This is a genomic window from Streptomyces sp. NPDC050121, from assembly GCF_044460385.1.
Lineage (GTDB): Bacteria > Actinomycetota > Actinomycetes > Streptomycetales > Streptomycetaceae > Streptomyces > Streptomyces soliscabiei.
Genome location: NZ_JBITJV010000011.1, coordinates 114,341 through 170,642 on the forward strand (window position 1 = coordinate 114,341; position 56,302 = coordinate 170,642).

Below are 56,302 nucleotides of genomic sequence, written 5' to 3' on the forward strand. Positions count from 1 at the left end.
GTCGAAGGTCCCCACCCCCGCCACGATCGACGCCCGCTCGCCCACCGCCTCCCGCACCGCCGCCACCAGGTCCGCCTTCTCGGCGTCGGAGGTGGTCGGCGACTCGCCCGTCGTCCCGGAGAGCACCAGGCCGTCGCAGCCGGCCGACACCAGCCGGTCGGCGAGCCCCTGCGCACCGTCGAGGTCGAGCGCGCCGGAGCCGGTGAAGGGCGTGATCATCGCGCAGAGTGCGCGGCCGAAGGGAGGGGGAGCGGAGGAGATGGTCGCCATGGGGGTAGTGTCGGCCGGACAACGGCGAAGCTCCACTTAAATTTCTTACGAGGTACCGATAAGAGTTTCTACGAAGTTGTGGTCACGTCGCGGTCGCGGTCGCCGTTGCTGCTGTCGCATCTGTTTCGCGCGCGGTTTCCGGACCGCGCCCGAACTCGCCGCGGAGACAGCCCTGTTGCCGGACTGCCGCGACTGATTGCGGAGCCGGCCGGCCGGCCCGGCCGAGCACGGTCCCGGAGGCGCCCCGCACGGGTAACGGAGTCCGGCCGGGGTACCCGGATGTTTCCGGGACCGACAGGAGCAGAACCCACGGGACCGGAGATCCATAGGACCGGAACCGAGAGGAGGCGGAACCCCGTGACCGGGACCACGGACATCCGGCCCGTCCGCGACGACGTCCGCGACGACGTCCGCGACGACGGGCACCACAGCGTCGGCGAACTCGTCGGCCGGGCCACCGAGCAGCTCTCCCGGCTGGCACGACAGGAACTGGCCCTCGCCAAGGAGGAGTTCGCCGAGAAGGGGCGGCGCGCCGGGCGTGGCGGCGGTCTGCTCGGCGCCGCGGGCGCGTTCGCCTACGCCGGCCTGCTCGCCCTCGCCGGCGCGGCCGTCGCCGCCCTCTCGCTGACGCTGCCCGTCTGGGCGGCGGCGCTCATCGTGACGGCAGTGCTGTTCGCGATCGCCGGCCTGCTGGGTGCGGCCGGCCGCACCCAACTGCGCCGGGCCGCGCCGCCCACTCCCGAGGAGACCCTCGGCAGCGTCCGGGCCGACGTCGAGGAGATCAGGGAAAGGGCGCACCGATGACAGACAGGACAGCTGCGGACCTGCGTCGGCAGATCGAGCAGACCAGGCACCAACTGGGGGCCACGGTCGAGGAGTTGGCGGCCAAGGCGGACGTACGCGGGCGCACCCGGGCGCGCGCCGCCGACCTGATGGACCGCGCCGGCGCGATGACCGTGCAACTGCGCAGCACGGCCTCCCAGGCGGGGCACCAGGTACAGGAGCGCGCAAGCCACGCGACCGACACCGTCCACGCCGTCCAGCACAGGGCGGCGCACGCCGGTCACGCTGTGGAGGACCGGGTTCCCGCCCCGGTCCGGGTGCGGGTGCGGTTCGCGATGGGGCACCCGTGGCCGATCGTGATCGTGGGCGCGGCGGGAGTGGCCCTCGTGGCGGCGGGGTGGCTCGGGAGGCGCCGGGCCAGGCGCTGACCACCGGCCCAAGTCACACGGCGCACCGCGCACGGCGCACCGCGCACGGCGCACCGCGCACGGCGCACCGCGCACGGCGCACCGCGCGCCGCGCACCGCGCGCACCGCGCACGGCGCAAGAAGAACGGGTTCGGCCCGGCACCCCGCAGGGGGTGCCGGGCCGAACCCGTTGCGGCTGCCGGCTGCCGGCTGCCGGCTGCCGGCAGGCGACAGTCGGCTGTCCCGTCTCCGCCGAACAATTGAATCGCCTGGACAAAAAAAGTGTTCGGTGAGACGGTGGACGCATGCTGGATGTCACCGTGATCGAGGACCCCGAGGCCGCAGCCGTCTCCCTGGACCCCATACGGGCCAGGCTGCTCGCCGAGCTCGCGGCCGGCCCCGCGTCGGCCGCGATGCTGGCCGGCAAGGTCGGACTGCCCCGGCAGAAGGTGAACTACCACCTCAAGGCGCTGGAGCGGCACGGCCTGGTCGAGCTGGCCGGCGAGCGCCGCAAGGGCAATGTCACCGAGCGGCTGATGCGGGCCACCGCCGCGTCGTATGTGATCTCGCCGCTCGCGCTCGCCGCCGTGCAGCCGGATCCCGACCGCTTCCGGGACCAGCTGTCCGCGCGCTGGCTGCTCGCGCTCGGCGCCCGGCTGGTGCGGGACGTCGGCTCTCTGATCACCGGTGCCGCGAAGGCCCGCAAGCGGCTCGCCACCTACGCGCTGGACGGCGAGGTGCGCTTCGCCTCGGCGGCCGAACGTGCCGCGTTCATCGAGGAGTTGACGGCCGGGGTGAGCGCGCTGATCCGCAGGTACGACGCGCCCGACGCGGAGGGCGGCCGGGACCACCGGATCGTCGTCGCCGTGCATCCCACGCTCAAGGACCAGCAGCCCACCCAGGAAATCGACCAGTAGGACTCAGGAGCACGCCATGACCAAGGAAACGTCCAAGGAATTCGAGATCGCCCGCGAGTTTGAGGTCGACGCCACGCCCGAGGAGGTGTGGGCGGCGATCACCACGGGGACCGGAGGGTATCTGTGGCCGATGGAGCCGCCCGAGCCGCGGGTCGGCGGCACGGGGCCCTTCGGGTCCAAGGTCACCGCCTGGGACCCGCCGCACCGCTACACCAACCGCGTCGAGGACGTCGACGGCATCGCCGAGCAGACGCTCAACCAGCTCGACTACACCATCGAGCCGCGGGACGAGGGCCGGCGCGCCTGGGTGCGGTACGTGCACAGCGGCATCTTCGTCGACGACTGGGACAACCAGTACGACGGCGCCGCCAAGCACACCGACTTCTATCTGCACACCCTGCGGGAGTACCTGGTGCACTTCGCGCCCCGGCCCGCCGCCTTCGCCACCTTCGACGGGCCCGAGGCGTCCAAGGCCCCCGACGCCCTCGCCGCCGTCGGACGGGCGCTCGGCGTCGAGGAGGACGTGGCGGCAGGCACCCGAATGACGGTCCGGGGACCCGACGAGTTCGACGCCGTGGTCGACTTCCGCGACCCGTACTTCATCGGGCTGCGCACGGAGCGGGGTCTCACCCGCGTCTTCGGACGCAACCACTGGGGCCACCCGGTCGGCGTCTCCCTGCACGACTTCACGCCGGGCGCCGACATCAAGGAGTGCGAAGCCGCCTGGCAGGGCTGGCTGAACGGGGTGTTCAGCCGGCCCTGACCGAGCCGGGGTTACGGCTCGAAGCGCAGCACCTGCGGGTCGTGGTCGCTGATCTGGTCGTGGAACTCCGAGTTGATGTGCACGCTGTCGTACGCGAAGTCGCAGCCGCGCCGGATCGAGGGGCTCACCAGGATCTGGTCCAGGACCTGCTGGTTGCCCTGGTAGTCGTAGGTGTAACGCTCGCTCTTCGGCAGCGACTTGATCGCCGACCACAGCTCGCCCTCGCCCTCGAGGATCTTCGCGGTGTCGGAGAACTCGAAGTCGTTCATGTCGCCGAGCGCGATGACGTCCGCGTTCTTCTGGACGTCGAGGATGCTCTTGGCGAACGCGTTGACCAGCGTCGCCTGCGCGTGGCGCTGGGTCTCCGAACTGCGCACCACGGGCTGGTACTGCGAGGTCAGACCCTGGTCGCCGCCCTTGGAGTTGAGGTGGTTGGCGATCACGAAGACCGTCTTCCCGCGGAAGACGAACTCGCCGGCCAGCGGCTTGCGGCTGGACTTCCAGGCCTCGTTCCCGGGGTCGATCCGGCCCGGGGAGGCCGTCAGCTGCGCCTTGCCGTGCACCTTCGTGACGCCCACCGCGGTGGTGGAGTCGCCGCCCGCGCGGTCGGTGAAGGAGACCCGCTCCGGATTGAACAGGAACACCTGACGGATGTTGCCGCCCGGCTCGCCGCCGTCCTGGTCGTTGACCGGGTCGATCGAGCGCCAGTCGTACGTCGGGCCGCCGGCCGCCACGATCGCGTCGATCAGCTTGTTCACCGTCACGTCGGCGGCGACCGTGCCGTCGTCCTTCGCACCGTTGTTGTCCTGGATCTCCTCCAGGGACACGATGTCGGGCGACTTCAGGTTGTTCACGATCGCGGAGGCGTGCGCCGCGAACGTGGCGTCGGACGGGTCGAGGTTCTCGACGTTGTACGTCGCGACCGCCAGCTCGCCCCTCTTCTGCTTCTGCGTCGTCTCCCGCTGCAGACCGCCGCTCTTCAGCGTGCCGAGCTGGCCCGCCACGACCGTGTAGCCGCCGAACTGGTTGTAGTCCAGCGGGCCGGCCGTGACGCCCGTGAGGGTGTCGCCGACGTTCGCGACGGGGAAGTCGGCCGTCGCGCCCAGCGACTGGATCTGCAGCCGGCCGGTGTTCTGCGAGGTGTAGGAGCCGTACAGCGTGCCCCCGCGGCGGGTGGTGTTCTCCCGCGGCTTCACCGTGACCCACAGCTCGGTGTGGGGGTCGGTGGCGGTGACCACGCGCGCGTCGGCGACCTGGACGTTCATGCCCTCCAGGGACTCGTAGTAGTCCAGGGCGTATGTGGCGGGCCGCAGGGTCAGGCCGTTGATCGAGTTGCTCGCCGCGGTGTCGCCGGCCGGGGCGTACGCGGCCGGGACCGACTTCGCGTTCACGACGGTCGCGGCCGGAACGGCGTTGCCGCTGGAGAGGACCGTCACCGTCGGCTTGGTGATCTCGGTGATCGACTGGTTGCCGGTGGAGACGCCGCCCGGGACGAACTCCGAGACCGTGCCGGTGACCGTGACGGAGTCGCCGACGGCGACCTTCGGGGTGGAGCCGGTGAAGACGAAGACGCCCTCACTGGTGGCCGGGTCGGCGTCCGGGTTCGGATCCTGGATCCAGAAACCTCTGGACGAGCCGTAGGTGCGTACGCCGGTGACGATTCCGGCCACACCCGTGACCGCCTTGCCGGCGTACGGCGATATCCGGGTCGTGCCCTGGATGTCGTGAATGGCCACCGTGTCCGCGTGCGCGGGCAGGGTGAGGGCGACGGTGGAGGCCGCGGAACAGACGGCGGCGACGGTGAGCGCGGCGAGACGCGCGGACTTCTTGCTCGGCAACGGAATCCCTCCGGGGACGTACGTGAGCGCCGGAACGAGGTGGAACGAGGGTGGCGACAAGCGTGAAAGCGAGCGTGGAGCGCGGAAACGAGGGGCCACGACCGGTGGGGCGGAACGCGACGCGCGTAGAAATCCAGTGCACAGGTGTCCAGTGGATTTCTACGCGCGTCAATCTCCTGCCTGGTCACGCCAGTTGTCAAGGTTTCAGCCATGTACGCAGGCCGACGGGGAGATGAACCGGGCGGCATGGGGCCATATCCGTCTAGGCTGAGTGGCCCAGTGCCCCCAGCGGGCCGGTGGCACGACGCGCCCGAGGAGAACCAGCCGATGTCAGACAGCTCCCCCCTGCCGCCGGTGCGGCTGCACACCGAAGCGGAGCTGGCGCGCGACGCCCTGTCCACGCCGTTGCTCTCCCGGGCCGCCCTGCTCGCCCGGTGGGCCGGTCCCGACACCCGCGTCGACGCGGGCGGCCAGCTCGTCGAGGAGCAACTGCCGGCCGCCGCGCAGGCGCTCGGACTGACCGGGGACGACGCCGCCGCCGAGGCGAGCGAGGCCTGGCGGGTCGCCATGGACACCGGACTCGTGGAGGTCGTCGACGAGCAGGCCGACACCGTCACGACCGGCGAGGACCTGGCCCTGCTCACCGGCGGCTCCCCGCACGACATCCTCGCCGTCTGGCTCGGCGCCCTGGAGTCCGTGATCGCCGACGCCGCCGTCCCCGACCTCGACGCACTGATCGACGTCATGGACGAGGGCGGCGCGGTCGACTTCTCCAAGCTGGACTGGGACCCCGAGGCCGAGGCCGAGTTCCTCGACGGTGTGCTCGGCAACCTCTACCTGCTGACCGCCGGCGAGGACGGCCCCGGCGACACCCCCGTCCCGCTTCCCGCGCTCGCCGCCTCGATGATCATCCCCGGCGACATGAACGAGCCCACCAACGACGTCCTGGAGCAGGTCTCCGACGCGATGATGCGGCTCGACGACCAGTTCCGGCTGCTGGAGCCGATCGGCCTGGTCGCCTACCAGCCCGTCGACGACGCCCTGATGGGGGACACGGACGCGGAGGCCGACGAGCCCGCCTCCCCGGTCGACGAGACCGACGTCACCCGCTACGGCATGGTCCGCCTCACCCCGCTCGGCCTGTACGGGCTGCGCGCCCGGCTGCTGGAGGCCGGCTTCACGGCCCCCGCCGTCGGCGACCTCGCCGACAAGGGCGCCGACGCCCTCCTCGACGGCAGCGCCGGCTACAGCTCGCACGCCGCCCTCGCCGAGACCGAACAGTGGCTCGCCCGCCGCGAACCCCTCACCGCCGCACGGGAGTTGCTGGCCGCGGCTCGCGGCGCGGACCCCGGCGCCCCGCTGCGCCGGCTGCGCTGTCAGCAGGCCCTCTCACTCGTCGGCGCGCACGCCGAGCCCGCCGTGCGCGAGGTCCTCGACGACGCCGAACTCGGCGGCCTCGCCCGCGTCTGGCTGAGCGAGCTCGGCGCGACGGACGTCCCCGCGCCGTCCGAGGACCTGGTCTTCTGGCTCACCATCGACACCCTCGCCGCGCAGCTCGCCGCCGAGGGCAACTCCGACGAACTCCAGGCCCTCGTCGAGGGGCTGGCCCAGCAGCACAGCGGCTTCTTCGCCGCGGCCTGGCGCGTCGACCACCCGGCGACCCCGGAGGTCCTGGAGGCGATGGGACGCCTGCATCCGGACAAGCGCATCGCGAAGGAAGCACGCAAGGCGGCGTTCAAGGCACGCTCCCAGCAGGGCGGCTGACTCTTCCCGGGGCTTCCTTGGGGCTCCCGTGGGGTGATCCGTACGGGTTCATGGAACCGGGTCCTTCGACGTCGCTCCCCGTTCAACTCCCGTTCAGACATGGGCGGGACGGTGGCGCCGAACCCAGGTCCGCCACCCTCCACGGCACTTTTCGAGTCTCAGGAGACACCATGTCGCTCACCCGCAGGGACTTCGCCAGAAAATCCGCGGTCACCGGTGCCGGGGTCGCGCTGGCGGGCAGCGTCAGCGCCCTCGCCACCGCACCGAACGCCCTCGCGTCCTCGGACGTCGACTCCGCGGCAGACACGGCGGACGCGGGGCAGGAGTCGGCGGCCGGACACCGCGGGGTCGGCTACGGGCCTCTGCTCCCCGACCCCGACGGCCTCCTCGCGCTGCCCGCCGGGTTCACATACCGCGTCATCACCTACAGCGGCAGGACCACGCTGGAGTCGGGCGAGAGCACCCCGTCCAACCACGACGGCACCGCCGCCTTCTGCGGCCCGCGCGGCGCGACCCTCCTCGTCAACAACCACGAGCTCAAGGGCCCGCGGGCGAGCTGGAAGTACCCGGTCCCGCTCACCGAGGGCCTCGTCTACGACCCGGCGGCCTCCGGCGGCTGCACGGTCGTCGAGGTGCGCCCCGGCGGCCACGTTGCCGAGTGGGTCGGCATCGCCGGCACCTCCACCAACTGCGCGGGCGGCAGCACCCCTTGGGACACCTGGCTCACCTGCGAGGAGACCGAGGACAAGGCCGGCCAGAACGGCATGACCAAGGACCACGGCTACGTCTTCGAGGTCGACCCCGAGGACCGCCGCGCCAACCGCGGCCCGAAGCCCATCAAGGCACTCGGCCGGTACGCCCACGAGGCCGTCGTCATCGACCCGGGGCGCGGCCACGCCTACCTGACCGAGGACGCCTCCGGCCCCAACGGCCTGCTCTACCGCTGGACCCCGCCGGCCGGCTTCCACCACGGCCGCGGCAAGCTGCGCACCCTCGCCGACGACGCCGGCGTCCTCGAGGCCTTCAAGTGCTTCGACTCCGGCGGCAAGTTCATCGACGACCTCTCCCGCGCCACGAAGATCGGCACGGTGTACGGCGTCGACTGGGTCGTCGTCCCCGACCGCGACGCGAGGACGACACCCGTCCGCAAGCAGTTCACCGAAGGACAGGTGACCCGCGCCCGCAAGCTGGAGGGCATGTGGTGGGGCGACGGCGGCGCCTACATCGTCTCCTCGTACGCCCGTGACGAGAGCCCCGTGCAGCACGACGGCGCCGTCTGGTTCTACGACCCCAAGCGTCGCACGCTGACCCTGAAGGTCCTGCTCGGCGTGAACCCCGACCCGTCCGTCGACGGCGCCTTCGACGGCCCCGACAACATCACCGTCTCCCCGTACGGCGGGCTCGTCATCGCCGAGGACGGCGAGGGCGTCCAGCACCTGTTCGGCGCCACCGACAGCGGCCGCACCTACCCCATCGCCCGCAACGAGCTCAACATCGGCACCGCGCAGAAGCCGGAGTACAGCGAGTTCACCGGCGTCACCTTCTCCCCCGACGGCCACACCCTGTACGCCAACATCCAGACGCCGGGCATCATGCTGGCGATCACGGGGCCTTGGAAGCGGCAGCAGCGGTAAGGATTCGATTCCCTCGAACGAGTGACCTTTGCTCGATTTGTCCAGCCCTTCCTTGTTTCGGCTTATTGTTTCTGTCTCGCACTGGTTATCGGTCGAGACGGGGAGGGGCTGTGGAAGCGGAATCATGGGGAGGGTTTGCTGAAGGCTCCAAGGTGTGGCTTCCTGATGGCTCGGTATGTCCGGTCGAGGAGGTCGTCGAAAGGTGCCTTCCGTGCTTTCGTTCAGCAAGGAATGGGACACCAGACCGGTTCGATATGGTGCCAACCAGGGTGCCCGGGACCACTCGGTCGGTGACCTCGTTCCGGCGGTTCCGGATGCATGGTCTGCTGGCCTTCCTCAAGAGGTGAGGAGCATCAAGTTTGTTTCCGGGCGAACCATCGAGGCTGCGTTGGACCAGCGTTGGGTGACGCAGCGGCGGGTGGGGCGGCAGGCGTGGGAATGGAAGCGAACCCATGCCTTGGTGCCCGGCGACCGGGTCCCCTTTTCGTTGGCCGCCGCTCGATTCGGATCGGAGGGTCAAGCCCGCGACGGATACTTCGTCGGTGCCATGCTCGGTGACGGTGGGATGACGTCCTGCACGCCGGAGTTCCACGGCGATCCACTGGATGGTGCCGTGGATTTCATGCGGGAGTTTTCCGCAGAGCACGGGTGCGGGGTGCGTGAGATTCCACAGGGGACCATCGTGCGTCTGCGGTTCCCGTTCAGGGCGGGATATCGCAACCCGCTCACCGAGGTTCTTCGACGCTTCGGTGTGTGGGGTCAGCGATGTGACGAGAAGCAGATCCCCGATATGCGGCTGAGTCGCGACTTCTGGATCGGATGCCTTTCGGGACTGATTGACACCGATGGCCATGTCCGCGAACGGATTAACCCCCGAGGTACAGTCCACGGCTCGGTCGAGTTTGCTTCGGTATCATCCTTGTTGGCTGCGCAAGTGTCCGATGCTCTGTTACGCCTTGGGGTTGCCAACAGGGTTCGGACGGTCCAGCGACCGCCAGGGCGGGGGCATTCAATCAATGGCCATCCCGTGGTGAGCCGACGGCCGATTCACATCGTGGAGGTTTCACGAGCAACCGCACTCGTCCGCCTGGCTGGGCTTCTGAACCTTCGCATTGGATACAAGGCGTCCACGCTGAAGCGGCTGGTGCAAGTGGTCGGACACGTGACCCCGGCGCGGAGTGAGATGCATGGTTATGACGAGTCTGTGGCGCTGGATCGAGTAAAGAGCATTGAACCAGGTGGAATGCGCCGCGTGTATGGCGTCACGGTGAGTCCCTCGGGTCTGTTCCTGGTCAATGGCTTCGTGGTGGGCGCTGAGCTGCAGGTGGCCGATGCAGGTCGTTGATCAGCAGCTGAATGCTGCGATCAGCCCGGAGGCGGGCACCGCTCGTCTCCAGGCGCGATGGGCCTCACACCTGCCGACTCGGCACGAAGGGGTGCCGGCCACATCCTTGTCCGCGTGGGTCAGTGACATCTAACATTTCAGTTCATGGAGGCCGTGCCACGCACTCTGCTCAGGGACCGCGCTTACGAATCGATCCGGGACGCCATCGTCGCTGGGGACATCGCACCCGGCGCGGTGGTGCGCGACGCCGAACTCGCGGAGCGGCTGGGCCTGTCCCGGGCGCCGGTGCGGGAGGCGTTCGCGCGGCTGGTGGACGAGGGGCTGCTGGAGAGCAAGCCGCAGAGCTACACGCGAGTGACCCCGGTCGTGGCCGCCGACGTACGGGACGCGGCGGCCGTGGTCGGGGCGATGCACGAGCTGGCCACCTGGGTCGCGGTGCCCCGGCTGTTCGCGGCGGACGTCGAGGCGATGCGCGCGGCCAACGAACGCTTCACGGCCGCCGTCGGCACCGGTGACGTCGACGCCGCCCTGCGCGCCGACGACGAACTTCACGACATCCTCGTCCGGGCCGCCGGCAACCGGGCGGCCGCCGCCACCATCGCCCGCTACACCCCCCTCATCCGGCGGCTGGAGCGACGGCGCTTCGGTGAGGGCGGCACCTGCCGTTCGGCCGGACTGCACGGCCGGCTGATCGAGGCCTGCGTCGACGGTGACGCGGCCGAGGCGGTCCGCGTCACGGCGGAGATCTGGCGAACCCTGGCCGACCTCGTCGACGCCGACGACTGACCCACCGACCGCCCACTGCTCCAGGAGGCCCCATGTCCCTCTCCTCGTACGAGCGTTACCCGCTCCTCTTCGGCCCCTCGCCCATCCACCCGATGGAACGGCTCACCGCCCACCTCGGCGGAGCCGCCCTCTGGGCAAAGCGGGAGGACTGCAACTCCGGGATCGCGTACGGCGGGAACAAGACCCGCAAGCTGGAGTACCTGGTCGCCGACGCGATAGCGCAGGGCTGCGACACGCTCGTGTCGATCGGCGGGGTGCAGTCCAACCACACCCGCCAGGTCGCGGCCTGCGCCGCCCGCGCCGGGCTGAAGTGCGTGCTGGTGCAGGAGAGTTGGGTGGAGTGGCCCGACGCCGTGTACGACAAGGTCGGCAACATCCTGATCAGCCGGCTCGCCGGAGCCGACGTACGGCTGGTCCGGGCCGGGTTCGGGATCGGCTTCAAGGAGAGCTGGGAGCAGGCGCTCAGGGAGGTCGAGGAGTCGGGCGGGAAGCCGTACGCCATCCCGGCCGGGGCCTCCGACCATCCGCTCGGCGGGCTTGGGTTCGCCGGGTGGGCGTACGAAGTCACCGAGCAGGAGCGGCAGTCGGGCGTCTTCTTCGACACCGTGATCGTCTGTTCGGTGACCGGGTCGACCCAGGCCGGCATGGTCGCGGGGTTCGCCGCGCTGGAGGAGGCGGGCGGGCGGCCCCGGCGCGTCCTCGGGATCGACGCCTCGGCCAAGCCCGCCCAGACGCGCGAGCAGATCGCCCGCATCGCCCACAACACAGGTCAACTGATAGGAGTGGAGCGGGAGTTGACCGTCGGGGACGTCGAACTCGACGAGCGGTACCACGCCGGTGTCTACGGCGTCCCGGACGAGACGACGCTGGAGGCGATGCGGCTCGCCGCGCGGACCGAGGGCATGGTCACCGACCCCGTGTACGAGGGGAAGTCGATGGCCGGGCTCGTCGACCTGGTCGCGCGCGGCGAGATCGGCCGCGACTCCACCGTGCTGTACGCGCACCTGGGCGGGCAGCCGGCACTGAACGCGTACAGCGCGCTGTTCTGAGCCGTCCACGGTCTATACGGCGGTCCTCGGCCGCCCCCTGATCACGAAGGCCGCCGTCAGCAGTGCCGTCAGCGCGATCAGGGCGGCCGCGCCGAACGCGTGGGCCGCGCCGTGGGTGAGGATCTCGGCCGGGGTGCCCGACGCGCGCCGGGTGGCCGTGCCGTACACCGTGACCAGGACCGACAGACCGAGCGTGCCGCCGAGCCACTGCAGGGTCTGCAGCAGGCCGGAGGCGGCGCCCGCCTCCTGAGGACGGATCTTCGCCAGGATCGTGGCGTTCAGCGGCATCAGGGCCAGGCCGACGCCGACGCCCAACAGCAGCAGCGGGCCGAGAAGTCCGGCCGCATAGCCGTCGTCGGGGCCGAGCCGCCACAGCCAGGCGGCTGCGCCGGCGAGCAGGGTCACGCCGGTCAGGATCAGCGGTTTGGGGCCGAAGCGGGCCAGCAGGCGCGGCACGAACCGTACGGTCGAGAACATCACGACCGTCATCGGCAGGAAGGCGAAGCCCGCGCGCAACGGGCTGTAGCGCAGGACCTGTTGGCTGATGAGGGTGAGGAAGTAGAAGGCGCCGAACATGCCCGCGGGCAGCAGCAGGACGCCGACGTAGGCGCCCGCCCGGTCGCGGTCGGCGAAGAGCCTGAGCGGCATGATCGGCTGCTCGGCGCGGGCCTCGATCAGGGCGAAGCCGGCCAGCAGCGCGGCGGCGCCGGTGAAGCCGAGCAGTGCCAGGGTGTCGCTCCACCCCTCTTCCGAGACCCGGATGAACGCGTACACCAGTGAGGTCGTCCCGGCGGTCCCGGTCAGGGCGCCGGCCGCGTCGAACCGGCCTGCGTGGCGAGGGGTCTCGGTGACGACGCGGGGCAGAGCGAGGGCGACCGCGAGGCCGATGGGCACGTTGATCAGCAGAGCCCAGCGCCAGGACGCCCAGGCGGTGAGCATCCCGCCCAAAACCAGGCCGACGGAGGCGCCGATGCCGGCCATGGAGGAGTAGACGCCGAGAGCGTGGTGGCGGCGGGGGCCCTCGGGGAAGTTGGTGGTGATCAGGGCGAGGGTGCTGGGGGCGGTGAGGGCGGCGCCGACGCCCTGGAGGGCGCGGGCGGCGAGCAGCCAGCCGCTGTCACCGGCCAGCCCGCCGAGCAGCGAGGAACCGGCGAACAGCAGGACGCCGAGGGTGAGTGTGCGGCGGCGGCCGAGCAGGTCGCCGACGCGCCCGCCGAGCAGCAGCAGTCCGCCGAAGGCGAGGGTGTAGGCGTTCAGCACCCAGGACAGTCCGGTGGGGGAGAAGCCGAGGTCGCGCTGCATGGCGGGCAGGGCGACGTTGACGACGGTGGAGTCGACTCCGACCATCAGATAGGCGGTGACGACGACCAGCAGGACGGCGCGCAGCCGGACGTCGGAGCCGGGTGGCCCGGGCGGACCGGACGGCCCGGAGGGGGACGTGCCCGTCGTGGACGAAGGCCCGGGCGAAGGTGTGGACGAAGGCCTGGGCGAAGGCGTGGGCGAATGTGTCGACGAAGGTAAGGGGGACGGCGTGGACATGGAGTACTCCCTGTCTGGTGTCCCCGCGTGATGTGGTGGAACATGCGGGCAGCACGGCAGGGCCCGGCCGTGGGCTCGCAGAGACCCGAACGCAGTAAGCGGGGACTGTCTCCGTTTAGTCCTCGCTAAAATACGGAGAGAGTCCCCGGTTCGCAAGGAGTAACTGGATGACGCAAGGAAGACCCATGCGCGCGGACGCTCGCCGCAACTACGAGCGCCTGCTGAAGGTGGCGGCGGAGGCCTTCGCCGAGCATGGGGAGGGCGCCTCCCTCGACGACATCGCCAAGCGGGCGGGCGTCGGATCCGGCACGCTGTACCGGCACTTCCCGACCCGCCAGGCGCTGTTGGAGGCGGCCTACATCGACCGGATCGAGGCGCTGGCCGTGCGGGCCGACGAACTCGCCGGGGAACTCCCGCCGGGCGAGGCGCTGGTGGAGTGGATCAACGAGCTGTGCGTCGGCACGATCCAGGTACGCGGCATGAAGGCCCTGCTGGGTTCCGCCGTCACGGACGGCAGCGCGGCCGCGGTCACCGCCTGCGGCACGCACATGAAGGACGCGGCGGCCCGGCTGGTGGAGGCGGCGCAGCGGGAGGGGACGCTGCGGGCGGACATCGAGCCGATCGACGTACTGCGCCTCGCGCACGGGGTGGCGACGGCGTCGGAGCTGGCGAAGGGGGACAGCAGCGCCATCCGCCGCTATGTGTCGCTGCTGACGGAGGGTCTGCGACCCGCGCGGTGACGGCGGCGGGCGCCCCCGTGCAGGCGGGCGCCCTTGGCCGAGCGAGTACGGGCGAGGCGATACGGGCGCGTGGACCGCGGCCGCCACGCGAACGCGGCCGGACAGGTCCTACAGTGCCTGGGCGCCCGGCTTCACCATGTTCCGTACCGTGCGGGCCTTGACGAAGTCGCCCATGGCCGTCATCTCCCACTCGCCGGAGAACTGCCGGATCAGCTTGGCCATCAGCACGCCCGTCTGCGGTTCGGCGCCGGTGAGGTCGAAGCGGACGAGCTCCTCGCCGGTCGAGGCGTCCAGCAGGCGGCAGTACGCCTTGGCGACCTCCGTGAACTTCTGGCCGGAGAAGGAGTTCACCGTGAAGACCAGACCGGACACCTCCTGGGGGAGGCGCCCGAGGTCGACGACGATCACCTCGTCGTCACCGCCGCCCTCGCCGGTGAGGTTGTCGCCGGAGTGCTTGATCGCGCCGTTCAGGATGGAGAGCTTGCCGAAGTAGCAGCTGTCGATGTGGTTGCGCTGGGGGCCGTAGGCGATGACCGAGGCGTCCAGGTCGATGTCCTTGCCGCGGAACGCGGGCTCCCAGCCCAGACCCATCTTGACCTGCGAGAGCAGCGGACGGCCGCCCTTCATGAGGGACACGGTCTGGTTCTTCTGCAGGCTGACGCGGCCCTTGTCGAGGTTGATCTTCCCGGTGCCCGGGGCCGCGGCGGGCGGGGCCGGGGGAGCGGCCGGCGGTGCGGGAGCGGTGAGCCGCGGGTCCATGGGCGGGGCCGGCGGCGCGACCGGGGCCTGCATCGGCGGCGAGGGCGGGGTGACCGGCCGGGCCGGGGCGGCGGCCGGCGCCGGCTCCTCCACCGTGACACCGAAGTCGGTGGCGATGCCGGCCAGACCGTCGGCGTACCCCTGGCCGACCGCGCGGGCCTTCCAGGCGCCGCCTCGCAGATAGATCTCCACGACGACCAGCGCCGTCTCGCTGCCGAGCTGCGGGGGCGTGAAGGTGGCCAGCACATGGTCGTCGTCCGCGCTGCGGATCGTCGCCGTCGGCTCGACGCCCTGGAACGTCTGGCCCGCGGCGTCCGGGCTCGCGGTGACGACGATCTTCTCGATGCCGGGCGGGAGCGCGGCCGTGTCGACGACGATCGCGTCGGGCGCCGCGCCCCCGCCGGAGCGGTACGTCACGCCCGGGCCGTGGGGCTGGTTGTAGAAGATGAAGTCGTCGTCCGAGCGCACCTTGCCGTCTGCGGTGAGCAGCAGGCCCGAAACGTCGAGTCGCACCGGGGCGGCGACGTCCACCGTCACGCGGGCGACGGAGAGAGGGATGTTCGAGCCGGGGGTCATAGCTGTCATGCCCCGTGAACGACTGAGACCACTTTGCCGTTCCCTTACCCGCGCCCGAAGCCGCTGCCCGGGTGAGGGAACCTGAGAACGCCCGGTCAGGGCACCACCACGATCTTGCGCCCGATCCCCGCCGCGAACTGCTCCAGCGCCTGCGGGTACCGCTCCAGCGGGATGCGGTCGCTGATGAAGGCCTCCGGGTCCAGCACCCTGTTCGCGAACAGCTCGGCCGCCCGCTCGAAGCTGTGCAGGACCGCCATGGACCCCGTGACGGTGATCTCCTGGTTGTAGATCCGGTACGGGTCGATCGTGACCCTGGTCGCGTAGTCGGCGACGCCGAACTGCAGGAACGTCCCCGCCTTCGCCACCCGGTCCAGGCCGTCCTGGATCGCCGCCGCGTTGCCCGTCGCTCGGCCGGTGTCCGGTACGGCGATGGGTCAGTAGGGCCAGATCGGCGGGTCGCTGACGAAGTGGCCGCCCAGGTTGGCGTGGGCGATGTTCTCCGAGTCCAGCTCGCCCTGCTCGGCGATCAGTTTCTCGGCGTACGGCTCGGAGTCGTCCTGCGGCTCGTAACCGAGCGCCCGCGCGGAGCTCAGGTCCCACCACAGGCGGGTGTTCGCGGAGGAGCCGTACACGATCGTGTGGCCGACGTCGTCGGCGGTCAGGGCCGCGTGGAAGAGGCGGGCGCCGTCGGCGGGGCTCATCCACACCGACAGCATCCGCACGCCGGTCGGCTCGGCGAAGCAGGAGCCGATGCGCACGGACACGCTCTCCAGGCCGTGCTTGTCCCAGTAGAGCTGGGCGAGGTCCTCGCCGAAGGACTTGGACAGGCCGTAGAAGGTGTCCGGGCGGTGCGGGGTGTCGACGGGGATCAGGGGGTCGTCGCCCTGGGGGCGGGGGGTGAAGCCGACCGCGTGGTTGGAGGAGGCGAAGACGATCCGGCCGACGCCCTCTTCGCGGGCCGCCTCGTACAGGTGGTAGGTGCCCTCGATGTTCGCCTTGAGGATCTTCTCGAAGGGGGCTTCCAGGGAGATGCCGGCGAGGTGGAGGATCGCGTCGACGCCCCGCACGGCCTCCCGGACCGCCTCCCGGTCGGCCAGGTCCGCGACGATCGCGTCCGGCTCGCCGTCGATCGGGCGCAGGTCGAACAGGCGCAGCTCGTAGCCGTAGGCCGGCAGCAGGTCCCGCATCAGGGTGCCGAGGCCGCCTGCGGCGCCGGTGAGCAGGACGGTGCGCGGAGCGGGCATCCTCGGGTCTCCTTGGATCGGTCGCGGGACGGTTCGCAGCGGCGGACGCATGCGTGGCCATAGTTCACATTCATGGACACGCTAAGGAGCCGCGGCGGCACCCGTCAAGTGTCCTGCATGACTGGCAAAACTGCTGGTGCCTCGGGGGTTGGTCGGCTTGACCGGGCTCGATCGGGCACCTTAGCGTGAGCTTGTTCAGGAATATGGACACTGCTCAAGAATATGGACTCGGGAGAGCCTGTGACGTCAGCCCCGCTCGCCGCCCGCCTCCGCGTCCCCAGCGGACCGCTGTTCTTCCCCGTCACCGCCTACGGCCCCGACGGCTCCCTCGACCTCGACGTCTACCGCGCCCACGTCCGCCGTGGAGTCGAGGCCGGCGCCGCGGCCGTCTTCGCCTGCTGCGGTACCGGAGAGTTCCACGCGCTCACCCCGGAGGAGTTCGAGCGGTGCGTACGGGCGGCCGTCGAGGAGACCGACGGGCGGGTGCCGGTGATCGCCGGCGTCGGCTACGGGACCGCGCTCGCCGTGCGCTACGCCGGGCTGGCGGAGGCGGCCGGAGCGGACGGCCTGCTCGCCCTGCCGCCCTACCTCGTCGTCGCCGCCCAGGAGGGCCTGCTGCGCCACTACCGGGAGGTGACGGCGGCGACCCGGCTCCCCGTGATCGTCTACCAGCGCGACAACGCCGTCTTCACCCCGCAGACCGTCGTCGCACTCGCCCGCACCGAGGGGATCATCGGCCTCAAGGACGGCCTCGGCGACCTCGACCTGATGCAGCGGATCGTCAGCGCCGTCCGCACCGAGGTCCCCGGCGACTTCCTCTACTTCAACGGCCTGCCGACCGCCGAACAGACCCAGCTCGCCTACCGGGCCCTCGGCGTCACCCTCTACTCCTCGGCCGTGTTCTGCTTCGCCCCCGAGATCGCCCTCGCCTTCCACCGGGCCCTGAACACCGGCGACGACACCACCGCCCACCGCCTCCTCGACGGCTTCTACCGGCCGTTCGTCGAACTGCGCGCCCAGGGCCGCGGTTACGCCGTCTCCCTCGTCAAGGCCGGCGTCCGGCTGCGCGGCCTCGACGTCGGGGAAGTCCGCCCGCCGCTGCACGAACCGAGCGAGGATCATGTCAAGCAACTCGCCCAGGTGATCGAACGCGGCCACGCGCTGCTGGAGGAGGACAAGTCGTGAAGGCGTCGACATTCGTCTACCCCTGGGACGTCATCGGCGATCCCGCGGCCCCGGCCCGTATCGCCGCGCTCGGCGTGGAACAGGTGACCCTCGCCGCCGCCTACCACTCCACCCGCGCCCTCACCCCCCGCCACCCGCGCCACCGCATCGTCACGGCCGAGCACGCCGCCGTGCTGTACCCGCCGGACGCCCGCTGGGAGGGCCGTGCCCTGCGCCCGTACGCGGCCGGCGACTGGGCCCTGGGCGACGCCTACGGGGAGGCCGCCGAGGCGCTCGCGGGAGCCGGGCTCGACGTGCACACCTGGGTGGTCCTCGCGCACAACTCCCGGCTGGGCGCCGACCATCCGGACACCTCCGTCGTCAACGCCTACGGCGACCGCTACCCGTGGGCCCCCTGCATCGCACAGCCCGCCACGCGCGCGTACCTCGTCGACCTCGCCGCCGAGGCCGCCGTACGCCCCGGCGCGGGCGGCGCCGAACTGGAGTCCCTCGGCTGGTACGGGCTGCAGCATCTGCACGCCCACGACAAGACCGCAGGCGTCGGCCTCGGGGACGCCGGCCAGTACCTGATGGCGCTCTGCTTCTGCCCCGCCTGCCGGGCCGGCTACGGCGCACAGGGCCTGGACGCCGACGCGCTCGCCGCCGCCGTACGGCAGGCGCTGGAGCCGCTCTGGCGGGGGGCGCCCGACGACGGGGACTGGGCGGGGGTCGAGAAGCTGCTCGGGCAGGAGACGGCGGCGGCCACGCGCGCGTGGCGCGACGACACCGCCCGCACGCTCCAGGAGACCGCGGTCGGGGCGGTGCGCGCGGCCGCGCCCGACGGCTTCCAGGTCCTGCTGCACGCCGACCCCGTGACGTACCACGTGGGCGCCAACCCGGGCGTCGACCCCGCGCACATCCTGTCCGTCGCGGACGGCGTCGTCGTGCCCTGCGCCGGCGGGCCCGCCCTGCTGACGCCCTTCGCCGGACAGGGCCGCGCGGACGCGGTCGTCGCCGCCAACCTCGGCGTCGTCTCCGGCATGGGCGGCAGCCCGGACACCCTCTTTGCCGACGCCGCCCGGGCCCGGGAGCTCGGCGCGACGGAACTGCGGCTCTATCACGCCGGGTTGGCGTCGGACGACGACCTGGAGGCGGTGCGCTCGGCGCTCGCCGGGCGCTGAAGGAGCAGGGCGGCCGTCACCGACAGGCATACGCCCAGGGCGAGCAACAGGGGGCGGTGGTCGACGAGTTCGACCAGTGCCGCCCCCACCGCGAGCCCGACGGCGTTCGGCGCGTACAGCAGCGTCCCGGCCGTGGCGGTGACCCGGCCGAGCAGCGCGTCCGGCGTCTCCCGCTGTACGGCGGTCAGCGCGGCGATCGGCGCACAAGGCAGTCCCGCCCCGATGGCCGCGCCGCACACCAGGGCGAGCGGGTCCGAGGGGACGGCCCGCGCGGCGACCGCGACGGCCGTCAGACCGATCCCGTACGCGGCGAACCGGCGTTGCCCCAGCCACCGCAGCGCGGGCCCCGACAGCAGCCCCACCGCGACCGAACCGGCGCCCTGGACGGCGTACAGCGCGCCCGCGTACGCGGGGGATCGGCCGAGGCTCTCGACGACGGCGTAGACCAGCGCGCCGTTGACGCCCGCGAACAGCATCGCCGCACCGCCGGCCAGGACCAGCGGGCGCAGCGCCGGGTGCGCCCACAGGAAGCGCGCGCCCTCGGCCGTCCTCGCCCGCAGGCCGCCGGTGGCCCGCCGCGGGCGTTCCTCACGCACCCGCACGCGCGCGTACAGCCCCGCCGCGGCGACGAAACTCGCGGCGTCCAGCAGCGCCACGCCCGGGCCGCCGTACGCCGCGTACAAGCCCGCCCCCGCCAGGGGAGCGACCAGCTTCATGCCCTCCACGGCTGTCGTGCGCAGCCCGTTGAAGTCGCCGAGCAGCTCCGGGGCGACAGCGGCGGCGACGAGCCCGGACTCGGCCGCGTCGGCCACCACCGAGGCGGCGCCGTACAGCACCAGCACCGCGAACAGCAGCCACAACCGGCCGGGGGAGTCGACCCCGAGGACGGTGAGCAGCAGGGCGGCCGGGCCCAGGTTCAGCGCGATGAGCAGGGGTCGGCGGCGCGCCCGGTCGGCGAGGGTGCCCAGCAGCGGGCCGGCCAGGGTGGGAGCCCACAGCGCGAGCACACACAGCGCCGCAAGCCCGTTCGAACCGGTGAGGTCCTTGACCCACACACCGGACGCCAGCCACATCGCCGAGGTTCCGAACCCGGATACCACCAATGCCGCCAGACAGATCGCCGCGTCGCGGTCCCGCAGGACGCGCACCACGGACCAGTTCTTCGTCATGCCTGGTCATCGTGGGTCTAAGGAGGCCCTCCCCGCATCGGGCAGGTGCCCTACGCGCGGCGGGCGGGCCCCGGGCGGACCCCGGGCGGACCCCGGCCGATGAGTTCTCGGCGGGCGGCCGGTCTACCCCGTATGACCGACACGACGACTTTTGACCTCGAACCGCAGGCCCGGATCATCGCGACCCTCGCGGCGGGCGTCCGTGACGAGCAGCTCGCGGATCCGACGCCCTGCCCGGGCACCGCCGTCCGCAACCTGCTCGGGCATCTGACCGGCCTCGCCGGCGCCTTCCGCGACGCCGCCCGCAAGGACCTCGGGTCCACGACCGACACTCCGCCGGACACCACCGCGACCGACATCGGCCCCGGCTGGCGCGAGGAACTGCCCAAGGTGCTCGACGAACTCGCCGACGCCTGGCGCGACCCGGCCGCCTGGACCGGCATGACCCGCGCGGGCGGCGTCGACCTGCCCGGCGCGGTCGCGGCCGCCGTCGCCGTCGACGAACTCGTCATCCATGGCTGGGACCTGGCCCGGGCCACTGGGCAGGAGTACGCGCCCGACCCGGCCGCGCTGCGGACCTCGCACGACTTCCTGCGGGCGGCCGCCGAGGAGTCGGACCGCGGGAACGGCATCTTCGGCCCCGTCGTGCCCGTCCCGGACGACGCCCCCCTGCTCGACCGGGCGGTCGCACTGAGCGGACGTGACCCGGGCTGGACGCCGTAGGACAGGTCCTGGCCGACCCGATGATCGTGTCGTAGACGGACCCAATCAGGGCGTGCCGGGCAGGCGCGAACCGTACGCTCCCCGTATGCCCCTCAGCCTCACCGTCCTCGGCACCGCCTCTCCGCACCCGGGGCCGGGCCGCCCCTGCTCCGGCTATCTGCTGCGCGGGGCGGGGGCCGAGGTCTGGGTGGACGCGGGGTTCGGGACGTTCGCGGAGTTGCGACGGCACACGGATCCCGACCGGCTCACGGCGATCTGGATCTCCCACCTCCACGCCGGCCACAGCGCCGATCTCCTCGCCGCCGCCCACGCGCTCGCCTACGGCGGAATGACCCCGCCGGCCCCGATCCCGGTGTACGCGCCGCTCGACTGCGCCCGTCGCCTGGCCGGCTTCCTCGGCCGCTCGGACGTACGGTTCCTGAGCGAGGTCCTCGACTTCAGGCCCCTGTTCGACGGGCACACCGTACGGCACTGGAACGTGCGCCTGACCTCGCGCGCCATGGCCCACGACACCGAGGCGTACGGGCTGCGCGCCGAGTGCCAGGGAAGCGTCTTCGCGTACTCGGGCGACAGCGGGCCGTGCGCCGCGCTCACCGAACTCGCCTCCGGTGCCGACCTGTTCCTGTGTGAGGCGGATCTCGACCGACATCGCGAAGGCGAACGCGAACAGCAGGTCCATCTCACGCCTGAGGACGCCGGCGACGCCGCCCGCAAGGCGGGGGTGCGGGAGCTGTACATCACCCACGTCGGGCCCGCCCTGACCCGCAAGGCCGCGACCGAGCGGGCCGCCCTCGTCTTCGACGGCCCCACCCGCACCGCACGCGAGGGCGAGACCATCCCCTTCTGACCCTCCGGTCCCGACCCGCCCTTCCGACGCCCCTTCCCAACGCCCCCGTCCAACACCTCTTTTGACACTTCCTTTGTCGGAACCATTGACGAATCACAGGGGCCCTCCTACCTTCAACGCGTCGTACTTCGTACGTCATATATGAGACGCGATACGCGAGATCTGAGATCAGATACGCGACTTCCGAGAGGCGCGCATGACCTCTGTGCCCACGCCGATCCCCTCCCGCACGCAGTACGTGCTGGAGGAGATCAAACGCCGCATCCTCACCGGGCGACTGACGCCCGGTCAGGCCCTGGTCGAGACCGAGCTCGCCGCGCAGTTCGGGGTCTCCAAGACCCCGGTGCGCGAAGCCCTCAAGACCCTGGCCGGCACCGGACTGGTCGTCATGAGCCAGTACAAGGGCGTCACGGTGCGCATGGTGGACGCGGACATGGCGCGCGAGGTCTACGACGTCCGGCTGCTCCTCGAACCCGAGGCGCTGAGACGGGCGGTACGGCGCGGCGCCTCCCTGGACGCGGCCCGCGATGCGCTGACGATGGCCGACGAGGCGACCGACACCGCCGAACGGTCCCTGGCCAACCGGGAGTTCCACCGCGCGCTCTACCTGCCGTGCGGCAACCCGCTGCTCGGCCGGATGCTCGACGAGGTCCGCGACCAGGCCGCCCTGGTCTCCGCCGTCGCCTGGGCCGCCTCGCCCTCCTGGGAGCGGGAGGCCGGCGAGCACCGCGAGATCCTGCGGCTGGCCCTGGGCGGCGACGCGGACGGCGCGGCCCGCGCCCTGCACGCCCACATCGCGTCCTTCGTGCACCGGGCGTTCCCCGAGACCGACGACGGGACCCTCGCGGGGGCCCAGGCAGAGGAAGGTCAGGAATGAGCAGCGTGGCGTTCGAGACCCAGCGTGCGGCCCTGGCCGACGTGGTGGCCATCCCGGTGACCCCGTTCGCCGGGGACGGCTCCATCGACCAGGACGCCCACCGGGCCCTGCTGCGCCGTCTGCTCGACGGCGGGATCACCACCCTCACCCCGAACGGCAACACCGGCGAGTTCTACGCCCTCACCCCCGAGGAGCGCCGCCTGGTCACGGAGTTGACGGTCGAGGAGGCGGGGGATCGTTCCGTCATCCTCGTCGGCGTCGGACACGACGTCCCCACCGCCGTCGCCTCCGCCCGGCACGCCCGGGAGCTGGGCGCGCAGATGGTGATGGTCCACCAGCCCGTCCACCCCTACGTCTCGCAGCGCGGCTGGGTCGACTACCACCGGGAGATCGCGCAGGCGGTGCCCGAACTCGGCGTCGTCCCCTACATCCGCAACACGCAGCTGCACGGCGAGCGCCTGGCCGAGCTCGCCGACGCCTGTCCCAACGTCGTCGGCGTCAAGTACGCCGTCCCGGACGCCGCCCGCTTCGCCGCCTTCGCGCGCGACGCCGGCCTGGAACGCTTCGTCTGGGTCGCCGGCCTCGCCGAGCCGTACGCCCCCTCCTACTTCTCCGCGGGCGCCACCGGCTTCACGTCCGGGCTGGTCAACGTCGCCCCCGCCGTTTCGTTGAACATGATCGAAGCGCTTCGATCGGGGGACTATCCGGCCGCGATGAAGGTGTGGGAACAGATCAGGCGCTTCGAGGAGCTGCGCGCCGCCAACGGCTCCGCCAACAACGTCACCATCGTCAAGGAGGCCCTTGCCTCCCTTGGTCTGTGCCGCCGCGAGGTCCGCCCCCCGAGCCGGCCGCTGCCCGAGGATGAGCGCGCCGAGGTCGCCGCCATAGTCGCCGGATGGTCCATATGAAGCGCTTCGACGATCATATAGTCGGCCCCGCGGACGACGGCACCGCCGCCGCCGAGCGTCCTTCGGTGAGGCATCCTGCGCTGAAGCGTCCGGAGGAACTCCGAAGCCACCAGTGGTACGGCACCGACGGCCTTCGCTCCTTCAGCCACCGCGCCCGCACCCGCCAGCTCGGCTACCTCCCCGAGGAACACCTCGGCAAGCCGGTCATCGCGATCCTCAACACCTGGTCCGACATCAACCCCTGCCATGTCCACCTGCGCGACCGCGCCCAGGCCGTGAAGCGGGGTGTGTGGCAGGCGGGCGGTTTCCCGCTGGAGTTCCCGGTCGCCACGCTCAGCGAGACCTTCCAGAAGCCGACGCCGATGCTCTACCGCAACCTGCTCGCCATGGAGACCGAGGAGCTGCTGCGCTCCTACCCGGTCGACGGCGCCGTGCTGATGGGCGGCTGCGACAAGACGACCCCCGCGCTGCTCATGGGCGCGGCGAGCGTCGACCTGCCCACCGTCTTCGTGCCGGCCGGGCCCATGCTGCCGGGCCATTGGCGAGGCGAGATCCTCGGCTCGGGCACCGACATGTGGAAGTACTGGGACGACAAGCGGGCTGGCGTGATCGGCGACTGCGAGCTGGCCGAGCTGGAGAACGGCCTCGCCCGCTCGCCGGGTCACTGCATGACGATGGGCACGGCGTCCACGCTGACGGCCGCGGCGGAGGCGCTGGGTGTGACGGTGCCGGGTGCGTCGAGCATCCCGGCCGTGGACTCCGGGCACGATCGGATGGCCGCATCGTCCGGCATGAGGATCGTTGAACAAGTCCACAAGGGGCGCCTCCTCTCCGAGATCCTCACCCACGACGCCTTCGAGGACGCGGTGACGACCGTCCTTGGCCTCGGCGGTTCGACGAACGCCGTCATCCACCTCATCGCCATGGCCGGCCGCGCGGGCGTCAGGCTCACCCTCGACGACTTCGACCGGATCGCCCGCACGGTTCCCGTCCTCGCCAACGTCCGCCCCGGCGGCCAGAAGCACCTCATGGAGGACTTCCACTTCGCGGGCGGCCTGCCCGGCTTCCTCTCCCGGATCCCGGACCTGCTCCATCTCGACCGCCCGACGGTCTCGTTCGACACCCTGCGCGAGCAGCTCGCCGGCGCGCAGGTCCACCACGACGACGTCATCCGGCTCCGGGACAACCCGGTCGCCGCCGAGGGCGGGGTCGCCGTACTGCGCGGCAACCTCTGCCCGGACGGCGCCGTCATCAAGCACATCGCCGCCGAGCCGCATCTGCTCAAGCACACCGGACCCGCGGTCGTCTTCGACGACTACAGGACCATGCAACGCACCATCAACGACCTCGAGTTGGGCATCACCGCCGACACGGTCCTGGTGCTGCGGGGCTCCGGCCCCAAGGGCGGTCCGGGCATGCCCGAGTACGGCATGCTGCCCATCCCCGATCATCTGCTCAAACAGGGCGTGCGGGACATGGTGCGGATCTCCGACGCCCGGATGAGCGGGACGAGTTACGGCGCGTGCGTGCTGCACGTGGCGCCCGAGTCGTACGTCGGCGGGCCGCTGGCCCTGGTGCGCACGGGCGACTCGATCACCCTCGACGTCGAGGCCCGAACTCTCCAACTCAACGTGGACGACGAGGAGCTGGAGCGGCGCAGGGCGGACTGGACGCCGCCGCCCGCCCGTTACGAGCGCGGTTACGGAGCGCTCTACAACGAACAGATCACCCAGGCCGACACCGGCTGCGACTTCGAGTTCCTGGCACGGCCAGGCAAGGTTCCGGACCCGTACGCAGGCTGACCGGGCCCGCTCAGGGGCCGCGGGGCCGTATCGATATGCGGCTCCGCCGCGTGGGCGCGACCGGCCACGACGCATCCGCAGCCGCCACACCGCAACAAGGGGCACCCCGTACCGCGAAAGGGCAACCTCCGCCCGTCGAGAAAGCGCTTCCTGTACGACCTCCGCACGACGTACCGAGAACGGAGACCCTGTCATGGCCCAAGCCGCAGCCGTGGCGAAACCGCCCGCGCCACCCCGGCGGCGCCGTGCCTCCGCCACGCCGCGCAGACTGCCGTATCTGCTGATCGCGCCGGCGGTCCTGCTGATGCTGGGCTTCATCGCCTACCCGGTCATCAGCGTCTTCTACTACAGCCTGCAGAACTACAACCCCACCAAACCGTGGCGGAACGGCTACGCGGGCTTCGACAACTTCGTCCACGCCTTCACCGACGACCCGCAGTTCTGGGACACGCTGACCTTCAGCGCCAAGTGGGTCGTCGTCGAGGTCGGACTGCAGCTGCTGTTCGGTCTGGCCCTGGCGCTGATCGTCAACCAGACCTTCGTGGGGCGCTCGCTCGGCCGCGCCCTGGTCTTCTCGCCGTGGGCCGTCTCCGGCGTGCTGACCTCCGCGATCTGGGTGCTGCTCTACAACTCCCAGACCGGCATCACCCGTTACCTCGCGGACATGGGCATCGGCGAGTACGGCACGAGCTGGCTGTCGGACACCTCCACCGTCTTCCCGGCGGCGATCGTCGCCGACCTGTGGCGCGGTGTCCCCTTCTTCGCGATCCTGATCCTCGCCGACCTCCAGTCCGTCTCCAAGGACCTGTACGAGGCCGCCGAGGTCGACGGGGCCAGCAGGATCAAGCAGTTCTGGCACATCACCCTGCCCCATCTGAAGGACGCCATCGTCCTGTCCACGCTGCTGCGCGCGGTGTGGGAGTTCAACAACGTCGACCTGCTGTACACGCTCACCGGCGGCGGCCCCGCGGGGGAGACCACCACCCTCCCGCTCTACATCGCCAACACCAGCGTCGACGCCCACAACTTCGGCTACGCGTCCGCCCTCACCACGGTCGCGTTCGTGATCCTGCTCTTCTGCTCGATGGTCTATCTGCGGCTGAGCAAGTTCGGAGGAGGCGACAAGTGATCACCAAGGAGGCAACCGAGGTCGCACCCGCCCCCGTGCGCGTGCCCACCGCCGCCGACCGACGGCCGACCGGGAAGAAGCGCGCCTGGGACGAGGCGCCCCGCTGGCAGATCTACGTCCCGCTGGGGATCTACCTGGTCTTCACCCTCGTCCCCTTCTACTGGATCCTGCTCTTCGCGCTCCGCCCGGCGGGCTCGACCTCGCTCGTGCCCTGGCCGATGACCTTCGACCACTTCGAGAAGGTGTGGAACGAGCGGGACTTCGGGATCTACTTCCAGAACAGCCTGATCACCGGCGTGGCGACCCTGCTGCTGACCACCGGCGTCGCCCTGGCCGGCGGTTACGCCCTCGCCCGCTTCGACTTCAAGATCAAGCGCGGGTTCATGCTCGCCCTGCTGTGCACCCAGTTCGTGCCGGGCGCGCTGCTCCTGGTCCCGCTCTTCCAGATCTTCGCCGAGCTGAAGATGATCAACTCGCTGTCGAGCGTGATCATCGCCGAGACCGTTTTCCAGCTGCCTCTGTCGATGATCCTGATCAGCGGCTTCATCCGGAACGTGCCCTACTCCCTGGAGGAGGCCGCCTGGGTCGACGGCTGCAACCGGTTCACCGCCTTCCGCATCGTCGTCCTCCCCCTGCTGCGACCGGGCCTGATCGCCGTCGGCTCCTTCGCCTTCGTGCACGCCTGGAACCACTTCCTGTTCGCCCTGATGTTCCTCTCCGACCAGAGCAAGCAGACGATCCCGGTCGGCCTGAACACCCTGATGAGCGCGGACAGCGTCGACCTGGGCGCGCTGGCCGCGGGCGGCATCATCGCCGCCGTGCCCGTGGTGATCGTCTTCGCCTTCATCCAGAAGTGGCTGATCACCGGGTTCAGCGCGGGGGCGGTGAAGGGATGAGGAAACGTCAGGCCGCTGCAATGGCAACAACGTTTGGGCCACTGCCCGCGCACCCCGAGGTTCGAGACCTCAGCCAAAGCGACGCGGCATCCGGAGGTGTCCAATGAACCTCATGAACCTCATGAGCACCGCCGTCCCCGTCGTCCTCGCGGGCGCGCGCGGCCACGGCCGCTGGCACCTGGACAACATCCGCCGACTCCAGGACAAGGGAATCGTCCGGCTTGCGGGCATCTGCGAGCTGACCCCGCTGACGGCGGACGAGATCCCCGAGGGCCTCGGCATGCCCGAGCAGTCCGCCGACTTCGGCGCGCTGCTGGACACCACCGGCGCCCGGATCGCCGTCGTCTGCACCCCCATCCCCACCCACACCGATCTGGCCCTGACCGCGGCCCGCAAGGGCGTGCACCTGCTCCTGGAGAAGCCGCCCGCGCCGTCCTACGCCGAGTTCCGCCGGATGGCCGAGGGGGTCGCCGAGGCCGGCGTGGTCTGCCAGATCGGCTTCCAGTCGCTGGGCTCGCACGCTGTGCCCGCGATCCGCACCCTGATCGCCGACGGTGCGATCGGCGAGGTGGCCGGCGTCGGCGGAGCCGGGGCCTGGGCGCGCGCCGAGTCGTACTACCGGCGGGCGCCCTGGGCGGGCAAGCGGAGGCTGAACGGCGTCGACGTGATCGACGGGGCGCTCACCAACCCGCTCGCGCACGCCGTCGCCACCGCCCTCGCGCTGGCCGGAGCGACCCGCGCCGAGGACGTCACCGGCATCGAGACCGAGCTGGCGCACGCCAACGCCATCGAGTCCGACGACACCTCCTGCGTCCGCGTCACCACCGCCGACGGCCGTCACATCGTCGTCGCGGCCACCCTGTGCGCCGAGGACCCCGACGACCCGTACGTCGTCGTCCACGGCAGCCGCGGCCGGATCACGTACTGGTACAAGCAGGACCGCGTCCTGCTCCAGCGCGCCGGCCACGGCCCCGAGGAGTACGAGTACGGCCGCACCGACCTGCTGGAGAACCTCGTCGACCACCTCACCGACGGGGCCGAACTGCTCGTCCCGCCCGCCGCGACCGAGTCGTTCATGCGGGTCGTCGAGGCGATCCGGACCGCCCCCGACCCGGTCCAGCTGCCCGACGGCGCCTGGCGCCTGCTGCCCGACGAGGACCGGCGGGTCGTCCCCGGCATCGACGGCCTCGTCGCGGCCGCCGCCGACACCCTCGCCCTCTACTCCGAACTGGGCGCCCCCTGGGCGTTCACGACCGCGCATCCGAAAGAGGTGAGCCCCTGATGACCGCACCGGCACCCGACGCACCGGTCGTCCTGCGCGTCGCAGGCCGCCCGGTCGGCCGCTACGTCACCCGCCCCGAACTGCCCACCCGGCTCTCCCCACGCCCCTATCTGCACCCCGTCACCACCCTGGCCGGCACGGCGGTCACCGAACTGAGCCCGGCCGACCACACACACCACCTCGGCGTCGGTGTAGCCGTACCCGACGTCGAGGGGCACAACTTCTGGGGCGGCCGGACCTACGTCCGGGGTCAGGGCCCGACCGAGCTCGACAACCATGGCGCCCAGCGCCACGGCTCCTTCCAGCTGCGCGACCCCGACGGCTTCGTCGAGGAGCTGCGCTGGGTCGCCGCCGGCGCCGAGCTGCTGCGCGAGCGCCGCACGGTCGCCGCCACCGAACTCACCGACACCGCCTGGGCGTTGGACTTCACCTTCTCCCTCACCAACGTCACCTCCGGCCCGCTGTCGATCGGCAGTCCGGCGACGAACGGCCGCCCCGGCGCGGCCTACGGCGGCTTCTTCTGGCGCGCCCGGAAGGAGGCCAGGGCTCCGCAGGTCTTCACCGCCGACACCGAGGGCGAGGCCTCGGTCCACGGCGAGCGCGCCGACTGGCTCGCCCTGGCCGGCGCCGGCTGGACCCTCGTCTTCGCGGGCGCCACCGGCACCACCCGCCGCGACCCCTGGTTCGTGCGCACCGGCGAGTATCCGGGCGTCGGCTCCTCGCTGGCCTCTGCCGAGCGGCTGCCGATCCCGCCCGGCGAGACGGCCGTACGGCGCGTCGTCACCGTCGTCGCCGACGGCCGCCCGGACCGGGACGAGGCGGCGGCGCTGGTCCGCAAGGCGGTCAGCCAGTGACCCACGAGCCGCACGGCACCTACACGAACCCGATCCTGAACGCCGACTGGTCCGACCCCGACGTCGTGCGCGTCGGCGACGACTTCTACCTCACCGCATCCAGCTTCGGCCGCGCCCCCGGCCTGCCGCTGCTGCACTCGCGCGACCTGGTCAACTGGACCCTGGTCGGACACGCCCTGGAACGCCTGGAACCCGCAGCGGAGTTCAACACCCCGCGCCACGACTGCGGTGTCTGGGCACCGGCGTTGAGATGGCACGACGACCGCTTCTGGATTTTCTGGGGCGACCCCGACCAGGGCATCTTACAGGTCAACGCCCCTGAGATCAGGGGCCCTTGGACCCGCCCGCACCTGGTGAAGGAGGGCAGGGGACTCATCGACCCGTGCCCCCTGTGGGACGACGACAGCGGCGAGGCGTATCTCGTCCACGCCTGGGCGAAGTCCCGCGCGGGCGTCAAGAACCGGCTCACCGGCCACCGCATGCACCCCGAGGGGACGGCCGTCCTCGACGAGGGCAAGCTGATCGTCGACGGGGACCGCATCCCCGGCTGGTTCACCCTCGAAGGGCCGAAGCTCTACCGGCACGACGGCTGGTTCTGGATCCTCGCCCCCGCCGGGGGAGTGGAGACCGGCTGGCAGGGCGCCTTCCGCGCCCGGGACTTCTTCGGCCCGTACGAGGAGCGGGTCGTCCTGGAACAGCGGGACACCCAGGTCAACGGCCCCCACCAGGGCGGCTGGGTGCGCACCCCGTCCGGCGAGGACTGGTTCCTGCACTTCCAGCAGCGCGGCGCGTACGGCCGCGTGGTCCACCTCCAGCCCATGCGCTGGGGCCCGGAGGGCTGGCCGGTCATCGGCGACGAGGGCGCTCCCGTCCTCCGGCACCGGCGGCCCGGTCTGCCCGCGCAGCCCGCCGCCGCGCCCGCCACCGACGACGACTTCCCCGGCGGACGCTTCGGCCGCCAGTGGTCGTGGACGGCCAACCCCCATGACGGCCTCGCCACCCAGCACTCCGCCGACGGACTGCGCCTGACCTGCGTACGGACGGCCGACGCGCACGACCTGCGCACCCTGCCGAACATCCTCACCCAACGACTGCCCGGCGTCCCGTCCACCGTGGAGGTGGAGCTGCGGCTGCACAGTGAGGAGCCGGACGCCCGCGCCGGACTCGCGGTCCTCGGCGACGCCTTCGGCTGGATCGGCCTCCAGCGCGGCGCCGACGGCGCCGTCCACCTCGTGCACCGGTTCGCCGAACAGGTCGCCGAGCAGGAACGCGATGCCGCTCACCCGCGGCTCGCCCCCGACGGGCGGGCCCGCCTGCGGATCGAGATCGGCGCGGGCGCCCGCTGCCGTTTCGCCTACGACGTCGGCGACGGCCTGCGCTGGTCCGGCCCCGTCTTCGCCGCCACTCCCTGGCGCTGGGTCGGCGCCCTGCTCGGCCTCTTCGCCGTCGCGCCGGTCGGAACCGGGCACGCGGGGGCCGCCACGTTCAACGAGTTCCGGATCAGACCTCTTTAACTCACCTGTTCTGTACGCCTGTTGGGAGCCGCAATGACGCACTTCCCTAGCAAGCGCTTGCCGAGACCCGGGTTGGTCATGGCGGCCGTGGCCGGCCTGGTGGCGGCGCTCGGCCTCGGCGCGGTCGGCGAGGCGAGGGCCGCCGTCCGACCGACGACCACCGTCGCCGCCACGTCCTCGACGTCCTCGACGTCGTCCTCCGCCCCGACGTCCTCGGCGGCTCGCTGGACCGACCGGGCCCACGGTTTCGCCTCCGTCGCCGGGGGCACCACCGGAGGCGCCGGCGGCACGGTCGTCACCGTCACCGACCAGGCCCAGCTCGCGAAGTACGCGGCCGCCGAGGAGCCCTACGTCATCCGGGTCAAGGGCGCGGTGGCCGTCGAGCCCTTCGGCTCCGACATCGTCGTGACCTCGAACAAGACGATCATCGGCGTCGGTGACACCGGCGAGATCGTGCACGGCGAACTGCACCTGAACCCCGGCACGCACAACGTGATCATCCGCAACCTGACGATCCGGGACTCCTACGTCGAGGGCGACTGGGACGGCAAGACGACCGACTTCGACGCGATCCAGATGGACACCGTCGACCACGTCTGGATCGACCACAACACGTTGACGCACATGGGCGACGGACTGCTCGACATCCGCAAGGACAGCCAGTACATCACCGTTTCCTACAACCGATTCAGCAACCACAACAAGGCGTTCGGCATCGGCTGGACGACCAACGTCCGCACCCAGATCACCATCGACCACAACTGGTTCACGGGCACGAAACAGCGCAACCCCTCGGCCGACAACTGCGCCTACGCCCACCTCTACAACAACTACGTGTCGGCGCAGGTGGCCGACGGGGACCCGGTGTGGACGTACGGGAACTGGTCGCGAGGCCACACGAAGATGGTCATCGAGAACGGTTACTACGACGGCGTCCAGCATCCCTACCAGGCCGACGCGACGGCCGAGCTGGTCGAGCGCGGGTCGATCCTGCGCAACACGAGCGGGCGCACCGACGAGTGGGGCGCCGCCTTCGACCCGCGGGAGTTCTACGCCTACCGGCTGGACCCGGCGGCGGCCGTTCCCGCGCTGGTCACCCGGTTCTCCGGGCCGCAGGCGCGGATCGGCGCCGCGCTCCCGCCGACCGTGCCGGGCGACCACCCGACCGTGCCGGGCGACCACCCGACCGTGCCGGGCGACCACCCGACCGTGCCGGGCGACCACCCGACCGTCCCGGGCGACCACCCGACCGTCCGGTGAACACCCCCCATGACCCCCCACAACTTCATATCTCCGTTGGGATCCAGAAGAAGAGAGCCGACCATATGAAGAGCAGCATCCGCAGAAGCAGGCGCGCCGCCCTGGCCGTCGCCCTGGGCTCCGTGCTCGCGCTGACCGCCACCGCGTGTGGTGACGACGGCAGCGGCGCCGCGGGGGACAAGGGAGGCGAGGGCTCCGGCAAGGGTGAGATCACCTTCTGGGACAACAACGGCGGTGTCCGCACCGACATCTGGAAGGAGATCATCGCCGACTTCGAGAAGGCCAACCCGGACATCAAGGTCAAGTACGTCGGGATCCCGGCCGCGAGTGCCCAGTCCAAGTACGACACCGCCATCCAGGGCGGCGGTCTGCCCGACGTCGGCGGGGTGGGCACCGCGATGCTCGCCGAGGTCGCGGTGCAGGGCGCGCTGGAGCCGCTGGACAGCCGGCTGGAGAAGAGCGCCCTGAAGGGCAAGCTGAGCCAGAACCTGCTTGACAGCAGCCGGTCGGCCGGCGGCGGCAAGGAGCTCTACCAGATCCCGACCTCGTCCAACAACGGCACCCTGTGGTACCGCACCGACCTGTTCCAGAAGGCCGGTCTGGACGCGCCGACCACCTGGACGAAGTTCTACGAGGCCGCCGACAAGCTCACGAACCAGAGCAAGAACGAGTTCGGCTTCACCATCCGAGGCGGCGAGGGATCCATCGCGCCGGCCCTGGACGCGGCGTACAGCCAGTCCGGCATCGACACCTTCTGGAACGGCGACAAGACCACCGTCAACGACCCGAAGCTCGTCGCCGCGCTGGAGAAGTACGTTGCCCTGTACAAGAAGGACACTCCGTCCGCCGACGTCAACAACGACTTCACCAAGATGGTCGCCCAGTGGGACAGCGGCACCATCGGCATGCTCAGCCACAACCTCGGCTCCTACCAGGACCACCTGAAGGCACTGGGCGCGGACAAGTTCCGCGGCATCCCCAGCCCGACCCAGGACAGTGGCGCCCGGGTGCAGGTCTCCAACCCCGTCGACGGGCTGAGCGTCTTCAAGACCAGCAAGAACAAGACGGCCGCCTGGAAGTTCGTGGAGTTCGCCGTCTCGCACGAGGAGAACTCCAAGTACAACAAGGCCGCGGGGCAGATCCCGGCGAACACCGAGGCCGCGAAGGACGCGTGGATCCAGCAGGCCGAGCCGACGAAGCTGGCCGCCGAGGCGCTCAACGGAGCCGACACCAAGATCGTGCAGTTCCCGTACTACCTGCCCGACTGGAACACGATCTCGAAGGCGGACAACGAGCCGAACTACCAGAAGGTGCTGCTCGGAAAGATGAGCGCAAAGGAATTCCTGGACACGTTGGCCGAGCAGCTGAACGCCGCGCAGGCCGACTGGAAGAAGAACCACGGATAGCTCGTGTGGTTTCGGTTTGTGGGGGACTGCCGGCCGGTTGGGGCTGGCCGCGCAGTTCCCCGCGCCCCTGCACATCCATACCCCCTGTTGAAAGGTGCACGTTCGTGTCCCTTAGCCGCAGACAGGTCACCTCGGCGGCCCTCGCCGCCCTTCCTCTCGGACTCGCAGGAGCCGTTCCTGCCCATGCCGGTGGATCCCGGCCCCGCACGCTCTTCATCGCCGGTGACTCCACCGCCGCCCAGAAGTATTCCGACGCCGCTCCCGAGACCGGGTGGGGCATGGCGGTTGCGTTCTTTCTGCACAAGGACCGGCCGGTCGCCAACCACGCCGTGAACGGACGCAGTTCCAAGAGCTTCGTCGACGAAGGCCGGCTCGACGCCGTTCTCGCCGCGATCCGCCCGGGGGACTTCCTGCTGATCCAGTTCGCGCACAACGACGAGAAGACCACCGACCCGACGCGGTACACCGAGCCCTGGACGACGTACCAGGACTACCTGCGGATGTACATCGACGGCGCCCGCGCGAAGGGCGCGCGGCCCGTGCTCGCCACACCGGTCGAGCGCCGCAGGTTCGACGCCGAGGGCAACGCCCTGCCCACGCACGGCGAGTACCCCGCCGCCATGCGCGCGCTCGCCGAGTCGGAGCGGGTGGCGCTGCTCGACGTCCAGTCCCTCTCGCTCGCGCTGTGGCAGCGGCTCGGGGTCGAGGCCACGAAGACGTACTTCAACTGGACCGCGACCGAGCAGGACAACACGCACTTCAATCCGCCGGGCGCGATCGCCGTGGCGCGACTCGTCGCCCGGGAGCTGCTGCGGACGCGGGTGCTCGCGCCGCGCGACGTCGTCCGGCTGCACGACGAGATCCCCACGTCCTGGATCACCTGGCCCGCGCCGCTTTCGTAACCGCTCTCGCAACACCGCACCGCTCTCTTACTCAGAGGAGACCTGCACAGTGCATACACGCGTATGTCATGCTCGCGTCATAGCTGCTCTGGTGGGGTGTACCGCCCTGGTGCTGTCCGTCACCGGCACGGCGTCCGCCCAGCCCCAGGCCCAGTCCTCCCACTCCGCCTCCCATGATCTGGGCCGGCAGGTCCTGGGCGTCAACGACGGATGGGGGTCCTACGGGACCGGGACGACGGGCGGGTCGGCCGCCGACGCCGCCCACGTCTACACCGTCACCGACTGGGCCGGCTTCAAGGCCGCCCTCGCCGCCGGCGGCAGCGCGCCGAAGATCATCAAGGTGAAGGGCGCCATCGACGCCGACGGGCCGAGCTGCGCCTCGTTCGCCGCGCCGGGGTACGACTTCGACACCTACCTGAAGACCTACGACCCCGCTGTCTGGGGCCGCGACAAGAACCTGGACGCCGAGCCCGACGGCAGCCCCGAGGGTCTGCGCCGCGCCTCCGCCGCCAACCAGGACGCCTACATCAAGGCCACCGTGCCCGCCAACACCACCATCGTCGGCATCGGCCGGGGCGCCGGTTTCAAGGGCGCCAGCCTGCAGATCAAGGGCGTCGACAACGTCATCGTCCGCAACCTGTCCTTCGAGAGCCCCCTCGACTGCTTCCCGCAGTGGGACCCGACCGACACCGCCGACGGAAACTGGAACTCCGAGTACGACAGCGCGGTGGTCTACGGGTCGACGCACGTCTGGATGGACCACAACACCTTCACCGACGGCGACCACCCGGACAGCACGCTGCCCTCGTACTACGGGCGGATCTTCGAGCAGCACGACGGCGAGCTCGACATCGTCAAGGGCGCCGACTACGTCACCGCCTCCTGGAACGTCTTCACCGACCACGACAAGACGATCCTGATCGGCAACAGCGACAGCGCCTCGACGGCCGCGGTGGACCGGGGCCATCTGAAGGTCACCTTCCATCACAACCTTTTCTCGAACCTCGTGGAGCGGGCTCCGAGGGTCCGCTTCGGGCAGGTCGACTCCTACAACAACCACTTCGTCGCGGGTGACGGCTACTCCTACAGCTACGGCATCGGCATGGAGTCCCAGCTCGTCGCCGAGCACAACGCCTTCACACTGCCGGCCGGGACCGGCGCCGGGAAGATCCTCAAGAAGTGGAAGGACGCGCCGCTCACCGCCGCCGACAACTACGTCAACGGTGAGCCGACCGACCTGATCGCCGTCCACAACGCCGAGGTGCCGACCGAGATCCTGCGGTCCGGCGCGGGTTGGACACCCACCCTGCGCACCAAGGTCGACCCCACCCGGACCGTTCCGCGGATCGTCGACTGCGGCGCGGGCGCGGGACGCCTCGGCTGAGCCGTCCGTACGACGACCGGGGCGGCGCCCACTCGTCGCCCCGGCCCTTCTCCCCGCACCGCCGCACCGCGAAGGAGCACCCGCATGCCCTCGCCCCACCTCGGTCAACTCCCCCTCTCCAGAAGGGGATTCCTCGCCGCGAGCGCCGGCACGGTCGCCGCCCTCGGCCTCGCCGCCCCGCCCGCGCGGGCAGCCACCGGACGGCGCCGCCTCTTCGGCCGCTACGGCAGCCCCGCCGCCCGTCGCACCCCCCAGACCCTGTACGTCGCCCCGGACGGCCAGGGCGACTTCACCTCCGTCCGCGCCGCCGTCGCCGCCACCACCGGCAGCGGCTGGACGCTCGTCCTCGCACCGGGCGTGTACCGGGAAACGGTCGCCGTCGACGTCACCCGCACCGAGGCCACCTGGATCGGCGCCTCCGAGAACCCCCGTGACGTCGTCATCGTCTACGACAACGCGGCCGGCACCCCCAAGCCCGGCGGCGGCACCTACGGCACCACCGGGTCGGCCACCACCACCGTGCAGGCCGACGGCTTCACCGCCCGCTGGATCACCTTCGCCAACGACTGGCTGCGCGCCGACCACCCCGACATCACCGGCACCCAGGCCGTCGCCATCAAGGTCCAGGGCGACCGCTCCGCCTTCCACCACTGCCGCTTCCTCGGCCACCAGGACACCCTGTACGCCGACTCCGTCGCCCTCGGCGTCTTCGCCCGCCAGTACTACGCGCACTGCTACGCCGAGGGAGACGTCGACTTCGTCTTCGGCCGGGCGACGGCCGTCTACGAGCAGTGCCACTTCCGCACCCTGAACCGCACCGACCTGGCCGCCGCGCCCTACGGCTTCGTCTTCGCGCCCTCCACGGCCGGCCCCAACCCGCTCGGATACCTGGTCAGCCGGAGCCGGGTCAGCAGCGCGGCCCCGGACGCCCTCTACAAACTGGCCCGCCCCTGGGTCCCCAGCTCCGACACCACCGCCCGCCCGAGCCTCACCGTCCGCGACACCCGCCTCGACGCCGGCCTCGACGCGGTCGCGCCCTACACCAACATGTCGAACTCCTTCCCCTGGCAGTCGATGCGGTTCGCCGAGTACCACAACTTTGGTCCCGGCGCGGAGATCACCGCCCCCGAGAACCGGCCCCAACTGACCGACGCGCAGGCGGAGTCGGCGACGCGTGCCGCCTACCTCGGCGACTGGGCCCCGTGGAAGGAGTGCTGACCGTGCTGAGCAGACGTACCCTCCTGACCGGCCTCGCCGCCGGCGGTCCGACGACCGTCGCTGCCACGCCCGCCCTCGCTCACGGCGGCCGTGTCCTGCACGTCCGCCCCGGCGACTCCGTCCAGGCGGCCGTCGACGCGGTGAGTGGCCCGGGCTGGACGATCGTCGTGCATCCCGGGACGTACCGCGAGGTCGTCGACGTAGCGGTCGGCAAAGCCGAGTTGACCCTGCGCGGTGCCAGTCGCGACCCCCGTGCCGCCGTCATCGTCTTCGACAACGCCAACGGCACCCCGAAGCCGGACGGCTCGGGCACCTACGGCACGGCCGGCTCCGCCACCTTCACCTCGGCGGCGCCCGGGCTGACCGTCCGCGACCTGACGCTCGCCAACGACTGGCTGCGCGCCGACCACCCCGACATCACGGGGACACAGGCGGTCGCCGCGTATGTGACGGGGGACAGGTCGCGTTTGGAGAACGTCCGGCTGCTGGCCCACCAGGACACCCTGTTCGCGGACACGACCGCGCTGGACGCCTTCGACCGGCAGTACTACCGCAACTGTTACATCGAGGGCGACGTCGACTTCGTCTTCGGCCGGGCGACCGCCGTGTTCGACGCCTGCCACTTCCACACCCTGCGACGGGACGTGGCCTTCACTCCCAAGGGCATGGTCTTCGCCCCCGCCACGGCCCGCGCCAACCCGTACGGCTTCCTGGCCGTGCGCGCACGCGTGACCTCGGGTGCCGAGGACGCCGCGTACAAGATCGCCCGGCCCTGGGTGCCGTCGTACGAGACCACCGCCTGGCCCTCGCTGGTCGTGCGGGACAGCCGGCTCGGCCCGGGCATCGACGCGGTGACCCCGTACACCAACATGCGTGACGCCTACCCGTGGCAGACCATGCGGTTCCGGGAGTACGGCAACTCCGGGCCCGGCGCGGTGGTCTCGGTGCCGGAGAACCGGCCGCAGCTGACGGCCCGGGAGGCCGCCACGCACACCCGGCGGACGTACCTCCGCAACTGGAGGCCGTATGAGTGTCCGTGACCCGGTGGGACGGCGGGCGCTCGTCGTGGGGGCCGGGGCGGCGCTGGTCACGGCGGGAGCGGTGAGCGGGGCGCAGGCGGGGGTCGTCGACGGACCACTGCCCGACTTCCACCCCGCCCTCAAGGCCGAGCTGGACTTCCCGCTCGCCTGGGGACGGTCCCCGGTCCGGGACTTCCGCGCCTGGCGCCGAGCCGCCCGCGCCCAGGTCGAGGAGCTGCTCGTCGTCGAACGGGACGACCGCACCCCGTACGCCCCCGAGTTCGGTGCGCGCTCCGAAGACGGGAGCTGCTCAAGGGAGTTGGTCACCCTCTCCCTCACCCGGTACGAACGCGTCCGCGCGGCCCTGCTCACCCCGCACGGCAAGGGCCCCTTCCCGGCCGTGCTGCTCCTGCACGACCACGGGGCGAAGTTCGACATCGGCAAGGAGAAGCTGGTCCGGCCCTGGTACGACGACGTCCGGCTGGCCTCCGCGCAGGGCTGGGCCAAGAAGTACTTCAGCGGGCGGTTCGTCGGCGACGAACTGGCCCGGCGCGGGTATGTGGTCCTCGCCGTGGACGCTCTGGGCTGGGGCGACCGGGGGCCGCTCGGCTACGACCAGCAGCAGGCCCTGGCCAGTAACTTCTTCAACCTCGGGTCCTCCCTGGCCGGACTCATGGCCCGCGAGGACGCCCGGGCCGCCGGTTTCCTCGCCGGCCTCGACCGCGTGGACGCCACGCGGGTCGCGGCCGTCGGGTTCTCCATGGGCGCCTTCCGCGCCTGGCAGGCCGCCGCGCTCAGCGACGACCTCGCCGCGGCGGCGGCCGTCTGCTGGATGACCGGCCTGAAGGAAATGATGGAGCCCGGCAACAACACGCTGCGCGGGCAGTCCTCGTACTACATGCTCCACCCCGGGCTTCCCCGGTTCCTCGACTTCCCCGACGTGGCGAGCATCGCCGCACCCAGGCCGATGCTGTTCCTCGGCGGCGAGCAGGATCCGCTGTTCCCCGCCGAGGGCGTCCGGGCGGCCTACGCCAAGATGCGCGCCGTCTGGCGCTCCCGCCACGCCGAGGAGCGGCTCCGTACCGAGATCTGGCCGGGGCTCGGCCATCTCTTCACGGACCGCATGCAGGACGAGGTCTTCGCCTGGCTCGACGCCGTCCTGTGATCCGTCCCCACCCGAATGACGAGAGGATCCCCACCTCATGAGCCGCATCAGGAGTTCCCTCACCGCTCTCGCCGTCGTCACCGCCGGCGCGGGTCTCGCCGTACTCCCCACCCAGGCGCAGGCCGCGACCGTGGTCGTCAGCAACTCCACGGACCTGTCCAACGCCATCAAGAACGCCGGCGCCGGCACTGTCATCCAGGTCCGTGGCGGCACCTACTACCCGACCGCCACCCTCCAGTCCACGGCCAACGGCACCTCCTCCTCACCCATCACCCTCACGGCGTACGGCTCGGAGACCGTGAAGATCGACGGCGGGAGCCTCCCCGACGGCGCCTGGATCTTCAAGCTGACCGCCGACTACTGGAACGTCTCCAACATCACGTTCCAGAACTCCCCGGACAGCGCCGTCGTCTGCCAGTCCTGCACCGGCACCAACTGGAACAACATCAAGACCATCAACGGCGGCGACTCCGGCTTCACCCTCACCGGAGACGGGACGGTCAACAACACCGTCAAGAACATCGACTCCTACGGCAACTACGACGCCGCGGGCCACGGCGAGAACGCGGACGGCGTCGCCGTGAAGTTCGGCTCCGGCACCGGAAACCTCATCACCGGCGCCCGCCTCTACAACAACTCGGACGACGGGATCGACTTCTGGTCCTTCTCCTCGCCCGTCACCATCGAGCACACCTGGTCCATGGGCAACGGCGTCAACCGCTGGTCCGACTCGGCCTTCGCGGGCGACGGCAACGGCTACAAGCTGGGCGGCGACGGCGAGGTCGTCGCGCATGTCATCAACAACTCGGCCGCCTGGGGAAACGCCGGAAACGGTTTCACCGAGAACTCCAACACCGGGGCGATCGTCATCAACCGCACCACGGCCTACGCCAACAGCAAGTGGGGCTACTACTTCGCCACCAGCTCCGCCAAGCTCGGCAAGAACCTCGCGGTCGGCAACGGCGGCGGCGCGGTCAGCAAGGGCTCGAAGGTCACCTCGGCCGGCAACAACTGGGACTCCGGCGTCTCCACCCCCGCCTTCAGGTCGACGGACGCGAGCACCACGTACAACGCACGCAGCTCCAGCGGCACCCTGCCCGCCACCACGTTCCTGACGACCGGCTCGACGACCATCGGAGCGACGATGAACTGACCGGCCCTTGGGCCACCTGGGCGCCCGACCCGACCGCTTGACCCGTTTTTTGCCCGCCGAACGGGTATCGATCGGGCAACGGGTCTCGCGCCCACCCACGTGACGCGCGTAGAAAACGTGTCATGCATAAGTCACTACGTATCGTGGCCCTCACCGCGGCCTGCGCCGTCGCCGGCGCCGCCCTGTACGGCGCCGGCGCGGCGACGGCCGGCCAGTCCACGGCCAACTCCACCCACGAGCCCTACAACATCGGGCTCCTGGTGAAGGACATCGACACCTACTACGGCACCGCGCCGGACGCGAACGGCGTGTACCAGGCGTCGCCGGCCAGTCCGTACGCCAAGGACCTCGCGAGCATCGACAAGGCCGCCAGGAAGTACATCGACCAGGCCGCCCGCAAGGCGCTCAAGAAGGGCGAGAAGCCCGCGGTCGTCTTCGACATCGACGACACGCTGCTGCTCAGCCTCGACTACGAGAAGAAGACCAACTACACGTACAACTCGACCACTTGGGCCGAGTACGTGGCGCGGGCCGACCGTCCGGCCGTCTTCGGCAGCCCCGAGCTGGTGCGGTACGCGAAGGCCAAGGGCGTCGAGGTCTTCTACAACTCGGGCCTGAAGGAGTCGCAGCGCGCCTCGGCCGTCGAGAACCTGAAGAAGGTCGGTGCCGACGTGAACCTCGACGCCGCCCACATCTTCCTCAAGGACGCGGCCAACCCGCCGTCCTACCTCAGCGCCTGCGCGACGCCGGGCACCTGGAACTGCACGACCGTGCAGTACAAGTCCGGCACGCGGGGGCACATCGAGGACGACCTCGGGTACGAGATCATCGCCAACTTCGGCGACCAGTACTCGGACCTCGACGGCGGCTACGCCGACAGGAAGTACAAGCTTCCGAACCCGACGTACTTCGTCGGCTGAGACCGCGTACGCACCCCGGGCTGGACGGTACGGCCGGCCCGGCGTGCAGCGATAACCAAGCTTGCGCCGACTTGAGCAACACCTATGTCGTGGCGGGACACGCCGGAGGGGTGACAGCCCGAGAGGGTTTGAGCGCCCGTGAACCTCAGCTCGTGAGCTGGAACCCTTTGGCTTCGGTCAAAGGAGGATGTCAAGGAGTGGTGGCCGGTGGCGAGCATGCCGTACTCGGAACGCTTGGACAGGATCGTCCCCCGCTTGGTCCACGGGCCGAGCGGGGACGATCCCGTCGCCTACGCCACGTGGTGGTTCTCGCTGCGGGTGTCGTCCTGCGACCACATGAAGCAGTACGTGCCGCCGTGCTTGACCACGAAGGAACCCTCGCGGAAGTTCTCCGGGGTGAAGTCCTTCACCTTCGCCGGATCGAACGAGACCATGTCGTCGTTCAACGGCACGACTACCCGTGCCCGTTGCCCCAGTACAGATACGCCTGACCGTCGTCGTCCGTGAAGACCGCCGGGTCGATCATCTGACCGCTCCAGGCGCCCCCTTGGCCACCAGCGGCTTGCCAAGCGCCTCCATGAAGGGACCATCCTGATCAGCCGCACGCCCCGAACGGTTCTGGACGCACTGGTCGTCCGCTTTCGCATCCCGGGTGGCAACGCGGATCTTGTCCGTGGTCCGAGCCGAGTGGGCGGAGTCCCTCACGACCTGGGCACGTAGATGCGGCTGGAGGCGACAGAAAGGAAGAGGGCCAGCAGCAGTGTGCGGACGATACCCAGGCGGCGCATGACACTTCCTGTGTGATTGTGGGGGTTTCCTTTGGGTGTTTCTGTGGGGTGCAGTGCCCTCGGAGTGTCACCAGCGGGCATCGGACCGTCAATCGGTGAGGCCGGGGCGGGAGCGAGCGAAAGTTTCGACCCTTTTCGCGGGCGCGCGGCAACCCTTTCCGGCCGTGGCGGCGACTGGTGGGCAGAAACGGGCCGGAGCGGCCCCTCCCGGCCCGTTTCGTCCCATCGGCCTCAGTGAAAGGAACGCCCCCGTGCGTTTGAGCACCGGACGTCACCGCAGGACGCGCACCCTCTCGATCGCCGCCGCGGTGGCCGTTTCCGCGGGGGCGGGCGGTGTGTACCTCGGTCTGTCGAACGGTGGCGCCGAGGCCGCCTCGTCGACGGTCACCGTGTCCACCACCGCACAGCTCGAGTCGGCGGTGAGGAACGCGGTCGCCGGCACCGTCATCCAGGTCCGGGCCGGTACGTACTATCCGACGGCCACGCTCAAGTCGACAGCCGGCGGCACGAGTTCCGCCCGCATCACGTTGCGCGCGTACGGCAGCGAGAAGGTGACGATCGACGGCTCGAAGCTGCCCGCGGGGTCCTGGCTCGCCGGGATCTACGGCAGCTACTGGACCGTGCAGGACCTCACCTTCCAGTCCTCGCCCGCCCAGGGCTTCGTCGTCACCTCGTCGACCGGCGGCATCTTCAAGAACCTGGTCACCGCGAACAACGGCGACTCCGGGTTCACCCTGCGCGGCGACGGCACGGTGAACAACCTCGTGCAGAACCTGGACAGTTACGGCAACTACGATGCCGCGGGGCACGGTCAGAACGCGGACGGCATCGCCGTCAAGTTCGGCTCGGGAACGGGCAACAGGATCACCGGGGCGCGGTTGTACAACAACTCGGACGACGGCCTCGACCTGTGGCAGTTCTCCACCCCCGTCACCATCGAGCACTCGTGGGCCTTCGGCAACGGCAAGAACCGCTGGAGCGACTCCGCCTTCGAGGGCAACGGAAACGGTTTCAAGCTGGGCGGCGGGGGCGTCGCGGTGGCGCACCTCGTCAACGACAACGCCGCCTGGGACAACACGCTGAACGGTTTCACCGAGAACTCCAACACCGGCGCGATCGTGCTGAACCGCAACACCGCCTACGCCAACGCGAAAACGGGTTTCTACTTCGTCACCGGCAAGGCCCGGCTCGCCCGCAACCTCGCGGTGAGCAACAGGGGCGGGCCGGACAAGCTGGGGTCTTCGGCTGTCTCCGCGGCCAACAACTGGGACGCCGGTGTCGCCACGCCGGCCTTCGGGTCGACGGACGCGACGACGGCGTACGGCCCCCGAAGGCCGGACGGCGCCCTGCCGACGACGACGTTCCTGACCACGGGGTCGACGACCATCGGCACGACGATGAACTAGGGCGTGTTTCGAAGGTCCCGTCTGCCCGGCGACGCTACTTTCGAAACGTGTCCTGTCCCGCAGGGACGGCACCACAAGGAAACGCCCCCACCGGGTTCCAGCGGTGGGGGCGTTTCCTTCCGCCGACCCGAGAGGGGCTCGAGCCGGCAAGTTCTCAGGCGAGCAGATCGATGCAGTCGAACGACGTGCCCGGGCTCAGGAACGTCGTGCCGCTCGAACCGCTCACGATGCTGAGCTTCAGCACGTTGTACTGCGTCACGTCCGTCTTCCAGGCGCTCGCCGGGACGTTGTACGTGAACGTGTGGTTGTTGCCCCGGTAGGACCCCGTCGTCAGGGAGCGGGTCGAGGGCTGGGTGACGGCCGCCGGAACGGGCGAGACCCAGTCGTTCACCGACACCCGCGGGCGGCCGTTCGCGAACGCGTCCGTGACGCCGATCCGGAGGGTGTGCGCGGCCGCAGCCTGCTCCCCGGTCAGCTTGAAGTAGACAAGGACGCCGTCGTTGACGTCCTTCCACACATACGCCGGGAAGGACGCGGCCGCGTCGGCGCCGCCGATCGTGACGTTCCCCGTCCACTTCGCGGCGCGGGCGTCGGACGGATGGGCGTACGTCATGAGCTTGGCGTTCTTGAACTCGCCGGGGGTGCCGTCCCAGTCGCCGAGCCGCCAGAGCGTCTTCGCGGCAGACGGGTCGCCGGTGATCGAGAGGGTGTGCAGGGTCGTCGTCGCGCCCGCCGTCACCTTCACCGTCTCGGTGTGGACGGCCAGTTCACCCTTGTGGACGGTCAGGGTGTAGGTGCCCGGGAGCATGCCCTTGCAGGAGAACGCGCCCGTTCCGGCGGCGGCCTTCGCCCAGTACTGCGCGGTCGGGTTGGCGAAGCCGACCGTGTAGGGGTGGCTCGCGTCCATGCCCTTCAGGCCCACGCCCGCGACCTTGCCACGGCCCGCCCTGCCGACCCAGCCGGTGATGCCGAGGCCGTCCACCCAGGAGGTGTCCAGCTTGTCCTGGAACAACGACGCGGACGGTGCGGAGCCGTCGGTGAAGGCAAGGACGTACGGACCCTGCAGGCCGAAACGTTCCGCCTCGGTCTGGGCCTCGTTGTAGTGCAGGATCTCGTAGAGGCCCGCCCCCTTGTCGTTGGAGTGGCGCAGCAGGGACCGGTAGAAGGGGCCGCCGGAGGCCTTCTCGTGGTTGGAGCGGACCAGGTACAGGCCGACCGAACCCGTCGTGAAGCCGACGTGGTCGTGGTCGATGGTGCGCCTGCCCGAGTAGTGCTTGGAGTGGGTGGTGCCGTCCGCGCGCCGCCACACGTCACCGGCCTCGATGATCGTGTCGGAGGCCTCGATCCAGGAGTCCGAGCCGGTGTTGGGGAACATCCCGGGCTTGAGCCGGACGATGTACCGGGTCGCGGTGAAGGAGGCGTCGGCCTTGTTCGTCCAGAGGTAGATGTTGTTCTGGCCGCTGCGGGCCGCGTACCACTGGGTGATCGGGCCGTGCACGACCTTGATCAGGATCGTCGGGCCGGACTGCTCGACGGTGACGGCGGAGGTGCCGAGGCCGGACTCGACGTGCGAGTGCCTGCCGCCGTAGCCCTCGTACTCCTTGCCCTTGTAGAGAAGCGAGGTGAGGTCGCCGGTGGTCTTCGACACCTTGAAGACCAGCGAGGATCCCGTGTCGACGACGTAGTTCCTGCCGTCGTCCCGGTAGCCGAAGGCCGCGGCGGACGCGGACGACAGGAGGCCGGCGCCGCCCGCGACGGCCGCGCCGGTGGCGGCGACACCGATCGCGGAGGCCCCGAGCACCCGCCGGCGGGTGAGGGGTCGTCTCTTGTGCGTGCTCATGGACCGAGTCCTCGCGTGTGTGGTGACTCTTGCGCCTGGTGGTCGTCACCGGTGAGGAAAGGGTTGCCGCTGTTTCAGAAGTTTTTACGAGTCCTGCTCGACCCGTCCTACGAGTCGCCCCCGCCGTTCTCGGGGGAGGCGAAGCCGCCGCCCACGGAACCCTGCTGCTTGTCCGACTTGCCCTTGATCGCGTAGGTGTCGCCCTTGGCGTCCCGGCCGCCGCGGTCGTGGTTGTACTGCCCGGCGAACACCCAGTCGCCCTTGGCGACCGTACGGCCCTCCTTGAGCACCCAGGTGTAGACCAGGAAGCCGTTCCGCTCGGCGACCGTCAAGGTGAAGTCGTCCTCGGGCAGGGAGCGCCAGGCGCCGGTCGAGGAGACCCCGCCGGTCTGTGCGACCTTCAGCTGCACGGTGAGCTCGGTGAGCACCTCGGACGTCTTGAGGGTGACGTCGCTCTGTGCCCAGAAGTCGTTGCTGTGCGGGTCGATCGAGCCGTCCGACCACAGCGGGCCGTCCTCGTTGTCGTTCTTCGCCGGCAGCTCGGGCGCGGGCGCGGCGGGCGTCGCCCGCGAGGTCTGTGTCGGGGAGGTGCTCGGCTTCGCCGGGCCCTTCGCGCCGCCGCCGGAACCCGGCGTGGCCTTCGGCGAGGCCGGCGGGCGGCTCGTCGCGTCCGGGGACTCGATCGGGGGCGGTGACACGGAGACCGTCTGCTGGGGCGGGGTGTCGTCCTTCACCGCGGACGCGACCGCGTAGCCGCCGACCGCGAGCATGCTCGCGACCGCGGCCGTGGCCCCCACGATCCGCACCCAGCCCCACAGGGGCGGGCGGGTCGCCCGATGGTCGGACCGGTCCAGCGACTGCCCCGCCATACCGCGCTCGACCCGGGCCAGGATGCGCGCCCGGTCGGGCTCATGTGCCTCGGCCGCGCCGTGCAGCCGGGCGCGCAGCTCGTCGTGCACGTCCCGCTGCATCGTCATCGGTCCCTTCCCGAGGCCGTGGCCTCACCGGTGCGCACCATCGCGGGCACCTTGAGCGGAGTTCCCTTGGCGCCGAGCAGCTTCTGCAGCTCGGCCATTCCCTTGGAGGTCTGACTCTTCACCGTACCCACCGAGACCCCGAGGGCGAGCGCGGTGTCCTTCTCCGAGAGGTCGAAGGCGTGCCGCAGCACCACACAGGCCCGTTTGCGGAACGGCAGTCTACGCAGCGCCGACTGGACGTCCACCACGCCCGCGATGTCGGGGTTCTCCGTCTTCTCCTCGCGCTGCGACCAGAACAGGGCGATCCGGCGGCGCTCACGCACGGCGCTGCGGATACGGGTGCGGGCCAGGTTGGCGACGACGCCACGGGCGTACGCCACCGGATGGTCGGCCGCGCGCACCCGGTCCCAGCGGTTCCACAGCGCGAGGAGCGCGTCCGCAGCCAGGTCGTCGGCGGCGTCCGCCTCACCGGTCAACAGATGGGCGAGGCGGGACAGTTCCGCGTAGTGACGGTCGAAGAAGGCATGGAATTCCACGGAGGCGGCGTCGTCGACGACTGTGCCCACGGGTGACCTCTTCTCGATGCGACTTCTGGCACCCGTCGGGGTGCGGCCTGTGCGTGCGTGTCATGTGAATGACATGGGGATCCCGAGGAGGTTGTCGGGACGAGATCGGGAAGCGTAGCAGTGGTCGACTGCTTGGTTGGGTACGGGGGTTCGAACATCATGTGGCAGGCCGAACAAGAGCGGAACCCGATTCCGTAACACGGCGAAAACCCGAAGAGGGTTCAACGACGGAACAATCCAGCCAGCATCCGCACCCAGATCATTCAGGCACCTAGGAGTACCAGTCATGTCCGAGACGAAGAAGGCGGCCGACCGGCCAACTGCCCCGCCGGCCGCGGCGAGCAGCGTCGACCGGTTCTTCAAGATCTCCGAACGGGGATCCACCTTCGGCCGGGAGATACGCGGCGGCTTCGCCACGTTCTTCACCATGGCCTACATCCTTGTCCTGAATCCGATCATTCTGGGCAGCGCCAAGGACAAGTTCGGGCACCAGCTCGACACCGTCCAACTCACCACCGCGACCGCCCTGGTGGCGGCCGTCATGACGATCGTGATGGGTGTCGGCGGGAACCTGCCCCTGGCGCTCGCCGCGGGCCTCGGCCTGAACGCGGTCGTCGCCTTCCAGATCGCCCCGCTGATGAGCTGGGACGACGCGATGGGCCTCATCGTCCTGGAAGGCCTGCTGATCTGCGTCCTGGTGGTGACCGGTCTGCGCGAGGCCGTCATGCACGCCATCCCGCAGCCGCTCAAGCAGGCGATCAGCGTCGGCATCGGTCTGTTCATCGCCTTCATCGGCTTCGTCGACGCCGGTTTCGTCAGCCGGATCCCCGACGCCGCGAACACCACCGTCCCCGTGCAGCTCGGCGGCACCGGCACGCTCAGCGGCTGGCCGATTCTCGTCTTCTGCCTCGGCGTGCTGCTGACGATCGGGCTGCTCGCCCGCAAGGTCAAGGGCGCGATCCTGATCAGCATCGTGACCATGACGGTGCTCGCGATCGTCATCAACTCGATCGCCGACATCAAATCCTGGGGCCTGACCACGCCCTCGTGGCCCGACAAACTGGTCGGCACCCCCGACTTCGGGCTGATCGGTCACTTCAGCCTGTTCGGCGCGTTCGGCGAGACCGGCGCCATCACGGTCGTGCTGCTGGTCTTCACGCTCATCCTGTCCGACTTCTTCGACACCATGGGCACGGTCGTCGGCATCAGCGCGGAGGCCGGACTGCTGAACGAGAAGGGCGAGGTGCCCAACCTGGGCCGCGTGCTGCTCATCGACGGCGCGGCGGCGGTCGCGGGCGGCGCGGCCTCGTCGTCCTCCGCGACCTCCTACATCGAGTCGGCGGCCGGCGTCGGCGAGGGTTCGCGCACCGGCTTCTCCAACCTGGTCACCGGCGGCCTCTTCGCCCTCGCCCTGTTCCTGACGCCGGTCCTCACCATCGTCCCCCTCCAGGCGGCGGCCCCGGCCCTGGTCGCCGTCGGCTTTCTGATGATGACGCAGGTCAAGAGCATCGACTGGGACAAGTACGAGATCGCCATCCCGGCGTTCCTCACCATCGCCGTGATGCCGTTCACGTACTCGATCACCAACGGCATCGGCGCGGGCTTCCTGGCGTACGTCCTCATCAAGACGGTCCTCGGCAAGGCGAAGGACGTGCACTGGCTGCTGTGGGGGGCGTCGGCACTGTTCGTGGTGTACTTCGCGATCGACCCGATCGAGCAGATCCTGGGCGTGAAGTGACCTGTCCGACGGCCTAGTTCTTCAGTGCCGCCTCCATCATCGCCTTCGCGACGGGGGCGGCCAGCCCATTGCCGCTGACCTCGGAACGCGCCGCGTCCGACTGCTCGACCACGACCGCCACGGCGACCTCCTTGCCCGACGAGTCGGACTTGCCGTACGACGTGAACCAGGCGTACGGTGCCTTGCTGTTGTTCTCGCCGTTCTGTGCGGTGCCCGTCTTGCCGCCGACGGTGACGCCGTCGATGAGCGCGTTCGTGCCCGTGCCCTTCTCGACGACCGTCTGCATCGCCGACTGCAACTGCTCGGCGGTGTCGGAGCTGACGATCTCCTTCGTCGACGCCTTGTCGTCGTAGTCCTCCAGGACGTCGCCGCCGCCGTTGGTGATCTGCGAGACCATGTGCGGCGAGACCAGCTTGCCGCCGTTGGCGATGGCGGCCGAGACCATGGCCATCTGCAACGGGGTCGCGGTCACGTCGAACTGGCCGATGCCGGTCAGCGCCGTGGACGACTCGTCCATGTCGGACGGATACACGCTCGGGTACGCCCGCACCGGCACGTCCTGGCTGTCGTCGTCGAAGCCGAACTTCTCGGCCATCGCCCTCAGCTTGTCCTGCCCGAGCTGCACGGCCATGTGCGCGAACACGTTGTTGCAGGAGTACTGCAGCGCGACCCGGATCGTGGCGTTCGCACAGGGCGCGGAGGGGTTCTCGTTGCTGAGGTCCGTCCGCGTGCCCGGCAGCCTGTACGGGTCCACGCTGTCGGTCTTCTCGTCCACCGACGAGTACAGCCCGTCCTCCAGCGCGGCCGCCGCCACGACCAGCTTGAACGTGGAACCCGGCGCGAGCGGCTGGCGCAGCGCCCGGTTGGTGAGCGGTTTGTCGGAGTCCGCGTTCAGCTGCTTCCAGGCCGTCCCGGCCGTGTTGGCGTCGGTCAGCGACGACGGGTCGTACGACGGGGTCGACACGACCGCGAGGATCTGGCCGGTCTTCGGGTCGATCGCGACGGCGGCGCCCTTCTTGTCGCCGAGCGCGTCGTACGCCGCCTTCTGCACGTCCGGGGCGATCGTGGTGATCACGTCGCCCGGGTCGGCCCGCTTGTTCGTGACCGTGTCCAGCGCCGTCTTCAGACGGGTGTCGGTGCCGTTGAGCAGGCTGGTGTAGATGCCTTCGAGCTGCGTGGGGGCGTAGCTCTGCGAGGCGTAGCCCGTCACCGCCGCGTACAGCTTGCCGTTCGTGTACGTGCGCTTGTATCTGAGATCGCCGCCCGAGGTGACGGCCGAGCCGGTGATCGCCTTTCCGGCCACGATGATGTTCCCGAGCGGCTCCGCGTACGTCTCGATCGCGTTGCGCCGGTTGTCCTTGTCGTCCGCGAGTGCCTGGCCCTCGTAGAACTGCACCCAGGTGGCCCGGACCAGCAGGGCCAACACCAGCAGCAGCGCGAAGACCGAGGCGCGCCTGATCGTCTTGTTCATTGCGACGAGAAAGACGAACGGGAAGAGATCGATCGTTCCCGCCCGCCTGGATTCTCATCGTCCGTTCATGTCATCGGCCGGCCTCAGCCTCAGAGACGACGGGTCGCCAGCGTGAGCCGGTCGCGCGCGTCGAACAGGGCGTCCTTCACCAGCTGCTCGTGCGCGGGCGTGAGTCTCGCCACCGGCACCGAGCAGCTGATCGCGTCCCGGGCCGGCGTGCGGTACGGGATCGCCACGCCGAAGCAGCGCAGCCCCAGCGTGTTCTCCTCGCGGTCCACGGCGATGCCCTGCTCGCGGACCTGGTGCAGCTCCTCGATGAGCTTCTCGCGATCGGTGATGGTGTGCTCGGTCAGCGCCGGGAGCGTCTCCGGCAGCATCTTGCGGACCTGCTCGTCGGTGTAGGTGCTCAGCAGCGCCTTGCCGAGGGAGGTGGAGTGGGCGGGCAGCCGGCGGCCGACGCGGGTGAAGGGGCGCAGGTAGTGCTGGGACTGGCGGGTCGCGAGGTAGACGACGTTCGTGCCGTCGAGGCGGGCGAGGTGGATGGTCTCGGTGGTGTCGTCGGAGAGCCGGTCCAGGGTCGGCCGGGCCGCCGCGACGACCTCGTCGCCGTCGATGTAGGAGGTGCCGACGAGCAGCGCCCGCACGCCGATGCCGTACCGTGTGCCCGTCGCGTCGGTCTCCACCCAGCCCAGCTCCACCAGGGTGCGCAGCAACATGTAGAGACTGGACTTGGGATATCCGACGGCCTCCTGGACCGATGCCAGGGAGTGCATTCCTGGGCGGCCGGCGAAGTATTCCAGCAGCTCAACCGTCCGCACCGCGGACTTGACCTGCGCCCCGCCCCCCGTCTCGCCAGCCGACATCGCCCTTGACCCCTTCGTTCGACGAGAAGCTGAAGATATAGTCTCCAACAGCATATTCACCATCAGAGACAGCGTTCAGCATATCGAACATCCCTGGTGGGTGAGTCAGTAACAGAGCCTGTACCGAACATGGTCAGTACCAAGCGTGGAGGGACCCGCGGTGGCAGCAGCACCAGTCTGGAGTGTCGACCCCCGAACCGGGAAGCAGCGTGAACAGGTTGCGGTGGAGGCCACGGCCCAGGAGGTCGACACCGTCGTCCGCGCCGCCCACGACGCGCGCGGCTCACTCGCCGACCGCACCGTCCGCGCCGCCTTCCTGCGCTCCGCCGCCGACCGGCTCCAGGCGGCCAAGGACACGCTCGTCGAGGTGGCCGACGCCGAGACCGCGCTCGGCCCGGTCCGGCTGAACGGCGAGCTCGCCCGCACCTGCTACCAGCTGCGGGCCTTCGCCGACATCGTCGACGAGGGCGCCTTCCTGGACGTCGTCATCAACCACCCCGACGACACCGCCACCCCGCCCATCCCCGACCTGCGCCGCTACAAGGTGCCGCTGGGTGTGGTCGCCGTCTACTCGGCGTCCAACTTCCCCTTCGCCTTCTCCGTCGCGGGCGGCGACACCGCGAGCGCGCTCGCGGCCGGCAACCCGGTCGTCGTCAAGTCCCACCCCGACCACCCGGCGCTGTCCGAACTGGTCGCCAAGGTGCTGCGGCACGCCGCCGCCGAGCACAAGATCCCGGAGGGCGTGCTCGGTCTCGTGCACGGCTTCGAGGCCGGCGTCGAGCTGATCAAGCACCCGCTGGTCACCGCCGCGGGCTTCACGGGCTCCATCCGGGGCGGGCGGGCGCTGTTCGACGCGGCCGCCGCCCGGCCGGTGCCCATCCCGTTCCACGGTGAGCTGGGCTCGCTCAACCCCGTCGTGGTGACGGAGGAGGCCGCCGCCGAGCGCGCCGAGACCATCGGCGCCGGGCTCGCCGGGTCCATGACGCTGGGCGTCGGGCAGTTCTGCGTCAAGCCCGGGCTGGTGCTGGTGCCGTCCGGCGCGGCCGGCGACGGCCTGGTCAAGTCGCTGACGGACGCGGTGAGCGACACCGACGCGGGCGTCCTGCTCGACCACCGGATGCGGGACAACTTCATCGCCGGGGTCGCCGAGCGCGCGGAGCTGGCCGACGTGGAGACGCCGGTGACGCCCGGCGCGGGCGGGGAGCACACCGTCAGCGCGGGCTTCCTGACCGTGCCCGCTGCTCGGCTCGCCGCCGAGGGGGAGCACGATCTGCTGCTGGAGGAGTGCTTCGGGCCGGTCACCGTCGTGGCCCGCTACGACGACGAGGGCGAGGTCAAGGCGGTTCTGTCGCGGCTGCCGGGGAACCTGACGGCGACGGTTCAGCTGTCCGAGGCGGAGGCCGCCGGCCAGGGGCGGGGGCCGGAGATGCTCGCCGAGCTGACGCCGCTCGCCGGACGCGTGCTGGTGAACGGGTGGCCTACCGGCGTTGCCGTCGCGCCCGCTCAGCATCATGGAGGGCCGTACCCGGCCACCACGTCCACGTCCACGTCCGTCGGCGGGACCGCCATCGAGCGGTGGCTGCGGCCCGTCGCCTATCAGAACGCTCCGGCCGCGCTGCTGCCGGTGGAGCTGCGGGACGAGAACGAGCTGGGGCTGCCCCGGCGGTTCAACGGCCGGTTGGAGCGGTAGCGCTCCGCGCGGGTGCCGTGGGGGTGCGGTGGATCGGCGACTGCGGGTTCGTTCGTGGTGGCCGCCCGCGCCCCCACGGCGGAGCCGCATGCCGGTAGGCCCCGCGCCCCCGGACAGCTCCACCCACCCTGGATAATCGGGCCATGGATGTCTCCCTTCCCGAACTGCCCTTCGCCCTCCGTACTTACGGCCCCGACGGGCACTGGTTGTATGAGGACGGGGTGTTGATCGGGTGGGCCGGGGCTCGGCAGGACCGCTTCGTGCCGCCCACCGGGGAGGCGCTGGACCCCGCTGCCGACGCGCCCCGGCTGCTCGGCGCGCCCGAAGGGGACTTCCAGCTCATCGCCCGCGTCACCGTCGGGTTCAACTGGGCCTTCGACGCGGGGGCGTTGTACGTCCATGTCGGTGAACGGGCCTGGGCCAAGCTCTGTCTGGAGTACTCCCCGGATGTGGCGACCGTCTGCACGGTGGTCACCCGGGGGCACTCCGACGATGCCAACTCCTTCACCGTGGAGGGGAGTTCGGTCTGGCTGCGGGTGAGCAGGACCGGTCGTGCCTTCGCCTTCCACGCCTCCCGGGACGGCAAGCGCTGGACCTTCGTCCGCCTGTTCACGCTCGGCGAGGAGAAGGAGACCGGCGCGGCCCTCATCGGGTTCATGACGCAGTCGCCGATGGGCGACGGGTGCGTCGTGACGTATGACCACCTCGAGTTCAGGACCGAGTGGCCGGACGACCTGAGAGACGGAAGCTGAGCGCACCCGTCACCGCGCCCAGCGCGCCCCCCCGCGCCCGGTTCGGCCGGGGCCGGAACCGGGGAACGGGCCGGCACGTCCTCGGTTGCATGATCGAAGAACGCGTCACAGGAGGCCGGGTGATCCGCACGGCCGTGCCCGCCGAGGCGGAGACCGTCGCCGCCCTGCACGCCCGAGCCCGGGCGACCTACTACCCCGACGGGATCCCGCAGGACGGCACCGACTGGCTCGCGAACTGGCGCACCGCCATCGAACGGCCCGACGGCCAGGTGCTCTGCGTCGTCGAGCGCGGGCGGATCGTCGGCCTCGCCTCGTTCCGTACGCCCCAGGGGGCGGGGGCGGACACCGTCAAGCTGTTCCAGTTCCATGTCGACCCCGACCACTGGCGCGGCGGCATCGGCACGGCCCTGCACACGGCCTGCGCGGAGCAGTGGCGGGCGGACGGGCGACGCACGGCGGTGCTCGACGTGCATGTCGACAACCGGCGGGCCCAGGCCTTCTACGCACGTCAGGGCTGGTTCCCGGACCCGCAGAACCCGCCCGCCCAGGGCGATCACCATCTCTTTCTGCGCTACTCCGTGTCCGGGAATGATGCGCGCTGATTGAACGTTCACGTACCCGGCGGGGGGAGCCTCCGTACCCGTACGAGCTGGAGAGAACATGAAGGTCGAGATCTGGTCGGACATCGCGTGCCCCTGGTGCTACGTGGGCAAGGCCCGCTTCGAGAAGGCGCTCGAGGCCTTCCCGCACCGCGACCAGGTCGAGGTGGTGCACCGTTCCTTCGAGCTGGACCCCGGCCGCGCCAAGGGCGACGTCCAGCCCGTGCTGGCCATGCTCACCAAGAAGTACGGCATGAGCGAGGCGCAGGCGCAGGCCGGCGAGGAGAACCTGGGCGCCCAGGCCGCCGCCGAGGGCCTCGACTACCGCACCCGCGACCGCGACCACGGCAACACCTTCGACATGCACCGCCTGCTGCACTTCGCCAAGGAGCACGGCCGGCAGGACGAGCTGATCCAGATCCTCTACCGGGCCAACTTCGCCGAGGAGCGGTCGCTGTTCGCCGAGGGCGAGGAGCGGCTCGTGGAACTGGCCGTCGAGGCCGGTCTCGACGCCGACGCCGCCCGCACGGTCCTCGCCGACCCGGCCCGCTACGCCGACGAGGTCCGCGCCGACGAGCGCGAGGCCGCCCAGCTCGGCGCGAACGGCGTGCCCTTCTTCGTCCTCGACCGCGCCTACGGCGTCTCCGGCGCCCAGCCCGCCGAGGTCTTCGCCCAGGCCCTCACCCAGGCCTGGGGCGACCGCTCCCCGCTGAAGCTGATCGACGACGGCGGCGCGCAGGCCTGCGGTCCGGACGGGTGTGCGGTGCCGCAGCACTGAGAAACCGCAGGTGAGGGGCGATCCATAAGCCGTCCTAAGTGGAATCACATAAAAATCGGCAATGGACGAGGGGTGCTGGGGGTCCCACAGTGGACCCATGGAGACCTTCGAGAGCCTCGTCCGCACCGAGTTCACCCCGAAGACCACATACCTGAACACGGCGAGCAACGGCCTGCTACCCGCCCGTACCGTCGCCGCCCTGCACGAGGCGGCGCTGCTGCGGGCCGAGGGCAGGCCGCTGACTCCGCTGCACGAGGACGTGGAGGCCTGCCGGGCCGCGTACGCCCGGCTGGCCGGCGTCCCGGTCACCCGGGTGGCGCTGGGCGCCTCGGTCGCCGCGCACACCGGCGTGATCGCCGCCTCGCTTCCCGCGGGCGCCGAAGTGCTCACCGCTGAGGACGACTTCACCTCCGTGCTCAACCCGTTCCACGTCCGCGGCGACCTCAAGGTGCGCGCCGTGCCGCTGGAGCGGATCGCCGAGTCCGTCCGCCCCGGCACGGCGCTGGTCGCGGTCAGCGCCGCCCAGTCCGCCGACGGCCGGATCGCCGACCTGCTCGCCCTGCGCGAGGCCGCCCGCGCGCACGGGGCGCGCACCTACGTCGACTTCTCGCAGGCCGCCGGCTGGCTGCCGGCCGACGCCGACGCCCACGACTTCTCCGCCGCCGTCTCCTTCAAGTGGTTGCTCGGCCCGCACGGCGCGGCCTTCCTCGTGGTCCCGGAGGACTTCGGCGGGCTGTCGCCGATCCTCGCGGGCTGGGTCGCGGGCGAGGAACCCTGGGACAGCTGTTACGGCCCGGTGGCCGAACCCGCCCACTCGGCACGGCGGTTCGACCTGACGCACGCCCTGTTCACCTACGCCGGACTGCGCCGCTCCCTCGAACTGGTCGAGGAACTCGGCGTGACGGCGATCGGCGCCCACGACCGCGCCCTCGCCGACCGCTTCCGCACGGGACTCGCCGCCCTCGGTCACGAGCCGCTTCCCGCGCCCGGCTCCGCGATCGTCTCCGTGCCAGAACTGGGCTACCGGCAGCCCGAGTTGGGCGCCGCCGGCATCCAGGTCTCCGACCGCTCCGGCAACCTGCGCGCCTCCTTCCACCTCTACAACACACCCGCCGACGTCGACCGCCTGCTGGACGCGCTGTCGGGCTGACACCCCGGCCTGCACTGCCGGCCCGCAACTGCCCGGGTCGGCAGCCGCCGGGGTGTCGGCAGAGGTCGTCAGCGGACCGGAGTGAAATCCCTTGCTCCGATGAACTCCGGCCGCCGTATCGGAGCCGCGAACGGCTCCACCGCCGCGTTCTCGACGCTGTTGAACACGACGAACACGTTGCTGCGCGGGAACGGCGTGATGTTGTCGCCGGACCCGTGCATGGCGTTGCAGTCGAACCAGGTCGCCGAACCGGCCTTCCCGGTGAACAGCTTGATGCCGTAGTCGCTCGCCATCGCGGTCAGCGCCTCGTCGGACGGCGTGCCCGCGTCCTGCATCTGCAGCGACTTCTTGTAGTTGTCCTCGGGCGTGGCCCCGGCACAGCCGAGGAACGTCCGGTGCGAGCCCGGCATGATCATGAGCCCGCCGTTGGTGGCGTAGTTCTCGGTCAGCGCGATCGAGACGGACACCGTCCGCATGTTCGGCAGACCGTCCTCGGC

General features: G+C 70.6%; 49 protein-coding genes and 3 pseudogenes (2 of these 52 cut by a window edge). 38 read left to right on the forward strand and 14 right to left on the reverse strand.

Annotation, left to right across the window (positions count from 1 at the left end; genetic code table 11):
* A protein-coding gene (gene dapA, locus ACIBTS_RS18840) for a 4-hydroxy-tetrahydrodipicolinate synthase (RefSeq protein ID WP_399320637.1) crosses the window boundary here: on the reverse strand, nucleotides 1–270 show its 5' end (the start). The gene continues 630 nt to the left of window position 1, outside the view; only the first 270 of its 900 coding nucleotides appear in the window; the start codon lies at nucleotides 268–270; its stop codon lies beyond the left edge, outside the window.
* A 357-nt stretch (nucleotides 271–627) separates the two neighbouring features.
* On the opposite strand from dapA, the gene ACIBTS_RS18845 reads away from it, so the two are divergent.
* The 4 genes from ACIBTS_RS18845 to ACIBTS_RS18860 all read left to right on the forward strand — a co-directional run bounded on the left by ACIBTS_RS18845 (nucleotide 628) and on the right by ACIBTS_RS18860 (nucleotide 3,140).
* Nucleotides 628–1,074 (forward strand): phage holin family protein, encoded by a 447-nt coding sequence (locus ACIBTS_RS18845; RefSeq protein ID WP_399320638.1) that lies wholly within the window; start codon nucleotides 628–630, stop codon nucleotides 1,072–1,074.
* Complete coding sequence (locus ACIBTS_RS18850; protein ID WP_399320640.1) at nucleotides 1,071–1,481, forward strand: DUF3618 domain-containing protein; 411 nt, start codon at nucleotides 1,071–1,073, stop codon at nucleotides 1,479–1,481. The genes ACIBTS_RS18845 and ACIBTS_RS18850 overlap by 4 nt, the downstream gene beginning before the upstream one ends.
* Nucleotides 1,482–1,765: 284 nt before the next feature.
* Nucleotides 1,766–2,377, forward strand: coding sequence for an ArsR/SmtB family transcription factor (locus tag ACIBTS_RS18855; protein WP_399320641.1), 612 nt, complete (start codon nucleotides 1,766–1,768; stop codon nucleotides 2,375–2,377).
* A gap of 16 nt (nucleotides 2,378–2,393) precedes the next feature.
* Nucleotides 2,394–3,140, forward strand: a complete 747-nt coding sequence (locus ACIBTS_RS18860) for an SRPBCC domain-containing protein (RefSeq protein WP_399320643.1) — start codon at nucleotides 2,394–2,396, stop codon at nucleotides 3,138–3,140.
* 11 nt (nucleotides 3,141–3,151) lie between these two features.
* Here ACIBTS_RS18860 and ACIBTS_RS18865 read toward each other — a convergent pair whose 3' ends face one another.
* Nucleotides 3,152–4,978 (reverse strand): endonuclease/exonuclease/phosphatase family protein, encoded by a 1,827-nt coding sequence (locus ACIBTS_RS18865; RefSeq protein ID WP_399320645.1) that lies wholly within the window; start codon nucleotides 4,976–4,978, stop codon nucleotides 3,152–3,154.
* Nucleotides 4,979–5,305: 327 nt separating this feature from the next.
* On the opposite strand from ACIBTS_RS18865, the gene ACIBTS_RS18870 reads away from it, so the two are divergent.
* From ACIBTS_RS18870 to ACIBTS_RS18890, 5 genes are all read left to right on the forward strand, one after another.
* Nucleotides 5,306–6,742 carry a hypothetical protein gene (locus ACIBTS_RS18870; RefSeq protein WP_399320647.1) on the forward strand — a complete coding sequence of 479 codons (1,437 nt, stop codon included), beginning with the start codon at nucleotides 5,306–5,308 and terminating at the stop codon, nucleotides 6,740–6,742.
* A gap of 170 nt (nucleotides 6,743–6,912) precedes the next feature.
* A complete protein-coding gene (locus ACIBTS_RS18875) occupies nucleotides 6,913–8,376 on the forward strand; it encodes an alkaline phosphatase PhoX (protein WP_399320649.1) in 1,464 nt (487 codons plus the stop codon).
* Between the two features lie 211 nt (nucleotides 8,377–8,587).
* Nucleotides 8,588–9,721 carry an LAGLIDADG family homing endonuclease gene (locus ACIBTS_RS18880; protein ID WP_399320651.1) on the forward strand — a complete coding sequence of 378 codons (1,134 nt, stop codon included), beginning with the start codon at nucleotides 8,588–8,590 and terminating at the stop codon, nucleotides 9,719–9,721.
* A gap of 144 nt (nucleotides 9,722–9,865) precedes the next feature.
* Entirely contained in the window at nucleotides 9,866–10,507 is a 642-nt protein-coding gene (locus tag ACIBTS_RS18885; RefSeq protein ID WP_399320652.1) for a GntR family transcriptional regulator, read from the forward strand.
* A 32-nt stretch (nucleotides 10,508–10,539) separates the two neighbouring features.
* Nucleotides 10,540–11,556 (forward strand): 1-aminocyclopropane-1-carboxylate deaminase, encoded by a 1,017-nt coding sequence (locus ACIBTS_RS18890; RefSeq protein WP_399320654.1) that lies wholly within the window; start codon nucleotides 10,540–10,542, stop codon nucleotides 11,554–11,556.
* A gap of 12 nt (nucleotides 11,557–11,568) precedes the next feature.
* On the opposite strand, the gene ACIBTS_RS18895 is transcribed toward ACIBTS_RS18890, so the two are convergent.
* A complete protein-coding gene (locus ACIBTS_RS18895; protein WP_399320656.1) occupies nucleotides 11,569–13,095 on the reverse strand; it encodes an MFS transporter in 1,527 nt (508 codons plus the stop codon).
* A 167-nt stretch (nucleotides 13,096–13,262) separates the two neighbouring features.
* Here ACIBTS_RS18895 and ACIBTS_RS18900 point away from each other — a divergent pair, with 167 nt between their 5' ends.
* Nucleotides 13,263–13,835, forward strand: a complete 573-nt coding sequence (locus tag ACIBTS_RS18900; RefSeq protein WP_079663099.1) for a TetR/AcrR family transcriptional regulator — start codon at nucleotides 13,263–13,265, stop codon at nucleotides 13,833–13,835.
* 108 nt (nucleotides 13,836–13,943) lie between these two features.
* On the opposite strand, the gene ACIBTS_RS18905 is transcribed toward ACIBTS_RS18900, so the two are convergent.
* The 3 genes and pseudogenes from ACIBTS_RS18905 to ACIBTS_RS18915 all read right to left on the reverse strand — a co-directional run bounded on the left by ACIBTS_RS18905 (nucleotide 13,944) and on the right by ACIBTS_RS18915 (nucleotide 16,414).
* Nucleotides 13,944–15,170, reverse strand: coding sequence for a TerD family protein (locus ACIBTS_RS18905; protein ID WP_399320801.1), 1,227 nt, complete (start codon nucleotides 15,168–15,170; stop codon nucleotides 13,944–13,946).
* 95 nt (nucleotides 15,171–15,265) lie between these two features.
* Nucleotides 15,266–15,577: pseudogene (locus ACIBTS_RS18910) on the reverse strand (alcohol dehydrogenase); the annotation flags it as partial.
* A gap of 27 nt (nucleotides 15,578–15,604) precedes the next feature.
* Entirely contained in the window at nucleotides 15,605–16,414 is an 810-nt protein-coding gene (locus ACIBTS_RS18915; RefSeq protein ID WP_399320658.1) for an NAD-dependent epimerase/dehydratase family protein, read from the reverse strand.
* 222 nt (nucleotides 16,415–16,636) lie between these two features.
* Between ACIBTS_RS18915 and ACIBTS_RS18920 the strand changes: the two genes are divergently transcribed.
* Together ACIBTS_RS18920 and ACIBTS_RS18925 are read left to right on the forward strand one after the other, a co-directional pair.
* A complete protein-coding gene (locus tag ACIBTS_RS18920) occupies nucleotides 16,637–17,599 on the forward strand; it encodes a 5-dehydro-4-deoxyglucarate dehydratase (RefSeq protein ID WP_399320660.1) in 963 nt (320 codons plus the stop codon).
* Complete coding sequence (locus ACIBTS_RS18925; protein ID WP_399320661.1) at nucleotides 17,596–18,759, forward strand: hypothetical protein; 1,164 nt, start codon at nucleotides 17,596–17,598, stop codon at nucleotides 18,757–18,759. The genes ACIBTS_RS18920 and ACIBTS_RS18925 overlap by 4 nt, the downstream gene beginning before the upstream one ends.
* Here the strand turns inward: ACIBTS_RS18925 and ACIBTS_RS18930 are convergent.
* Nucleotides 18,696–19,928, reverse strand: coding sequence for an MFS transporter (locus ACIBTS_RS18930; RefSeq protein WP_399320662.1), 1,233 nt, complete (start codon nucleotides 19,926–19,928; stop codon nucleotides 18,696–18,698). The genes ACIBTS_RS18925 and ACIBTS_RS18930 overlap by 64 nt on opposite strands.
* A 132-nt stretch (nucleotides 19,929–20,060) precedes the next feature.
* Between ACIBTS_RS18930 and ACIBTS_RS18935 the strand changes: the two genes are divergently transcribed.
* The 19 genes and pseudogenes from ACIBTS_RS18935 (at nucleotide 20,061) to ACIBTS_RS19025 (ending at nucleotide 41,187) form a co-directional block, all read left to right on the forward strand.
* Nucleotides 20,061–20,651 (forward strand): TIGR03086 family metal-binding protein, encoded by a 591-nt coding sequence (locus ACIBTS_RS18935; protein WP_399320664.1) that lies wholly within the window; start codon nucleotides 20,061–20,063, stop codon nucleotides 20,649–20,651.
* A gap of 85 nt (nucleotides 20,652–20,736) precedes the next feature.
* Nucleotides 20,737–21,498, forward strand: a complete 762-nt coding sequence (locus ACIBTS_RS18940; RefSeq protein ID WP_399320665.1) for an MBL fold metallo-hydrolase — start codon at nucleotides 20,737–20,739, stop codon at nucleotides 21,496–21,498.
* 196 nt (nucleotides 21,499–21,694) lie between these two features.
* Nucleotides 21,695–22,375 (forward strand): GntR family transcriptional regulator, encoded by a 681-nt coding sequence (locus tag ACIBTS_RS18945; protein ID WP_399320666.1) that lies wholly within the window; start codon nucleotides 21,695–21,697, stop codon nucleotides 22,373–22,375.
* The gene (locus ACIBTS_RS18950; protein WP_399320668.1) at nucleotides 22,372–23,283 is read left to right on the forward strand and encodes a dihydrodipicolinate synthase family protein; all 912 of its coding nucleotides are present in this window, start codon (nucleotides 22,372–22,374) and stop codon (nucleotides 23,281–23,283) included. The genes ACIBTS_RS18945 and ACIBTS_RS18950 overlap by 4 nt, the downstream gene beginning before the upstream one ends.
* Nucleotides 23,271–25,085 carry an L-arabinonate dehydratase gene (gene araD / locus ACIBTS_RS18955; protein ID WP_399320670.1) on the forward strand — a complete coding sequence of 605 codons (1,815 nt, stop codon included), beginning with the start codon at nucleotides 23,271–23,273 and terminating at the stop codon, nucleotides 25,083–25,085. The genes ACIBTS_RS18950 and araD overlap by 13 nt, the downstream gene beginning before the upstream one ends.
* 193 nt (nucleotides 25,086–25,278) lie before the next feature.
* Nucleotides 25,279–26,214: a carbohydrate ABC transporter permease gene (locus ACIBTS_RS18960; RefSeq protein WP_079663114.1), complete on the forward strand. Its 936-nt coding sequence runs from the start codon at nucleotides 25,279–25,281 to the stop codon at nucleotides 26,212–26,214.
* Nucleotides 26,211–27,110, forward strand: coding sequence for a carbohydrate ABC transporter permease (locus tag ACIBTS_RS18965; RefSeq protein WP_319673863.1), 900 nt, complete (start codon nucleotides 26,211–26,213; stop codon nucleotides 27,108–27,110). The genes ACIBTS_RS18960 and ACIBTS_RS18965 overlap by 4 nt, the downstream gene beginning before the upstream one ends.
* Nucleotides 27,111–27,231: 121 nt before the next feature.
* A complete protein-coding gene (locus ACIBTS_RS18970; RefSeq protein ID WP_399320803.1) occupies nucleotides 27,232–28,392 on the forward strand; it encodes a Gfo/Idh/MocA family protein in 1,161 nt (386 codons plus the stop codon).
* The gene (locus tag ACIBTS_RS18975) at nucleotides 28,392–29,246 is read left to right on the forward strand and encodes a PmoA family protein (RefSeq protein WP_399320672.1); all 855 of its coding nucleotides are present in this window, start codon (nucleotides 28,392–28,394) and stop codon (nucleotides 29,244–29,246) included. Before ACIBTS_RS18970 ends, ACIBTS_RS18975 begins: the two co-directional genes overlap by 1 nt.
* The gene (locus ACIBTS_RS18980; RefSeq protein WP_399320674.1) at nucleotides 29,243–30,760 is read left to right on the forward strand and encodes a family 43 glycosylhydrolase; all 1,518 of its coding nucleotides are present in this window, start codon (nucleotides 29,243–29,245) and stop codon (nucleotides 30,758–30,760) included. Before ACIBTS_RS18975 ends, ACIBTS_RS18980 begins: the two co-directional genes overlap by 4 nt.
* A 33-nt stretch (nucleotides 30,761–30,793) precedes the next feature.
* Nucleotides 30,794–31,972: pseudogene (locus ACIBTS_RS18985) on the forward strand (polysaccharide lyase family 1 protein); the annotation flags it as partial.
* 113 nt (nucleotides 31,973–32,085) lie between these two features.
* Nucleotides 32,086–33,426 (forward strand): sugar ABC transporter substrate-binding protein, encoded by a 1,341-nt coding sequence (locus ACIBTS_RS18990; RefSeq protein WP_319673867.1) that lies wholly within the window; start codon nucleotides 32,086–32,088, stop codon nucleotides 33,424–33,426.
* A 104-nt stretch (nucleotides 33,427–33,530) separates the two neighbouring features.
* Nucleotides 33,531–34,328: a rhamnogalacturonan acetylesterase gene (locus ACIBTS_RS18995; RefSeq protein WP_399320676.1), complete on the forward strand. Its 798-nt coding sequence runs from the start codon at nucleotides 33,531–33,533 to the stop codon at nucleotides 34,326–34,328.
* Between the two features lie 91 nt (nucleotides 34,329–34,419).
* A complete protein-coding gene (locus ACIBTS_RS19000; RefSeq protein WP_399320678.1) occupies nucleotides 34,420–35,712 on the forward strand; it encodes a polysaccharide lyase family 1 protein in 1,293 nt (430 codons plus the stop codon).
* A gap of 84 nt (nucleotides 35,713–35,796) precedes the next feature.
* Complete coding sequence (locus ACIBTS_RS19005) at nucleotides 35,797–36,930, forward strand: pectinesterase family protein (protein WP_399320680.1); 1,134 nt, start codon at nucleotides 35,797–35,799, stop codon at nucleotides 36,928–36,930.
* Nucleotides 36,931–36,935: 5 nt separating this feature from the next.
* Nucleotides 36,936–37,970 carry a pectinesterase family protein gene (locus tag ACIBTS_RS19010; RefSeq protein WP_399320805.1) on the forward strand — a complete coding sequence of 345 codons (1,035 nt, stop codon included), beginning with the start codon at nucleotides 36,936–36,938 and terminating at the stop codon, nucleotides 37,968–37,970.
* On the forward strand, nucleotides 37,957–39,114 hold the full coding sequence (locus ACIBTS_RS19015) for a dienelactone hydrolase family protein (protein WP_399320682.1): 1,158 nt from the start codon (nucleotides 37,957–37,959) through the stop codon (nucleotides 39,112–39,114). Before ACIBTS_RS19010 ends, ACIBTS_RS19015 begins: the two co-directional genes overlap by 14 nt.
* 37 nt (nucleotides 39,115–39,151) lie before the next feature.
* Nucleotides 39,152–40,267 (forward strand): chondroitinase-B domain-containing protein, encoded by a 1,116-nt coding sequence (locus ACIBTS_RS19020; RefSeq protein WP_399320684.1) that lies wholly within the window; start codon nucleotides 39,152–39,154, stop codon nucleotides 40,265–40,267.
* 122 nt (nucleotides 40,268–40,389) lie between these two features.
* Nucleotides 40,390–41,187 carry an HAD family acid phosphatase gene (locus ACIBTS_RS19025; RefSeq protein ID WP_399320685.1) on the forward strand — a complete coding sequence of 266 codons (798 nt, stop codon included), beginning with the start codon at nucleotides 40,390–40,392 and terminating at the stop codon, nucleotides 41,185–41,187.
* A 185-nt stretch (nucleotides 41,188–41,372) separates the two neighbouring features.
* On the opposite strand, the pseudogene ACIBTS_RS19030 reads toward ACIBTS_RS19025, so the two are convergent.
* A pseudogene (locus tag ACIBTS_RS19030) lies at nucleotides 41,373–41,796 on the reverse strand (family 43 glycosylhydrolase); the annotation flags it as partial.
* 430 nt (nucleotides 41,797–42,226) lie between these two features.
* Between ACIBTS_RS19030 and ACIBTS_RS19035 the strand changes: the two are divergent.
* Entirely contained in the window at nucleotides 42,227–43,381 is a 1,155-nt protein-coding gene (locus ACIBTS_RS19035) for a right-handed parallel beta-helix repeat-containing protein (RefSeq protein ID WP_399320686.1), read from the forward strand.
* 154 nt (nucleotides 43,382–43,535) lie between these two features.
* Here the strand turns inward: ACIBTS_RS19035 and ACIBTS_RS19040 are convergent, their stop codons facing one another.
* From ACIBTS_RS19040 to ACIBTS_RS19050, 3 genes are all read right to left on the reverse strand, one after another.
* The gene (locus ACIBTS_RS19040; RefSeq protein ID WP_399320688.1) at nucleotides 43,536–45,221 is read right to left on the reverse strand and encodes a rhamnogalacturonan lyase B N-terminal domain-containing protein; all 1,686 of its coding nucleotides are present in this window, start codon (nucleotides 45,219–45,221) and stop codon (nucleotides 43,536–43,538) included.
* Nucleotides 45,222–45,328: 107 nt separating this feature from the next.
* On the reverse strand, nucleotides 45,329–46,198 hold the full coding sequence (locus ACIBTS_RS19045; RefSeq protein WP_399320689.1) for a hypothetical protein: 870 nt from the start codon (nucleotides 46,196–46,198) through the stop codon (nucleotides 45,329–45,331).
* A complete protein-coding gene (locus ACIBTS_RS19050) occupies nucleotides 46,195–46,764 on the reverse strand; it encodes a SigE family RNA polymerase sigma factor (RefSeq protein WP_399320691.1) in 570 nt (189 codons plus the stop codon). The genes ACIBTS_RS19045 and ACIBTS_RS19050 overlap by 4 nt, the downstream gene beginning before the upstream one ends.
* 286 nt (nucleotides 46,765–47,050) lie before the next feature.
* Between ACIBTS_RS19050 and ACIBTS_RS19055 the strand changes: the two genes are divergently transcribed.
* Nucleotides 47,051–48,502 carry an NCS2 family permease gene (locus tag ACIBTS_RS19055; protein ID WP_399320693.1) on the forward strand — a complete coding sequence of 484 codons (1,452 nt, stop codon included), beginning with the start codon at nucleotides 47,051–47,053 and terminating at the stop codon, nucleotides 48,500–48,502.
* Between the two features lie 13 nt (nucleotides 48,503–48,515).
* Here ACIBTS_RS19055 and ACIBTS_RS19060 read toward each other — a convergent pair whose 3' ends face one another.
* Both ACIBTS_RS19060 and ACIBTS_RS19065 read right to left on the reverse strand, forming a co-directional pair.
* The gene (locus ACIBTS_RS19060) at nucleotides 48,516–49,973 is read right to left on the reverse strand and encodes a peptidoglycan D,D-transpeptidase FtsI family protein (RefSeq protein WP_399320694.1); all 1,458 of its coding nucleotides are present in this window, start codon (nucleotides 49,971–49,973) and stop codon (nucleotides 48,516–48,518) included.
* An 89-nt stretch (nucleotides 49,974–50,062) separates the two neighbouring features.
* On the reverse strand, nucleotides 50,063–50,836 hold the full coding sequence (locus tag ACIBTS_RS19065; protein WP_079663130.1) for an IclR family transcriptional regulator: 774 nt from the start codon (nucleotides 50,834–50,836) through the stop codon (nucleotides 50,063–50,065).
* A gap of 160 nt (nucleotides 50,837–50,996) precedes the next feature.
* Between ACIBTS_RS19065 and ACIBTS_RS19070 the strand changes: the two genes are divergently transcribed.
* The 5 genes from ACIBTS_RS19070 to ACIBTS_RS19090 all read left to right on the forward strand — a co-directional run bounded on the left by ACIBTS_RS19070 (nucleotide 50,997) and on the right by ACIBTS_RS19090 (nucleotide 55,805).
* Nucleotides 50,997–52,526 (forward strand): aldehyde dehydrogenase (NADP(+)), encoded by a 1,530-nt coding sequence (locus ACIBTS_RS19070; protein ID WP_399320696.1) that lies wholly within the window; start codon nucleotides 50,997–50,999, stop codon nucleotides 52,524–52,526.
* 143 nt (nucleotides 52,527–52,669) lie between these two features.
* Nucleotides 52,670–53,278, forward strand: coding sequence for a DUF1349 domain-containing protein (locus ACIBTS_RS19075; protein ID WP_399320697.1), 609 nt, complete (start codon nucleotides 52,670–52,672; stop codon nucleotides 53,276–53,278).
* Nucleotides 53,279–53,367: 89 nt separating this feature from the next.
* Nucleotides 53,368–53,880 (forward strand): GNAT family N-acetyltransferase, encoded by a 513-nt coding sequence (locus tag ACIBTS_RS19080; protein WP_319675577.1) that lies wholly within the window; start codon nucleotides 53,368–53,370, stop codon nucleotides 53,878–53,880.
* 58 nt (nucleotides 53,881–53,938) lie between these two features.
* Entirely contained in the window at nucleotides 53,939–54,655 is a 717-nt protein-coding gene (locus tag ACIBTS_RS19085; RefSeq protein WP_319675576.1) for a DsbA family oxidoreductase, read from the forward strand.
* A gap of 97 nt (nucleotides 54,656–54,752) precedes the next feature.
* Nucleotides 54,753–55,805: an aminotransferase class V-fold PLP-dependent enzyme gene (locus ACIBTS_RS19090; RefSeq protein WP_399320699.1), complete on the forward strand. Its 1,053-nt coding sequence runs from the start codon at nucleotides 54,753–54,755 to the stop codon at nucleotides 55,803–55,805.
* Nucleotides 55,806–55,873: 68 nt separating this feature from the next.
* Here ACIBTS_RS19090 and thpD read toward each other — a convergent pair whose 3' ends face one another.
* A protein-coding gene (gene thpD / locus ACIBTS_RS19095; protein ID WP_399320700.1) for an ectoine hydroxylase crosses the window boundary here: on the reverse strand, nucleotides 55,874–56,302 show its end. It continues 468 nt past the right edge of the window; the window shows 429 of its 897 coding nt (coding positions 469–897); its start codon lies beyond the right edge, outside the window; its stop codon occupies nucleotides 55,874–55,876.

Bases quoted from the DNA above. Each gene is read 5' to 3' on its own strand.
- ACIBTS_RS18850 (WP_399320640.1), top strand. From the start codon at position 1,071: ATGACAGACAGGACAGCTGCGGACCTGCGTCGGCAGATCGAGCAGACC.
- ACIBTS_RS18855 (WP_399320641.1), top strand. From the start codon at position 1,766: ATGCTGGATGTCACCGTGATCGAGGACCCCGAGGCCGCAGCCGTCTCC.
- ACIBTS_RS18860 (WP_399320643.1), top strand. From the start codon at position 2,394: ATGACCAAGGAAACGTCCAAGGAATTCGAGATCGCCCGCGAGTTTGAG.
- ACIBTS_RS18870 (WP_399320647.1), top strand. From the start codon at position 5,306: ATGTCAGACAGCTCCCCCCTGCCGCCGGTGCGGCTGCACACCGAAGCG.
- ACIBTS_RS18875 (WP_399320649.1), top strand. From the start codon at position 6,913: ATGTCGCTCACCCGCAGGGACTTCGCCAGAAAATCCGCGGTCACCGGT.
- ACIBTS_RS18885 (WP_399320652.1), top strand. From the start codon at position 9,866: ATGGAGGCCGTGCCACGCACTCTGCTCAGGGACCGCGCTTACGAATCG.
- ACIBTS_RS18890 (WP_399320654.1), top strand. From the start codon at position 10,540: ATGTCCCTCTCCTCGTACGAGCGTTACCCGCTCCTCTTCGGCCCCTCG.
- ACIBTS_RS18895 (WP_399320656.1), bottom strand. From the start codon at position 13,095: ATGTCCACGCCGTCCCCCTTACCTTCGTCGACACATTCGCCCACGCCT.
- ACIBTS_RS18900 (WP_079663099.1), top strand. From the start codon at position 13,263: ATGACGCAAGGAAGACCCATGCGCGCGGACGCTCGCCGCAACTACGAG.
- ACIBTS_RS18905 (WP_399320801.1), bottom strand. From the start codon at position 15,170: ATGACCCCCGGCTCGAACATCCCTCTCTCCGTCGCCCGCGTGACGGTG.
- ACIBTS_RS18915 (WP_399320658.1), bottom strand. From the start codon at position 16,414: ATGCCCGCTCCGCGCACCGTCCTGCTCACCGGCGCCGCAGGCGGCCTC.
- ACIBTS_RS18920 (WP_399320660.1), top strand. From the start codon at position 16,637: ATGGACTCGGGAGAGCCTGTGACGTCAGCCCCGCTCGCCGCCCGCCTC.
- ACIBTS_RS18930 (WP_399320662.1), bottom strand. From the start codon at position 19,928: ATGACGAAGAACTGGTCCGTGGTGCGCGTCCTGCGGGACCGCGACGCG.
- ACIBTS_RS18935 (WP_399320664.1), top strand. From the start codon at position 20,061: ATGACCGACACGACGACTTTTGACCTCGAACCGCAGGCCCGGATCATC.
- ACIBTS_RS18940 (WP_399320665.1), top strand. From the start codon at position 20,737: ATGCCCCTCAGCCTCACCGTCCTCGGCACCGCCTCTCCGCACCCGGGG.
- ACIBTS_RS18945 (WP_399320666.1), top strand. From the start codon at position 21,695: ATGACCTCTGTGCCCACGCCGATCCCCTCCCGCACGCAGTACGTGCTG.
- ACIBTS_RS18950 (WP_399320668.1), top strand. From the start codon at position 22,372: ATGAGCAGCGTGGCGTTCGAGACCCAGCGTGCGGCCCTGGCCGACGTG.
- araD (WP_399320670.1), top strand. From the start codon at position 23,271: ATGGTCCATATGAAGCGCTTCGACGATCATATAGTCGGCCCCGCGGAC.
- ACIBTS_RS18960 (WP_079663114.1), top strand. From the start codon at position 25,279: ATGGCCCAAGCCGCAGCCGTGGCGAAACCGCCCGCGCCACCCCGGCGG.
- ACIBTS_RS18970 (WP_399320803.1), top strand. From the start codon at position 27,232: ATGAGCACCGCCGTCCCCGTCGTCCTCGCGGGCGCGCGCGGCCACGGC.
- ACIBTS_RS18975 (WP_399320672.1), top strand. From the start codon at position 28,392: ATGACCGCACCGGCACCCGACGCACCGGTCGTCCTGCGCGTCGCAGGC.
- ACIBTS_RS18990 (WP_319673867.1), top strand. From the start codon at position 32,086: ATGAAGAGCAGCATCCGCAGAAGCAGGCGCGCCGCCCTGGCCGTCGCC.
- ACIBTS_RS19005 (WP_399320680.1), top strand. From the start codon at position 35,797: ATGCCCTCGCCCCACCTCGGTCAACTCCCCCTCTCCAGAAGGGGATTC.
- ACIBTS_RS19015 (WP_399320682.1), top strand. From the start codon at position 37,957: ATGAGTGTCCGTGACCCGGTGGGACGGCGGGCGCTCGTCGTGGGGGCC.
- ACIBTS_RS19020 (WP_399320684.1), top strand. From the start codon at position 39,152: ATGAGCCGCATCAGGAGTTCCCTCACCGCTCTCGCCGTCGTCACCGCC.
- ACIBTS_RS19025 (WP_399320685.1), top strand. From the start codon at position 40,390: ATGCATAAGTCACTACGTATCGTGGCCCTCACCGCGGCCTGCGCCGTC.
- ACIBTS_RS19040 (WP_399320688.1), bottom strand. From the start codon at position 45,221: ATGAGCACGCACAAGAGACGACCCCTCACCCGCCGGCGGGTGCTCGGG.
- ACIBTS_RS19045 (WP_399320689.1), bottom strand. From the start codon at position 46,198: ATGACGATGCAGCGGGACGTGCACGACGAGCTGCGCGCCCGGCTGCAC.
- ACIBTS_RS19055 (WP_399320693.1), top strand. From the start codon at position 47,051: ATGTCCGAGACGAAGAAGGCGGCCGACCGGCCAACTGCCCCGCCGGCC.
- ACIBTS_RS19060 (WP_399320694.1), bottom strand. From the start codon at position 49,973: ATGAACAAGACGATCAGGCGCGCCTCGGTCTTCGCGCTGCTGCTGGTG.
- ACIBTS_RS19065 (WP_079663130.1), bottom strand. From the start codon at position 50,836: ATGTCGGCTGGCGAGACGGGGGGCGGGGCGCAGGTCAAGTCCGCGGTG.
- ACIBTS_RS19075 (WP_399320697.1), top strand. From the start codon at position 52,670: ATGGATGTCTCCCTTCCCGAACTGCCCTTCGCCCTCCGTACTTACGGC.
- ACIBTS_RS19080 (WP_319675577.1), top strand. From the start codon at position 53,368: ATGATCGAAGAACGCGTCACAGGAGGCCGGGTGATCCGCACGGCCGTG.
- ACIBTS_RS19085 (WP_319675576.1), top strand. From the start codon at position 53,939: ATGAAGGTCGAGATCTGGTCGGACATCGCGTGCCCCTGGTGCTACGTG.
- ACIBTS_RS19090 (WP_399320699.1), top strand. From the start codon at position 54,753: ATGGAGACCTTCGAGAGCCTCGTCCGCACCGAGTTCACCCCGAAGACC.